Origin of the sequence: Christiangramia aestuarii (genome assembly GCF_009735585.1) — a bacterium.
In the GTDB taxonomy this organism is placed as follows: Bacteria; Bacteroidota; Bacteroidia; order Flavobacteriales; family Flavobacteriaceae; genus Christiangramia; species Christiangramia aestuarii.
The window spans coordinates 749,301-806,971 of record NZ_VJVW01000002.1; the positions used below are offsets into that span (position 1 = coordinate 749,301).

52 protein-coding genes (2 of these 52 cut by a window edge) are annotated in these 57,671 nt (G+C 43.7%); 18 read left to right on the forward strand and 34 right to left on the reverse strand.

The genetic code is table 11. The features are described from left to right. Positions 1-1,078, reverse strand: partial view of an aminotransferase class I/II-fold pyridoxal phosphate-dependent enzyme gene (locus FLP08_RS07410; protein ID WP_156275493.1) — the 5' portion only. Its footprint begins 80 nt before the window's first position; 1,078 of the gene's 1,158 nt are visible here — the first part of the coding sequence; it begins with the start codon at positions 1,076-1,078; its stop codon lies off the left edge, out of view. A gap of 32 nt (positions 1,079-1,110) precedes the next feature. On the opposite strand from FLP08_RS07410, the gene FLP08_RS07415 reads away from it, so the two are divergent. After that, the gene (locus FLP08_RS07415) at positions 1,111-1,551 is read left to right on the forward strand and encodes an MgtC/SapB family protein (RefSeq protein WP_156275495.1); all 441 of its coding nucleotides are present in this window, start codon (positions 1,111-1,113) and stop codon (positions 1,549-1,551) included. A gap of 2 nt (positions 1,552-1,553) precedes the next feature. Here FLP08_RS07415 and mnhG read toward each other — a convergent pair whose 3' ends face one another. The 7 genes from mnhG to FLP08_RS07450 are packed head-to-tail and all read right to left on the reverse strand — an operon-like array spanning position 1,554 to position 7,341. Further along, positions 1,554-1,958, reverse strand: a complete 405-nt coding sequence (gene mnhG / locus FLP08_RS07420; RefSeq protein WP_156275497.1) for a monovalent cation/H(+) antiporter subunit G — start codon at positions 1,956-1,958, stop codon at positions 1,554-1,556. Beyond that, the gene (locus tag FLP08_RS07425) at positions 1,955-2,227 is read right to left on the reverse strand and encodes a cation:proton antiporter (RefSeq protein ID WP_156275499.1); all 273 of its coding nucleotides are present in this window, start codon (positions 2,225-2,227) and stop codon (positions 1,955-1,957) included. The genes mnhG and FLP08_RS07425 overlap by 4 nt, the downstream gene beginning before the upstream one ends. Beyond that, positions 2,224-2,700 (reverse strand): Na+/H+ antiporter subunit E, encoded by a 477-nt coding sequence (locus FLP08_RS07430; protein ID WP_156275501.1) that lies wholly within the window; start codon positions 2,698-2,700, stop codon positions 2,224-2,226. The genes FLP08_RS07425 and FLP08_RS07430 overlap by 4 nt, the downstream gene beginning before the upstream one ends. Positions 2,701-2,706: 6 nt before the next feature. Next, positions 2,707-4,221 carry a proton-conducting transporter transmembrane domain-containing protein gene (locus FLP08_RS07435; RefSeq protein ID WP_156275502.1) on the reverse strand — a complete coding sequence of 505 codons (1,515 nt, stop codon included), beginning with the start codon at positions 4,219-4,221 and terminating at the stop codon, positions 2,707-2,709. Further along, a complete protein-coding gene (locus FLP08_RS07440; RefSeq protein WP_156275503.1) occupies positions 4,218-4,571 on the reverse strand; it encodes a Na+/H+ antiporter subunit C in 354 nt (117 codons plus the stop codon). The genes FLP08_RS07435 and FLP08_RS07440 overlap by 4 nt, the downstream gene beginning before the upstream one ends. A 1-nt stretch (position 4,572) precedes the next feature. Beyond that, the gene (locus tag FLP08_RS07445) at positions 4,573-4,989 is read right to left on the reverse strand and encodes a Na+/H+ antiporter subunit B (protein ID WP_156275505.1); all 417 of its coding nucleotides are present in this window, start codon (positions 4,987-4,989) and stop codon (positions 4,573-4,575) included. A 3-nt stretch (positions 4,990-4,992) separates the two neighbouring features. Next, the gene (locus FLP08_RS07450) at positions 4,993-7,341 is read right to left on the reverse strand and encodes a putative monovalent cation/H+ antiporter subunit A (RefSeq protein ID WP_156275507.1); all 2,349 of its coding nucleotides are present in this window, start codon (positions 7,339-7,341) and stop codon (positions 4,993-4,995) included. 299 nt (positions 7,342-7,640) lie between these two features. Between FLP08_RS07450 and FLP08_RS07455 the strand changes: the two genes are divergently transcribed. Beyond that, complete coding sequence (locus FLP08_RS07455) at positions 7,641-9,413, forward strand: M61 family metallopeptidase (RefSeq protein WP_156275509.1); 1,773 nt, start codon at positions 7,641-7,643, stop codon at positions 9,411-9,413. Positions 9,414-9,523: 110 nt separating this feature from the next. On the opposite strand, the gene FLP08_RS07460 is transcribed toward FLP08_RS07455, so the two are convergent. From FLP08_RS07460 to FLP08_RS07480, 5 genes are all read right to left on the reverse strand, one after another. Then, a complete protein-coding gene (locus FLP08_RS07460) occupies positions 9,524-9,820 on the reverse strand; it encodes a FoF1 ATP synthase subunit delta/epsilon (RefSeq protein ID WP_156275511.1) in 297 nt (98 codons plus the stop codon). Positions 9,821-9,900: 80 nt separating this feature from the next. Continuing rightward, entirely contained in the window at positions 9,901-11,412 is a 1,512-nt protein-coding gene (atpD, locus tag FLP08_RS07465; protein WP_156275513.1) for a F0F1 ATP synthase subunit beta, read from the reverse strand. A 255-nt stretch (positions 11,413-11,667) separates the two neighbouring features. Beyond that, on the reverse strand, positions 11,668-13,515 hold the full coding sequence (gene glmS / locus FLP08_RS07470) for a glutamine--fructose-6-phosphate transaminase (isomerizing) (RefSeq protein WP_156275515.1): 1,848 nt from the start codon (positions 13,513-13,515) through the stop codon (positions 11,668-11,670). Between the two features lie 9 nt (positions 13,516-13,524). Next, positions 13,525-15,102, reverse strand: coding sequence for a BamH family beta-barrel-assembly machinery protein (gene bamH / locus FLP08_RS07475; protein ID WP_156275517.1), 1,578 nt, complete (start codon positions 15,100-15,102; stop codon positions 13,525-13,527). A gap of 19 nt (positions 15,103-15,121) precedes the next feature. After that, on the reverse strand, positions 15,122-15,931 hold the full coding sequence (locus tag FLP08_RS07480) for a glycogen/starch synthase (protein WP_156275519.1): 810 nt from the start codon (positions 15,929-15,931) through the stop codon (positions 15,122-15,124). Between the two features lie 110 nt (positions 15,932-16,041). On the opposite strand from FLP08_RS07480, the gene panC reads away from it, so the two are divergent. From panC to radA, 5 genes are read left to right on the forward strand one after another with little or no spacing between them, the layout of a single operon-like run. Beyond that, positions 16,042-16,890: a pantoate--beta-alanine ligase gene (panC, locus tag FLP08_RS07485; protein ID WP_156275521.1), complete on the forward strand. Its 849-nt coding sequence runs from the start codon at positions 16,042-16,044 to the stop codon at positions 16,888-16,890. Positions 16,891-16,898: 8 nt separating this feature from the next. Next, positions 16,899-17,249, forward strand: a complete 351-nt coding sequence (panD, locus tag FLP08_RS07490; protein WP_156275523.1) for an aspartate 1-decarboxylase — start codon at positions 16,899-16,901, stop codon at positions 17,247-17,249. Between the two features lie 4 nt (positions 17,250-17,253). Beyond that, positions 17,254-18,219, forward strand: a complete 966-nt coding sequence (locus FLP08_RS07495) for a lysylphosphatidylglycerol synthase transmembrane domain-containing protein (protein ID WP_156275524.1) — start codon at positions 17,254-17,256, stop codon at positions 18,217-18,219. A gap of 35 nt (positions 18,220-18,254) precedes the next feature. After that, positions 18,255-19,403 (forward strand): alpha/beta hydrolase, encoded by a 1,149-nt coding sequence (locus tag FLP08_RS07500; protein WP_156275525.1) that lies wholly within the window; start codon positions 18,255-18,257, stop codon positions 19,401-19,403. 19 nt (positions 19,404-19,422) lie between these two features. Further along, positions 19,423-20,787 carry a DNA repair protein RadA gene (radA, locus tag FLP08_RS07505; protein WP_156275527.1) on the forward strand — a complete coding sequence of 455 codons (1,365 nt, stop codon included), beginning with the start codon at positions 19,423-19,425 and terminating at the stop codon, positions 20,785-20,787. A 72-nt stretch (positions 20,788-20,859) separates the two neighbouring features. Here the strand turns inward: radA and FLP08_RS07510 are convergent, their stop codons facing one another. Beyond that, on the reverse strand, positions 20,860-21,897 hold the full coding sequence (locus tag FLP08_RS07510; protein WP_156275529.1) for an NADP(H)-dependent aldo-keto reductase: 1,038 nt from the start codon (positions 21,895-21,897) through the stop codon (positions 20,860-20,862). 192 nt (positions 21,898-22,089) lie between these two features. On the opposite strand from FLP08_RS07510, the gene FLP08_RS07515 reads away from it, so the two are divergent. Beyond that, complete coding sequence (locus tag FLP08_RS07515; RefSeq protein ID WP_156275531.1) at positions 22,090-23,058, forward strand: carbohydrate kinase family protein; 969 nt, start codon at positions 22,090-22,092, stop codon at positions 23,056-23,058. 6 nt (positions 23,059-23,064) lie between these two features. Here FLP08_RS07515 and FLP08_RS07520 read toward each other — a convergent pair whose 3' ends face one another. The 5 genes from FLP08_RS07520 to FLP08_RS07540 all read right to left on the reverse strand — a co-directional run bounded on the left by FLP08_RS07520 (position 23,065) and on the right by FLP08_RS07540 (position 30,477). After that, complete coding sequence (locus FLP08_RS07520; RefSeq protein ID WP_156275533.1) at positions 23,065-24,033, reverse strand: OmpA family protein; 969 nt, start codon at positions 24,031-24,033, stop codon at positions 23,065-23,067. Positions 24,034-24,042: 9 nt separating this feature from the next. Further along, a complete protein-coding gene (locus FLP08_RS07525) occupies positions 24,043-24,804 on the reverse strand; it encodes an exodeoxyribonuclease III (RefSeq protein WP_156275535.1) in 762 nt (253 codons plus the stop codon). A gap of 78 nt (positions 24,805-24,882) precedes the next feature. Further along, positions 24,883-27,864, reverse strand: a complete 2,982-nt coding sequence (locus FLP08_RS07530) for a GEVED domain-containing protein (protein ID WP_156275537.1) — start codon at positions 27,862-27,864, stop codon at positions 24,883-24,885. 115 nt (positions 27,865-27,979) lie between these two features. Next, the gene (locus tag FLP08_RS07535) at positions 27,980-29,527 is read right to left on the reverse strand and encodes a glycine--tRNA ligase (protein ID WP_156275539.1); all 1,548 of its coding nucleotides are present in this window, start codon (positions 29,525-29,527) and stop codon (positions 27,980-27,982) included. Between the two features lie 65 nt (positions 29,528-29,592). Next, positions 29,593-30,477 carry a DUF8428 domain-containing protein gene (locus FLP08_RS07540; RefSeq protein ID WP_156275541.1) on the reverse strand — a complete coding sequence of 295 codons (885 nt, stop codon included), beginning with the start codon at positions 30,475-30,477 and terminating at the stop codon, positions 29,593-29,595. 60 nt (positions 30,478-30,537) lie between these two features. On the opposite strand from FLP08_RS07540, the gene FLP08_RS07545 reads away from it, so the two are divergent. After that, complete coding sequence (locus FLP08_RS07545) at positions 30,538-31,218, forward strand: ComF family protein (RefSeq protein ID WP_156275543.1); 681 nt, start codon at positions 30,538-30,540, stop codon at positions 31,216-31,218. 72 nt (positions 31,219-31,290) lie between these two features. On the opposite strand, the gene FLP08_RS07550 is transcribed toward FLP08_RS07545, so the two are convergent. From FLP08_RS07550 to FLP08_RS07560, 3 genes are all read right to left on the reverse strand, one after another. Then, positions 31,291-32,676 carry a vanadium-dependent haloperoxidase gene (locus FLP08_RS07550; RefSeq protein ID WP_156275545.1) on the reverse strand — a complete coding sequence of 462 codons (1,386 nt, stop codon included), beginning with the start codon at positions 32,674-32,676 and terminating at the stop codon, positions 31,291-31,293. 260 nt (positions 32,677-32,936) lie between these two features. Then, entirely contained in the window at positions 32,937-34,322 is a 1,386-nt protein-coding gene (locus FLP08_RS07555) for a vanadium-dependent haloperoxidase (RefSeq protein WP_156275547.1), read from the reverse strand. Positions 34,323-34,435: 113 nt separating this feature from the next. Beyond that, entirely contained in the window at positions 34,436-35,263 is an 828-nt protein-coding gene (locus tag FLP08_RS07560) for a helix-turn-helix domain-containing protein (protein WP_156275549.1), read from the reverse strand. A gap of 287 nt (positions 35,264-35,550) precedes the next feature. Here FLP08_RS07560 and FLP08_RS07565 point away from each other — a divergent pair, with 287 nt between their 5' ends. Further along, positions 35,551-37,155, forward strand: a complete 1,605-nt coding sequence (locus FLP08_RS07565; RefSeq protein ID WP_156275551.1) for an Ig-like domain-containing domain — start codon at positions 35,551-35,553, stop codon at positions 37,153-37,155. Here FLP08_RS07565 and FLP08_RS07570 read toward each other — a convergent pair. Further along, positions 37,139-37,921 carry an amidohydrolase gene (locus FLP08_RS07570; protein ID WP_156275553.1) on the reverse strand — a complete coding sequence of 261 codons (783 nt, stop codon included), beginning with the start codon at positions 37,919-37,921 and terminating at the stop codon, positions 37,139-37,141. The two genes, FLP08_RS07565 and FLP08_RS07570, sit on opposite strands and share 17 nt — an antisense overlap. 104 nt (positions 37,922-38,025) lie before the next feature. On the opposite strand from FLP08_RS07570, the gene FLP08_RS07575 reads away from it, so the two are divergent. Then, entirely contained in the window at positions 38,026-38,529 is a 504-nt protein-coding gene (locus FLP08_RS07575; RefSeq protein ID WP_156275555.1) for a DUF1440 domain-containing protein, read from the forward strand. On the opposite strand, the gene FLP08_RS07580 is transcribed toward FLP08_RS07575, so the two are convergent. Next, positions 38,530-40,998, reverse strand: coding sequence for a ligase-associated DNA damage response DEXH box helicase (locus FLP08_RS07580; RefSeq protein ID WP_156275557.1), 2,469 nt, complete (start codon positions 40,996-40,998; stop codon positions 38,530-38,532). Positions 40,999-41,056: 58 nt separating this feature from the next. Beyond that, positions 41,057-41,755 carry a bestrophin family ion channel gene (locus FLP08_RS07585; protein WP_162430970.1) on the reverse strand — a complete coding sequence of 233 codons (699 nt, stop codon included), beginning with the start codon at positions 41,753-41,755 and terminating at the stop codon, positions 41,057-41,059. A gap of 80 nt (positions 41,756-41,835) precedes the next feature. On the opposite strand from FLP08_RS07585, the gene FLP08_RS07590 reads away from it, so the two are divergent. Further along, on the forward strand, positions 41,836-42,891 hold the full coding sequence (locus tag FLP08_RS07590) for a hypothetical protein (protein ID WP_238388461.1): 1,056 nt from the start codon (positions 41,836-41,838) through the stop codon (positions 42,889-42,891). A gap of 3 nt (positions 42,892-42,894) precedes the next feature. Here the strand turns inward: FLP08_RS07590 and FLP08_RS07595 are convergent, their stop codons facing one another. Next, positions 42,895-44,487, reverse strand: coding sequence for an ATP-dependent DNA ligase (locus FLP08_RS07595; protein ID WP_156275559.1), 1,593 nt, complete (start codon positions 44,485-44,487; stop codon positions 42,895-42,897). After that, positions 44,484-45,500 (reverse strand): ligase-associated DNA damage response exonuclease, encoded by a 1,017-nt coding sequence (locus FLP08_RS07600; RefSeq protein ID WP_156275561.1) that lies wholly within the window; start codon positions 45,498-45,500, stop codon positions 44,484-44,486. Before FLP08_RS07600 ends, FLP08_RS07595 begins: the two co-directional genes overlap by 4 nt. Before the next feature lie 153 nt (positions 45,501-45,653). Between FLP08_RS07600 and FLP08_RS07605 the strand changes: the two genes are divergently transcribed. Then, positions 45,654-46,085 (forward strand): tellurite resistance TerB family protein, encoded by a 432-nt coding sequence (locus FLP08_RS07605; protein WP_156275563.1) that lies wholly within the window; start codon positions 45,654-45,656, stop codon positions 46,083-46,085. Here the strand turns inward: FLP08_RS07605 and fbp are convergent. Beyond that, complete coding sequence (gene fbp / locus FLP08_RS07610) at positions 46,058-47,104, reverse strand: class 1 fructose-bisphosphatase (RefSeq protein WP_156275565.1); 1,047 nt, start codon at positions 47,102-47,104, stop codon at positions 46,058-46,060. The two genes, FLP08_RS07605 and fbp, sit on opposite strands and share 28 nt — an antisense overlap. 101 nt (positions 47,105-47,205) lie before the next feature. Here fbp and FLP08_RS07615 point away from each other — a divergent pair, with 101 nt between their 5' ends. The 5 genes from FLP08_RS07615 to FLP08_RS07635 all read left to right on the forward strand — a co-directional run bounded on the left by FLP08_RS07615 (position 47,206) and on the right by FLP08_RS07635 (position 52,170). Next, the gene (locus FLP08_RS07615; protein WP_156275567.1) at positions 47,206-47,694 is read left to right on the forward strand and encodes a GNAT family N-acetyltransferase; all 489 of its coding nucleotides are present in this window, start codon (positions 47,206-47,208) and stop codon (positions 47,692-47,694) included. A gap of 149 nt (positions 47,695-47,843) precedes the next feature. Continuing rightward, the gene (locus tag FLP08_RS07620; RefSeq protein ID WP_156275569.1) at positions 47,844-48,317 is read left to right on the forward strand and encodes a GNAT family N-acetyltransferase; all 474 of its coding nucleotides are present in this window, start codon (positions 47,844-47,846) and stop codon (positions 48,315-48,317) included. 2 nt (positions 48,318-48,319) lie between these two features. Further along, the gene (locus FLP08_RS07625; RefSeq protein ID WP_162430988.1) at positions 48,320-49,570 is read left to right on the forward strand and encodes an aspartate kinase; all 1,251 of its coding nucleotides are present in this window, start codon (positions 48,320-48,322) and stop codon (positions 49,568-49,570) included. Positions 49,571-49,611: 41 nt separating this feature from the next. Beyond that, entirely contained in the window at positions 49,612-51,417 is a 1,806-nt protein-coding gene (locus FLP08_RS07630) for a GNAT family N-acyltransferase (protein ID WP_156275573.1), read from the forward strand. A 99-nt stretch (positions 51,418-51,516) separates the two neighbouring features. Beyond that, positions 51,517-52,170 carry an SDR family oxidoreductase gene (locus tag FLP08_RS07635; protein ID WP_156275575.1) on the forward strand — a complete coding sequence of 218 codons (654 nt, stop codon included), beginning with the start codon at positions 51,517-51,519 and terminating at the stop codon, positions 52,168-52,170. 187 nt (positions 52,171-52,357) lie between these two features. Here the strand turns inward: FLP08_RS07635 and FLP08_RS07640 are convergent, their stop codons facing one another. From FLP08_RS07640 to FLP08_RS07665, 6 genes are all read right to left on the reverse strand, one after another. Next, entirely contained in the window at positions 52,358-52,750 is a 393-nt protein-coding gene (locus tag FLP08_RS07640; protein ID WP_156275577.1) for a VOC family protein, read from the reverse strand. Positions 52,751-52,754: 4 nt separating this feature from the next. Next, positions 52,755-53,735, reverse strand: a complete 981-nt coding sequence (locus FLP08_RS07645; protein WP_156275578.1) for a 2-hydroxyacid dehydrogenase — start codon at positions 53,733-53,735, stop codon at positions 52,755-52,757. Positions 53,736-53,855: 120 nt separating this feature from the next. Continuing rightward, positions 53,856-55,205: a magnesium transporter gene (gene mgtE / locus FLP08_RS07650; RefSeq protein WP_156275579.1), complete on the reverse strand. Its 1,350-nt coding sequence runs from the start codon at positions 55,203-55,205 to the stop codon at positions 53,856-53,858. Then, positions 55,186-56,019, reverse strand: a complete 834-nt coding sequence (rsmA, locus tag FLP08_RS07655) for a 16S rRNA (adenine(1518)-N(6)/adenine(1519)-N(6))-dimethyltransferase RsmA (RefSeq protein WP_156275580.1) — start codon at positions 56,017-56,019, stop codon at positions 55,186-55,188. The genes mgtE and rsmA overlap by 20 nt, the downstream gene beginning before the upstream one ends. A 72-nt stretch (positions 56,020-56,091) precedes the next feature. Beyond that, positions 56,092-56,400 (reverse strand): DUF4286 family protein, encoded by a 309-nt coding sequence (locus FLP08_RS07660; protein ID WP_156275582.1) that lies wholly within the window; start codon positions 56,398-56,400, stop codon positions 56,092-56,094. Between the two features lie 20 nt (positions 56,401-56,420). Next, a protein-coding gene (locus tag FLP08_RS07665) for a tetratricopeptide repeat protein (protein ID WP_156275584.1) crosses the window boundary here: on the reverse strand, positions 56,421-57,671 show its 3' portion. 534 nt of this gene lie beyond the right edge of the window; the window shows 1,251 of its 1,785 coding nt (coding positions 535-1,785); its start codon lies off the right edge, out of view — the gene reads right to left on this strand; the stop codon is at positions 56,421-56,423.

Genomic DNA, 57,671 nt, shown 5'->3' on the forward strand with positions numbered 1-57,671 from the left:
AAAACCGAAGCCTTTCTGCGCCGGCCGGAACAGTAGGAGAAAGTATGGCCTTAACGTTGAATCCGGATTGGCTTAACTGGGAGGCTATATTCCTTACCAGCGAATTGCCCGGGATTACACATACCTGGATGGCAGAATTACTATCCGCGAAAGATCCATCAAGCTTATTTTTTTTGATCTCTGCCCTGAAAAAATCTATGTTCCTTCGCAATTCCTTTATCGGCTGTGGGTCATTTTCCAGTTTACGATAGACTGCGCTGATGGTTGCCACGCTGTGCGGAGAAAGTGCCGTGGTATAAATAAAACTCCGGCTGAAATTGACCAGGTAATCCTTAAGGTCCCTGCTTCCCACCACCACCGCTCCATGTGCACCAATGGCCTTTCCGAAAGTGTGGATCCTGGCAAAAATTTGAGTCTCGAGCTTCAGCTGCTGGACCATTCCCTGCCCGTTCTCTCCAAGCACCCCGGTAGCATGGGCTTCATCCACGATCAGCCTGGCTCCATACTTTTCAGTTAATCCTAAGAGGTTGTCAAGGTCTGGCGAATCGCCATCCATGGAAAAAACCGATTCGGTAACTACATAGGTCACCGCGTCATCATCTGCAGATGAGAAGCGTTTCAGTTTTGCTTCCAGGTCCTGAAGGTCATTATGTAAAAATTTATAGTTTCTGGCCAGGCTCATTTGCAGGCCATCCCTAATCGAGGCATGAGACAGCTCATCGTAAAGAATGATATCTCCCTTCTGGGGAATTGCTGAAAATAACCCAATATTGGCGTCGTAACCTGAATTAAAAACTAAGGCCGACTGGGCGTTATGAAAACTGGCCAGTTGATTTTCCAAAAGCTTAAAAAGGGAGTGATTTCCAGATAAGAGCCTTGAGCCGGTAGAGCCATTGAGCACTTCAGAAGTTTTCAGGATACGACTGGCTTTTTCAAAGATCTCTTCAGAATTTGAGAAACCTAAATAGTCGTTCGAAAAAAAATCTACCCCGGGACGGGATGATAATAATTCCCTAAAAGAGTCATCTTCTTTTCTCTTTTGAAGTCTTTTCTCTAATTTAGAAGGTAATTTTTTCATTTTACAAAAGTAAACATTCACTTATACAAAATATGGACTGGACTTTATTTGCATTAAGAGTTGGCCTTGCCACTATCGCCGGATTGATCATTGGCCTGGAAAGAGAGATCCAGGGCAAGGAGGCAGGTCTTAAGACGAACGCTCTGGTATCATTGGGGGCCTCGATCTTTATCTTAATGTCACTCGAGTTCGAGGGCGATAAATACGTGGATATTACCCGTGTCCTCGGCCAGGTAGTTGTTGGTATAGGATTTATTGGAGCAGGTACCATCCTGGAAAAACAGCGTAAGGTAAAGGGACTAACTACTGCCGCAACGGTTTGGTGCAGTGCCGGAACGGGATGTCTTGCCGGCTTCGGAATGTATCACGAACTGGCGATCGTGAGCGGGATCATTCTAATTATCAATCTGATCTTCGGATATATCGAGCATAAAATGAAGAAGAAGGCTAAAAAGGAAGAGGATTCAGATTAAGCCTATTTATCTTTCATTTTGGTATGGTCCACGTTATCTTCTGGAGTATCATCAACGATACTTTTTAAAACATGGGTATTTTTCTGGTATTTTCCTCTCAGGTCGTCCATAACAGACTTATCCCATAACTTCACCCCGATAAAATAAGAGGCTCTTCCAATTAAGTGAGCACTCACCGGAGCAGTAAGGAAAAGGAAAAGGATGATCACAAAGGCCTGTGAAGTAACATCTGTATTACTGAAATATACCGTGGTAGACATAAGCACAAGACCAACACCCAGCGTAGCCGCCTTTGTAGTAACAGATATCCTTAGGTAAGTATCTGGCATACGTACCACCCCAATGGCCGCAAAAAGCACGAACAGGGCTCCAAAAGTTGCTAATATTCCTATTACTATATCTATCATTTTCTCTTTCTTTTTTCAAGGTAATAAGACAAGGCTACCGTACTTAAAAAGGCAATTAGGGCAAGGATAAGTGCGGTATCCATAAGCGTAGACTGATCGTAAATGATACTGTAAACAGCGATCACTCCAATCCCTGTGGTGATAAGCAGGTCCAGCGATACGATCTTATCGGCAATACTGGGTCCCTTGATAAATCTCCAAAGAATTAGCACTGCCGAAACCACCAGCACTGGCAAAATGATATAATGTAAATATTCAAATAGCGTCATGACATTACCTCCATTATTCTACGTTCAAAACCATCTTTTATACTCCTGATGAATTTCTCCTTATCCTTAATATACATCGCATGCACAAAAAGCACCTTCTTATCATTAGAAACATCAAGACTTAATGTTCCCGGGGTAAGCGAGATCATATTGGCCAGGGTTGTGATGGCTATGTCTGATTTCACATCAAGTGGCACCATAACGATTCCCGGGGTCATATTTAGCTTCGGGGTGATCACCTCGTAGGCAACTTCCAGGTTGGCCTTAATTAGTTCATAAAGGAAAAAGAGCAACAGGATGATCACTTTTGGAACGATAAGGAAATACCTGCTCCTACCCCTTCCCACGGTTATTAGCCAAAGGATATGAAAGTTAAGGAAGAATCCAAAAAGATAGTTCTCTACAGAAAAATCTCCCGTAAGGGCAACCCAGACAAACGTCAGCAATATGTTTGAGAGAAATTTATTCTTCATCTTTCCTTAGTTCTTAGTATTTAAAACCGCGTCTATATAACCCTGGTTATTCACCAGTTCATCCGCGATCCTGGCCGAAAGTTCCTGTATATGCTCTGCTCCAAAACCAATATACAAAGATACAATACTCAAAAGAGCTACCGGCACCACAAACTGAAGCTTTTTCGCGATGGTCATATTGGTAAAATAACCGAAATTGCTGCGTAGGGGCAATTCCTTATCTGCTTTCCAGAACACTTCAGCCCATAATTTAGCGATTATTACCAGCGTAATAAAACTGGCAAATATTATTGCGCCAACGGTGATATAATTTTCTCCTGCAAAACCTGCCTTGATCAAATTGATCTTTGGCCAGAATCCGGATAATGGTGGTATCCCCACCAGGGAGAATAGAGGAATAAAAATTAGGAGACTGATCTTAGGCCAGTTCGCATAGATACCCCCAAGGTCACGCATGGAGTTGGTCCCCTTGATCCTGTAAACCACCCCGCTCACCATGAACAAATTGGTTTTAACGATAATATCGTGAATAAGGTAAAATACAGCTCCGGCAATAGCTATTTCAGTAAACATCCCAATACCCGCGATCATATAACCAATATGACAAATGATTAGGTATGAGAATACTTTTCTCAAATTATTCTGAACCAAAGCTCCCACTCCACCACTTACCAGGGTAAGGATCGCGATGATCATGATGATATTGTTCAAAAAGGCATCGTTCACGAAAATGAGCGTAAACACCCTAATAAGCGCATATACCCCTACTTTAGTAAGCAGCCCTCCAAAGATAGCCGAAACAGCAAAAGGAGGTGTGTGATAGGACGCAGGCAGCCAGAAATAAAGCGGAAACACCCCGGCTTTAATCCCGAAACCTATTAAGAAAAGCAATGCTGTGATCTGAACCAGCCCACGATTCTCTACCATAGCTATCTGCCCTGCCAGGTCTGCCATGTTCAAACTACCCGTTATTCCATAAAGAACCGCGATCGCAGTAAGAAAGATCATGGAAGCGAGTATGTTAAGGGTAAAATATTTTACAGCTCCTTCTAGCTGGGCCTTTTCCCCTCCAATGGTGATAAGCACAAAAGAGCTAATGATAATGATCTCAAACCATACGTAAAGGTTAAATATATCCCCAGTTAGAAAGGCACCATTCAGTCCTAATAAAAGGAAATGAAAGATGGGAAAATAACCGAATCTAAGCCTATCCCTTAGCACCGAACCCGCAGAAAATATGGACACGGCCAGCCCGGAGATCGCTGTAAGCAGAACCAGGGTAGCAGAAAGCATATCGGCCACAAAGGTGATCCCGAAAGGGGCCTTCCAGTTCCCTGCCTGCACCGTCTGGGTACCATTGTTCCAGATATACATGAATACCACGATAGCCAGCGCTACACTAAGAATACTGCCAAAAACACTAAAAACCTTCTGAAATCTAATTCTGGACCATCCGAACATCAAAATGATGCTGATCGCCATTTGTAGAAAAAGAGGATATAAAATCAATTGTTGTGTCATGAATCTTCGTCGGTTGCGTTCATTTCATCCAGGTCGTCTGTCCTTACCACTGTATGGGCTCTTTTCACCAGTACAATAGCAAAAGACTGCAGACCGAAACTAATAACGATTGCTGTAAGTATTAAAGCCTGCGGAACAGGATCTGCAAAGGCCTCGGTAAAGACCTTGGAGTCCCCGGGAATAATTGGCGGCGCTCCCTTGGTGATCCTTCCCAGAAGGAAGATCAGCAGGTTAGCCCCATTTCCCAGCAGGATAATTCCCAGGATAAGTTTTACCATACTTCTACGCAGCATCATATAAATGCCCGTTCCGTAAAGTATACCTACCATTAATGCTAAAAGGATCTCCATATCAGGCCGATTCTGAAATTGTAAATATTATTGTTAAAGTAACTCCGTTAACCACCAGGTAAACCCCGATATCAAAAAAGAGGGCTGAACCCACACTGCCCAGGATCGCAATTGGATCGTGAGACCAAAGTCCTGTCATGAACGGTAGGTCAAACAATGCTACGGGGGCCAGTCCGCTTAAAAATGAAATAGCCAGTCCCAGGGGCAATAAGAAGCCTGGATGCATTATCAGGAGTTCCTTGGTCTTGTTCAATCCGTTTGCGAACGAATGCAGGATAAAGGCGATAGAAGCTATCAATCCTCCCACAAATCCACCTCCAGGCAGATAATGCCCGCGAAGCAAGATAAAAATCGAAAACACCAGCAATACCGGTAAAAGGTAATTGGAGGCTGTTTTTAAGATTATGGTTGTTCGCATATTCTATTTTTTGAGGTTTTCTTCGTTAAGGCTCCTGTCTGCATACCTTCTTCTATCCTTCATCTTCAGTCTTAATTTCATCAGCCCAAAAACACCCACCGCGGCTATGGAAAGTACAGATATCTCTATTAAGGTATCAGCTCCCCTGAAGTCTACCAGGATAACATTTACCACGTTCTTTCCGTGGGCCTCGATATAGGAATTTGCGGCGTAGAACTCACCAACTTCCTTACTAACCGGTTCAGATAACACCTCAAGAGCTAGAGTGGTAACGATCAATCCAAAAATGGTTGAAAGTATCCCATCCCTCACCCTGGTCTTATAATCTGAAAGTTTCAGATATTTCGGAAGCTTATATAGTACCAGCACAAAAAGGATCACGGTAAGCGTATCTATAGAGAACTGGGTCATGGCCAGATCTGGCGCGCTGTAAAAAACAAAGATCAAACATATAGATAATCCCACTACTCCCATTGCGGCAACCGCGGCCAGCCTGGAATCGGTAAACACAGTATAAAAGATACCAGCGATCAGGATAAGCGTGGTCGTGATCTCGTAGACCGTGATCTTAGAAAGTGAATTATAGTCTATAGTGAACCTGGTCTCATTTATCATAATATATCCCACCAGTACCACCAGAAAAAGGATGATGATAGAAATATAATTCCGTAAATAGCCATTCTGGAAGAAATTGGTCCAGAAGTTAGACACAGATACGAAGATCTTATTGAATTGCTCCAGGATATTTTCAGGTGAAATAAAATCCAGCCTGGCAATTCCATTTTCCAATTTCTTGGAAGGTTTTATCATGAAATACATAGCCGTTCCTACACCGATGGTGATCAAACTAAGGATAAATACAATATTGAAACCATGCCACAGGGCTAAATGAATTTCTGAAGCGTCTGCTCCCATGGCCGTTACCACCGGTTTTATAAGGGCCGATTCTATTATGAAAGGCGCAACCCCGAAAAGAACTCCTAAAGAAGCCAGTAATAATGGAGGCCCCCACATTAGAAAGCCCGGCATTTTTACATTTTCATGCTCTTCCGGCAACTTGCCAACAAAGGGCTTAATACCTGCCACGAAACCGGCATAAAGTAAAAATATCTTGGTGAGCACGATTCCTATCATCAGGAAGATAGCCAAAGACTCATAATGCAGGGCAGATTCATATGTTAGTTCTTTCCCTACAAAACCTATTGTTGGTGGTATTCCCGCACTGGAGATGGCCGCCAGAATTCCGGCAATCCCTACGGGAAGCATAATTTTATTAAGACCAGCAAGCCTCTTTACATCACGGGTATGCGTCTGGTGATCTATAATTCCTGTTACCAGGAAAAGCGTCGCCTTATAAAGGGCGTGCACAATGATAAATACTGCCGCCGCCAGGAAGGCTTCCTTAGTCCCCAGGCCGGTTAGAAAAACCAGTATCCCCAGTGCTGAAATGGTAGAATAGGCCAGAATGCCCTTAAGGTCTGTCCGGAAAATGGTATGCACCGCAGAATACAGCATAGTGAATCCTCCCACAGCGATGAGGGTATAATTCCAGATATTTTCACCTCCCAATACAGGAGTAAAACGCATTAAAAGATAGACTCCGGCTTTTACCATGGTTGCCGAATGCAGGTAGGTAGAAACCGGTGTTGGTGCCTTCATCGCTCCCGGTAACCAGAAATGGAATGGAAACTGCGCCGATTTAGTGAAAGCGGCTCCAAAAATGAATATCACCATCAGGAAATAAAATTCATTTCCCCTGATGGCCTCACTCATGGTGAGCATTTCTGAAATGCTGTATGTTCCGGTGATATTGTTTATCAACAGGGCGCCTGCCAGGAGGAACAAACCTCCGATCCCGGTAATACCTAGGGCTGTCATAGCCGATTTTCTCGAGGCCGGATTGGTATTATTGAAACCAATAAGGAAAAATGAACTTATACTGGTAAGTTCCCAGAAAACGAAAAGTGTGATCATGTTATCTGCAAGTACCAGCCCCAGCATCGCTCCCATAAAGGAAGCCAGGTAACCATAGAACCTATCCAGGTATTCATGTCCCTTTAGGTAGGACGAAGTATAGGCAAACACCAGGAAACCTATTCCTGTGATCATAAGAGAAAATAGCAGGGAAAGTCCATCAAGCTTAAAGCCCAGGTCCACCCCGAAAGATGGTATCCATTCAAAATTTCGCATGATTACCTCGCCGTTAGTCACGGGAGCGATGAATTGCGTAAAATAAATGAAAAGCCCCAGCGGCACTAAAGACGCCAGTATAGAGAGCTTACCTTTAAAGAATCTTCCCACAAAAACGAGAAAAATAGAGAATAAAAAGCCTGTAAGAATTGCGGTAAGCATACTTATTGAAATCTGTTTCCCGCAAATATAATAGTTATTATTGAAGAAATCCTTCTAGATAAATAGTTAGTCGACTTAAGTGCCTTCGGGATTAAAATTTTGAGAAAGTTTTAATTTAAAACCGAAGTAATAGAAATTGAGAAATCTTAAATCATTAGATTTTTTCAAAATTTTTAAAACTCAGATTTGAATTCAAATTAAAATCAACCATTCAGCTAAGCCTGATTTAAATCTCAAGGATTACTTTCTCATCACTCAAATAAAAAATTTTACATTAGAGCAAATTTCAATTTTTAAACATGAACAAAATCCTTTTCGCCCTTCTTTTACTGGGCTTCAGCCTTAATGCCCAAACCAATACCTACCATATCTCCTTTGAAAATGCTGAGCACCACGAGGCGCAAATAACGGCAAGCTTCCCACAGGTAAAGTCTAATTCCCTAATCCTAAGCATGAGCCGTACCTCGCCAGGGAGATACGCCCTGCATGAATTCGTAAAGAACGTTTATGATCTTAAAGCCACCAACAGCAAAGGAGCAGCTTTAGAAGTAAAAAGAATAGATCCCTATTCCTGGGAAATCAGTGACCACGACGGCACCGTGAATATCGAATATAAACTTTTCGCCAACCGTGGGGATGGCACCTATTCACAGATCGATGAAACACATGCTCATTTGAACATGCCGGCTACGTTTATGTTTGCAGAAGAATTGAAGCACAGACCCATAAAAGTCCACTTTGGAGTTAGAAAAGACCTGAATTGGAAAGTTGCCACGCAATTGAAATTGGAGTCTGGCACTACCTATTCTGCTCCAGACCTTTATTATTTCCTGGACAGCCCAACCGAAATTAGTGATTTTGATCTGAAAGAGTTCGAAACAAATGGCCAAACAATTCAATTCGCGCTGCATCACAAAGGAACCGAAGAGGAGTTCGACCAGTATTTTGACCAGGTGAAAAGTATCGTAGAACAGGAAGAAGCGGTCTATGGAGAACTTCCAGATTTTGATTTCGACAAATATACTTTCCTGGCCTGTTATATGCCGAATGTTTCCGGTGATGGGATGGAGCATCGCAACAGCACGATACTCACAGATAAGGAAAGTCTATCAGATGGTGGGATGAAAGGAAATATTGGAACTGTTGCTCACGAGTTCTTCCATGCCTGGAATGTAGAAAGAATCAGACCGGCCGAACTGGAACCTTTTGACTTCTCTGGAGCGAATATGACCGGCTCTTTATGGTTCGCCGAAGGATTTACAAGTTACTATACCGGCCTTATGTTATGCCGGGCAAAAGTAAACACCCCTAAAGAATACGTTGAAGGGCTATCGGGCACCTTCAACTATGTATGGAATTCACCTGCGTTGGAATATTACAGCCCTGTAGATATGAGCTACCAGGCAACATTCGTAGATGCCGCCACCTCGGTAGACCCGACGAACTGGGAGAACACTTTTGTATCCTATTATTCGTATGGGAGCATCCTGGGACTGGCGCTGGACCTTTCCCTGAGGGAAAAAGAGCTGAACCTTGATGATTTCATGGAGCTAATGTGGGAGAAATATGGCAAAACCGAGGTAGCCTATAAAGTAGAGGATATAGAGAAAAGCCTGGCCGAATATGCCGGAGAGCAATTCGCTGCAGAATTTTTCAGGGATCATATTTATAACAGCAAAATGCCGAATTACCAAGAATTGTTTAAGTCTGTAGGCATCAGCCTTAGCAGAGATGCAGATAAGTTTCATTTTGGGGCAGATCTAACGAAAACAGACGAGGGATTAAGGATCTACAGGAACACCTTCAAAGGCAGCCCCGCCTACGCAGCCGGCTTAGATTCCGGGGATATAATTATTTCACTTAGCGACAAACTTGTTACCACCCCAGAGGAATTCGCAGAACAGATCCAAAATTCAGATTATGAAACTGTAAAAGTGAAATTCAAAAGATTTGGAGAAGAAAAGGAAACAAAAGTAATTCTAAAAGGCAATCCAACCTATTCCATAAAACTAGATGAGAATGCTTCAGAAAAGGCTTTACAAAGAAGAAAAAAGTGGCTTGAAGCTAAGTAGTTGAAAAATAAACCTCACAGGTTCTGGAAACCTGTGAGGTCTAAGATTGTTGCATAAAAAAAGGCCTCTCCAAAGAAAGGCCTTTTTTTATATCATTTATGCAATGAAGGTTAATCTGCCAAAACAATGGCTTTATTATCCTTCATTTCTAGAACTCCTCCTTTAATAGTGTAGTAAAGAACATTAGGCTCAGAAGATTCTGTTCTAAATCCTGCCTGGTCTTTCCTTTTGATCTCATTATTGCTTCCGGCAGTAAGATTGATCTTTACTTCACCTTCAGTCAATGTAGAAACAATAGGAGCGTGATTGTTCAACATCTGGAATTCACCATCATGTCCTGGCACCTTCACGGCATCAACCTGCGCTCTGAAAACTACAGCTTCTGGAGTTACTATTTCTAAATACATTTTTTTCTTAGAATTAAGTAGTGAGTAATGAGCAGTTAGTATTCATTCTTCAATACTAACTACCCAATTCTATATACTATTTATGATTCAGCAAGCATTTTCTCTCCGGCCTCGATCGCTTCTTCGATGGTTCCTTTAAGGTTGAAGGCAGCTTCTGGCAGGTGATCTAGTTCACCGTCCATGATCATGTTGAAACCTTTGATAGTATCCTTGATATCTACAAGCACTCCTTTAAGACCAGTAAACTGCTCTGCTACGTGGAATGGCTGAGAAAGGAAACGCTGAACACGTCTTGCACGGGATACGGCAAGCTTGTCCTCTTCAGAAAGTTCTTCCATACCAAGGATGGCGATAATATCCTGAAGCTCTTTATATCTCTGTAATAACTCTTTTACTCTCTGTGCACAATCGTAGTGCTCATTTCCTAGGATATCTGGAGTAAGAATTCTTGATGTTGAATCAAGAGGATCCACCGCAGGATAAATACCTAGCTCGGCAATCTTACGAGAAAGTACGGTTGTTGCATCCAGGTGGGCGAAAGTTGTCGCCGGCGCCGGGTCAGTAAGGTCATCCGCAGGCACGTAAACCGCCTGTACAGAAGTAATAGATCCATTCTTGGTAGAAGTAATACGCTCCTGCATCGCACCCATCTCGGTGGCTAGCGTTGGCTGGTATCCTACCGCAGATGGCATACGTCCTAGAAGTGCAGACACCTCAGAACCTGCCTGGGTAAAACGGAAAATGTTATCTACGAAGAAAAGAACGTCTTTCCCCTGACCTTCTCCAGCTCCATCACGGAAATATTCCGCGATAGTAAGACCAGAAAGAGCCACACGAGCACGTGCTCCTGGAGGTTCGTTCATCTGCCCGAATACGAAGGTAGCCTTAGACTCCTTCATTACATTTTTATCTACTTTCTTAAGATCCCATCCACCTTCTTCCATAGAGTGCATGAAATCGTCACCGTATTTGATAATTCCAGATTCCAACATCTCTCTAAGAAGGTCATTCCCCTCACGAGTACGCTCACCAACTCCAGCAAATACTGAAAGTCCACCGTGACCTTTGGCAATGTTGTTAATTAATTCCTGGATAAGTACTGTTTTACCAACACCGGCACCTCCAAAAAGACCAATCTTACCACCTTTGGCATAAGGCTCGATAAGGTCGATTACTTTAATACCAGTGAAAAGTACTTCTGTAGACACAGATAGATCCTCAAATTTTGGTGCTTCACGGTGAATTGGAAGACCGTCTTCTCCTTTCTTAGGAAGATTTCCTAATCCATCGATCGCGTCTCCTACTACGTTGAATAATCTCCCGTATACATCCTTACCAATTGGCATCTGGATTGGGTTTCCGGTAGAAAGAACTTCAACTCCACGGCTAAGACCGTCGGTAGAATCCATCGAAATCGTTCTTACCACGTCCTCACCAATGTGCGATTGCACCTCAAGAACCAAAGTAGAACCATCTTTTCTGGTAATTTCCAAAGAATCGTAGATCTTTGGCAGTTCAGCGTTTTCTGAGTCGAACACAACGTCAACTACAGGACCAATAATCTGGGCAACTTTACCTGTGACTTTAGACATTTATCTAATTCTTTAATTTTTAATAAGTAAAATTCAACAACCTATTTTACTGATTTCAAAAATCATAAATAAAAAACAGGTCATTTTCAGGCTGCAAAGATAAATTTTTCTGTCAAAAAACATATTGAAAAATTGAGAAGTTTGAAATGTTTCCCAAAACAGCTAAAAAGCTGATTTAAAAGCATCAATTCCGTAAAACAAAAAAGCCCTCCCGAATGATCGGGAGGGCTGAAATTATAGGTTTTCAGATAATTTCTATTCTACGGTCACAGATTTCGCCAGGTTTCTTGGCTGGTCTACGTTCTTACCTAACATAACCGCGATATGGTAAGAAAGCAACTGTAACGGGATAGTAGTAAGAAGTGGAGAAAGAGACTCCATAGTTTCTGGAACTTCGATCACATAATCTGCCAGTTCTCTTACTTCCTCATCACCTTCGGTAACTATACCAATGATCTTTCCTTTTCTGGATTTGATCTCCTGAATGTTACTTACCACTTTCTCATAATGCCCTTTCTTGGTAGCAATTACCACTACCGGCATTTGCTCATCGATAAGAGCAATAGGACCATGCTTCATCTCTGCAGCCGGGTAACCCTCTGCATGTATATAAGAGATCTCTTTAAGTTTTAAGGCTCCCTCTAAGGCAACAGGGAAGTTATATCCTCTACCCAGGTACAGGCAGTTCGCCGCATCCTTATATTTAAAGGCTACTTCCTGGATCAGCTTATCAGATTCAAGCGCTTTTTTAATTTTTTCCGGAATTCTCTCCAACTCCTGAAGGTGGAACTGGAAATCACTATGGGAAATGGTCCCTTTGAATTTTCCGAGTTTCAAGGCCATAAGAGTTAAAACCGTGATCTGAGTGGTGAATGCTTTTGTTGAAGCAACCCCAATTTCAGGTCCCGCGTGAGTATATGCACCTGCATGGGTTTCACGAGAAATAGATGATCCTACCACGTTACAAACACCAAAGGCAAATGCACCTTTTTCCTTAGCCAACTTAATAGCCGCCATGGTATCGGCAGTCTCTCCACTTTGAGAAATGGCTATCACCACATCATTTTCAGAGATCACCGGGTTTCTATACCTGAATTCAGAAGCATATTCAACTTCAACAGGAATCCTGGCGATATCTTCAAAAATATATTCAGCAACCAGCCCAGCATGCCAGGAGGTTCCGCAGGCTACGATAATAAAACGCTTCGCATTGGCTATACGTTCCATATTGTCATCTACCCCGGCCATCCTGATCAAGCCCTGCTCCACAAGCATTCTACCTCTATAGGTGTCGCTTATGGCATTTGGCTGCTCATGAATCTCCTTAAGCATGAAATGCTCATATCCGCCTTTTTCTATCTGCTCAAGGTTCAATTGCAGCTCCTGAATGTAAGGATCTACCAATGAATCATCCTGGATCTTTCTAATTTTAACGTCCTTATGCCTTCTGATCACCGCCATTTCACCATCTTCAAGATAGATCGCGTTGTTGGTGAACTCAATAAAAGGCGAAGCATCTGAAGCGACGAAGAATTCATCTTCCCCAACTCCAATCGCTAACGGACTTCCTAATCTTGCAACTACAAGCTCATCTGGCTTGGTCTTATTAAAAACAGTGATAGCATAAGCTCCTACTGTTTGGTTTAGGGCGATCTGTACCGCTTTCCCCAGTTTCACACCTTCTTTGAGGATAACATCCTCAATCAGATTTACAAGAACCTCGGTATCGGTATCACTTTTGAAGGTATAACCCCTCTTTTTCAATTCCTTTTTAAGAGCATCGTAATTTTCAATGATCCCGTTGTGAATGATCACAAGATCTCCAGAATTGGAATAATGAGGGTGAGAGTTCACATCATTTGGCTCCCCGTGGGTTGCCCAACGAGTATGCCCAATACCAACTGTACCATTGGTAGAGATCTCACTTTCCAAACGATCTTTAAGATCGGCGACCTTACCTTTGGTCTTACTCATTTTCAGGTCCTTCCCGTCATATAACGCGATACCTGCACTGTCATATCCTCGATATTCTAATCTTTGCAGTCCTTTTAAGACGATAGGGTATGCTTCCCTATGCCCAATGTATCCAACAATTCCACACATTTTTTTCTACTAATTATAGTTGGTATAATAAATCTTTAATTTAAGCCTTTTATCCACATCATCTGCCATGTTCCCATACAGTATGGTTCCCGTTGGCGTAAGCGAATTCACAGAAGGGATCTGCTCCACCGGGCCGGGAGTATTTCTTACTGAAGACATTACAGAGCCTACAACATTACCTTGTTGATCTCTTGCTGCCACAGCATTAATATTTGGTACTATTACAAGGCCTAATTTCACATTGTCGTCACCTTCATTAATTATGCCACTAACGTGATTTGTAATTCTTAAGGTATAGAATCGGCCATTTTCATCCTCAGCTACGGGTTGTGAGAAATTGATAAGAGAATTGTCGGGATTACCTCCCCTGTAACTGATATCCACCCCATAATCAAAAAGGAATCGATTATTGTTCAGGTCATACAGATAAAGTCTTCTTGGCTCATCTCCGCTTACCAGGTCATCATTTACATAAAAAGTAAGATTTGCTTCATTTACCAGCAGCTCTTCTGCCCTGATAGCTTCAAGCTCGTCTTCATCAGGAAATAGTTCGATCACTGCCATACTACCTTCCTGGGCTTTTAAATAAAGGTTTTCTGCACCCATTTCGGCTGTTTGCCCAGCGATTGCCTGGCTAACACCCTCAGGGAATTCTCCGGTGAAAGTATTGAACCTGTTACTTCCTGAACCAACTCCAAGGTTGAACCTGGTTCTCACTCTCTCGGTTTCACCGTCCACTTCTAGATCTCTCTTATAATATAGACTTATACGTGAGGGGCTGTTCTGATCTGCAAAATTCAAAAGAACCTGGCTTCCTCCAGATCCATTCGGCTCTGCTTTGATCAAAAGACTGCGAATATAGTTTCTGAAATTGCCGTTATTGAGCAATTCACTTGAACCGGCCTTATCTAAAATCTTCTCCTGGAAATAATCTACCGGAAGTTTTATTCTAAGAGCAGGAGCATTAGCGATCGTGTCATTTTCTCCTTCAGCATTAATCTCATAGGTAGTAAAGGGCAAAGGGGACGGTTTGAATTCATCTTCAACAAAAAGTGGCTCGCCCACAATGTTCTGCTCTACCTGTTCCTGCTGATCTGAATAATATTTTTGTCTTTGCTCGAAGCCAACCTCCGGATCATAATCATTCAGGAAATATGAAGTTTCATAAATAGATAGCTTAAAGGACTCACTACCATAAATAGAATCCAGCTCATAAACGATCTCTTGGGCCGTAGAAGCTTCAGATTGACGAGAAAAATATGGAATGGTAAGTACCACACTGTCCAGCACGGGATTATCTCCAAAATCTGGATCTTCTGTAGACAGCGTCAATTGAGAAACTATGCTCGCCGCACCTTGCCCGTATACAGGGTTATTGGTCACCCCGAGAACGTTATTAGGCAGATTATTGGTTTGTACAGAATTAATTTTTTGAGAATATGCTTTTACCTCTACTTCTCGCAACTCAACATTTGAAGGATTGGTTATGATCTCCCCACCAACTTCGGTAAATTCTTCATCACAACCTGTAAAAGCGAAAACAACGGCCAGAAGGGCCGTCATTTGAAATAGTCTGTTTAATTTCATTTAAAAATCTAACTTACAATTAAGACAATACTTTCGTGTCATAAAATTCCTGATAAGCATGCGCGAAATTTTCCTTTTCGGTATATGGAAGAACTGGCTTGTTAAGCTTATCTATGTAGGTCTTCAAATCGTCTGGCACATTATCTCCGCCAATTACCACGGCATCTGAATTATCTACCGACGTTTTTAAAAGGTTCACGAAATTCGGGGTCTTCAAATGTTTTACATTCGCATTTTCCAATCCGTCGAACAACACCTTCTCACGCATCTCTTCATCTAACGTACCATCAAAGCTTTGATTGTAAACCGAGGTCACAATTTTTGAATCCTTGAACAACGGCTCGTTCCCGTAATAGTTCCTTAAGTATAAAGGAAGCAAGGAAGATAACCACCCGTGCACATGGATGATATCTGGTGACCAGTTAAGTTTTTTAACCGTCTCTATCACCCCTTTGGCAAAGAAAATCGCCCTTTCATCATTATCCGGGAAGAGGTTTCCATCCTCATCTGTAAGAGTAGCCTTTCTTTTGAAATAATCTTCATTATCAATAAAATAGACCTGCATTCTTTCTTTTGGAATAGAAGCGACCTTAATGATCAGCGGCATATCCAGGTCATTGATGACCAGGTTCATCCCGGAAAGGCGGATCACTTCATGCAATTGATGTCTTCTCTCATTGATATTACCGAACCTTGGCATAAATATTCTTATTTGCCCACCAAGGTTATTCACCATTTTTGCAGCTTCAAATGAGGTTGATGAGATATCGGTTTCAGGTAAGTAGGGTATAACTTCAGACGAGACGTATAACACTCTCTTATCTTTCATAAATTCTTTGCTTTAGTTACGTTTCCGAATAAAAAACACGCAAAATTACAAAAATTTATGCAGATTGCCAGAGAAATATTAAGTTTGCACGCTGTTAATTTTCTAACAAAATGCAGATTTTTAGGGAGAAAGATCCACTAGTACAGGCTATTCAGAAGGTAAAATCTGAAGGCAAAAGCATTGGCCTCGTTCCAACGATGGGCGCTCTACACGAAGGGCATCTTTCTCTGGTGAAGAATGCTTTAAAGGAATCGGACCAGGTTGTGGTAAGCATTTTTGTGAATCCCACCCAATTCAACAACCCCGATGACCTGGAAAAATACCCCAGAGACCTGGAAAAGGACCTGGAGTTGCTAAGCAGTCTCGGAGACATCTGGGTTTTCACCCCTGCAGCTGGCGAACTTTATGGCGAAAAGATACTTTCAGAAAGATTCGATTTTGAAGGCCTGGAAGCTGTCATGGAAGGCAAATTCAGAAACGGTCATTTTGACGGGGTGGGTACCGTGGTAAAGCGTCTTTTTGAGATCGTAACACCCAACAAGGCCTTTTTTGGAGAAAAGGATTTTCAGCAACTACAAATCGTTAGAAAACTTACCGAGAAGACCGGTCTGCCGGTAGAGATAGTAGGCTGCCCAATCTTAAGAGAAGAGTCCGGGCTTGCAAGGTCTTCAAGAAATGAACGACTTAGTGATCAAAATCGTAAAAAAGCGGCGTTCATTTACGAAACCCTCAAGGAAGCCAAAGAGCTATTTGGCACAGAAAGTGCTAATTACATTACCGAATGGGTAGAAAAAAAATTCCAGGAGCACCCATTTTTAGAGCTGGAATATTTTGAAATCGCCGACTCTAAGACATTGAAAAAAATTACTCATAAAGAAAAAGGAAATCAATACAGAGCATTTATTGCCGCCTATGCAGATGACATCAGGCTTATAGACAATATTGCTCTGGACAATTAATTTAAAAAATGCAGGTTCACGTAGTAAAATCTAAAATTCACCGCGTAAAGGTTACAGGAGCAGATTTGAATTATATTGGAAGCATCACTATAGATGAGGATCTAATGGAAGCAGCCAATATTATTGAAGGTGAAAAGGTTCAAATAGTAAACAACAATAATGGAGAGCGTCTTGAGACTTATGTGATCCCGGGCCCTAGAAATAGTGGGGAGATCACCCTGAACGGTGCCGCCGCCAGGAAAGTAGCCAAGGGAGATGTTCTTATTCTTATCGCTTACGGAATCATGGATATAGAAGAAGCCAAGAACTTCAAGCCTTCACTGGTATTTCCAGACGAAGAAACCAATCTTTTGAAATAAGCCTTTGAAAAAGAAGATCATCAAAATATTAAAAATCAGTATCCCCTTATTTTTGGGGATTTTTTTGGTCTGGTATTCTCTGGGCAGCTCCACCCCACAGGAGCGCGAGAACCTGTGGCAAAGCATCCTGGATGCGAACAAGTTCTGGATCCTGGTATCTTTCCTCCTTGGGACGATCTCCCATTTTTCAAGAGCCTATCGCTGGAAGTTCATGTTGGAACCTATGGGCTACAAATCTTCCCAGGCAAACAGGTTCATGGCCGTGATGGCCGCTTACCTCGCGAATTTTGGCATTCCCAGGTCTGGTGAGGTGTTAAGGGCAGTGACCATGTCTACCTACGAAGATGTTCCTTTTGAAAAAGGCTTCGGAACCATCATTTCTGAACGTGTAGCCGATCTTTTGATCCTGATGCTGGTAGTAGGCGTAGCCCTGGCCTTCCAGACAGACCACCTGCTGGCTTATTTACAGGAGCAGAATATCAAGCCTCTTAATACCTTTCTGATCTTTCTGGGTCTTGTAGGAATCATAATCCTGGGGCTGAACATCATTCGCCGCTCCAACTGGCTTCCATTTAAAAAACTGAAAGACCTGGCGAAAGGACTGCTGGAAGGCATGAAAAGCATCCTGAAAATGGAGCAAAAATGGGCTTTTTTATTTCATACCGTGTTTATCTGGAGCCTTTATTTACTAATGTTTTTCGTGATCCAGTTTAGCCTCCCCGAAACCACCAATACCCCTCTTGGTATCATAATGGCCGCCTTCGTGGTTGGCTCCTTTGCCGTTTCTGCAACTAACGGTGGGATAGGCGTTTATCCGCTCGCGGTAGGTGGTGTTTTGATCTTTTTCGGCGTTCAAGAGAATGCCGCAGAAGCCTTCGGATGGATTTCCTGGGCCACCCAAACCGCTGTAGTCCTGCTTTTTGGGGGCTTATCCTTTATTTTTCTCCCCCTTTTAAACAATAGGAAATAATAATTACCTTGTAGGTCCGAATCAATACTACACCTATGAAACGATTATCCCTTTTGCTGATGGCAATCTTATTGCCATTAGTGAGCATTTCCCAGATTAAATACGAGAGTTTTTCCTCGCAGAAACTCGGGGAAACCAGGCAGATAAAGATCCAGCTGCCACGTAATTACGAAAAAAACACCGAGAAAAGATATCCTGTAGTCGTCGTCCTGGACGGGGATTATTTATTCGAACCCGTGGCAGGGCTGGTCGATTATTATTCCTATTGGGATGATGCTCCAGAAATGATCGTTGTGGGCATCAACCAGGATGGAACCCGCATGAACGACACTTACTATTCAGACCAGAATTTTTTGCCGGAAGGAAAAGGAGCCAAATTCTTCGAATTCATCGGGATGGAACTTCTGGCGAAACTGGACCAGAATTATCGCACCGCAAATTTCAAGATCATCGTAGGTCATGATTTTACGGCAAATTTCATCAATTATTATCTTCTAAAGCAAAACCCGATCTTCAAAGGCTATGTCAACTTAAGCCCAGACCTGGCTCCGGAAATGGCCAACTGGGTCACCAGCGCCCTGAACAAATCTGAATCGAGAAAATGGTTCTATATGGCTACCGGTAGCGATGATGTCCCTGATCTGAAGGATAATATTATAAGCTTTGATGGGCAACTCAAGGGTCTAAGCAACGAACTGGTAGGATACAAATTCGATAATTTTGAAGATGCTACCCACTATTCGCTGGTGGGAAAGGCCATCCCTTCAGCCATTGAGAGCATGTTCGAGATCTACCGTCCTATTTCAACAAAAGATTATAACGAGACCCTGTTACAAACTTCGGTCTCTCCTTCTGCATACCTGGCGGAAAAATATAGTACTATCGAAGAACTATACGGAATTAAAAAGAAGATAAGTCTTAACGATTTTATGGCCGTTTACCGCGCCATAGAAAAAACCAGGAACTGGGAAGAGTATAAAGAGTTATATAAAATGGCTTACGACTCATATCCGGGGACTATGCTGGGCACCTATTTTGAAGCCAGATACGAGGAAGAAACAGGCAACCCAAAAAGGGCGATGAGGATCTACCAGAATGCCTATGGACAGAAGACCATCGCGTTTTTAGATTCAGATTTTATGCTTGAAAAAGCCGATGCGATTAAAAAAGATTTCGGTTATTAGCGCAAAATTGATCATCTAAATGGCCAAGGTAAAGACCACTTATTATTGTCAGAAATGCGGAGCTCAATATGCCAAATGGCAGGGAAAATGTAATTCCTGCGGCGACTGGAACACCATAGTCGAAGAACTGGTTCAAAAGCCAGATCCCAAGGACTGGAAGACTTCTGCAAAGAAAGAAGCAAAAAAAGCGGCCAATCCTTTATTGATCGCCGAGATCGAAAACACACCTCAAAACCGGATGAATACCGGTAATAATGAGTTAGATCGCGTGCTGGGTGGCGGCATCGTGCCCGGATCATTAACCCTTCTTGGAGGTGAACCCGGGATTGGAAAAAGTACACTCTTATTACAAATTTCACTTGGCTTAAGATATAGAGTACTGTATGTTTCCGGCGAAGAAAGTCAGCAGCAGATCAAGATGCGGGCAGAACGCATCAATCCGAATCCTGCAAACTGCTTCATACTTACAGAAACCAAAACCCAGAATATCTTCCGGCAGGTAGAAGAAGTAGAGCCGGAGGTGGTCATTATAGACTCCATCCAGACACTGCATAGCGACTATATCGAGAGTTCCCCCGGCAGTATTTCCCAGATAAGGGAATGTACGGCAGAACTTATCAAATTCGCCAAGGAAAGCAATACCCCGGTCATCCTGATAGGCCATATTACCAAAGAAGGAAGTATCGCCGGGCCAAAGGTACTGGAACATATGGTGGATACCGTTCTTCAATTTGAAGGTGACCGTAACCATGTTTACCGGATCCTTCGAGCGCACAAGAACCGTTTTGGTTCTACCCATGAACTGGGCATTTACGAGATGCAGGGCAGCGGCTTACGCGAGGTGATGAACCCTTCGGAGATCCTGATCTCCAAAAATGATGAGGACCTTAGCGGTACAGCCATCGCTTCTACCCTGGAAGGAATGCGTCCACTCATGATAGAGATACAGGCTTTAGTGAGCACAGCCGTTTACGGCACCCCTCAACGTTCAACCACCGGCTATAATGCGAAAAGACTTAACATGCTACTGGCAGTTCTCGAAAAACGTGCGGGCTTCAGGCTGGGTGCTAAAGATGTTTTCCTGAACGTCACCGGGGGGATAAGCGTAGACGACCCGGCCATAGACCTGGCGGTTATCGCGGCCATACTTTCTTCTAATGAAGACATCGCTTTGGAAAAAGATACCTGCTTTGCTGCTGAAGTTGGACTGGCCGGTGAAATAAGGCCCGTAACCAGGGTAGAGCAAAGGATACTGGAAGCTGAAAAACTTGGTTTTGCCTCGATCCTGGTTTCCAAGCAAAGCAAGATCCCTAAATCTGATTATAAAATAAGGGTCATCAAGGTCTCCAAGATCGAAGATGTGGTAAGCCACCTATTTGGATAGAACAACATAAATAAAAAACGGTCGAATAATTTTCGACCGTTTTTTATTTAATTCATTTTTTCTTTCAGGAAATCAGGGTGCGGGATTAGGGATCGCGGTATGTATCTTATCGATCTCCTCCAGGATCTCTTCAGATAAAACCACATCGATACTGGCTATATTTTCTTTAAGCTGCCCCATACTGGTCGCTCCTATGATATTACTGGTTACGAATGGCTGCTGATTCACGAAGGCCAACGCCAGGTGCGTCAGGCTCATATCATACTTGTCTGCAATTTCTTTATAGGCCCTGGTCGCTCTTACCGCCTCTTCGTTAGAGTATCGCTTGTATTGCGGGAATAAGCTCAACCTGGTATTCTCCTTAATTCCGTCCAGGTGTTTTCCACTTAAAGTTCCCATTCCCAGTGGAGAGTAAGGAAATAGACCAACATTTTCCCGATGGTAAATTTCGGTAAGCCCTATTTCGTCTTTCCGGTTTAGTAGGTTGTAAGGGTTTTGCACCGTCACTGGCTTTGGCAGATCAGAACGCCTGCTTTCTTCCAGGAATCGCATTAAACCATAAGGAGTCTCGTTAGAAAGACCTATCTGTCTTATCTTTCCTTCCTTCACAAAAGCATTCAGATTTTCCAGCACCTCCCTGAAATTATCCTCCCACTCTTCATTTTCCTGGTGTTCATATCCCAGCTGACCAAAAAAATTAGCATTTCGCTCCGGCCAGTGTAACTGGTAAAGATCTATATAATCTGTCTGAAGTCTCTGCAGGCTTTTTTCCAAAGCATCCTGGATAGCCTCTTTATGGAATCCAAGTTCCGGCCTGATGTGAGAAACCATATCAGAAGGTCCCGCCACTTTTGAGGCAATAACCACCTCGTCCCTTCTCCCGGTCTTTTTAAGCCAGGTTCCAATAACACTTTCGGTACTACCCTGGGTTTCCGGGCGCGCCGGCACCGAGTACATCTCGGCAGTATCAACAAAATTCACTCCCTGGTCCAGGGCATAATCTATTTGTTTATGGCCTTCAGCCTCGGTATTCTGCTGGCCCCAGGTCATGGAGCCCAGGCAGATCTTACTAACTTTTATATCGGTATTAGGGAGCTTGGTATATTTCATAATTCTCTTTCAATAGGCCTGCAATTTATAAATAATTAAGCCGTTAAGAAAACCCGATATTGCCTTAAATAACCGGTTTATTTCCATAAAGATTCAGTTTAAAACCTTGTCGATTTTTGATATATTTGAGAAAACCTACCTTTAAGTACCTCAGCAAATTATGCTGAAACATCTTTTTAAAAATTATTCCGGATGAAGAAAATAGCCATTTTAGGACCTATCCCGAGAGATACCATCATTACTCACAAACAGGAAACTATCCAGAAATATGGCTGCGCAACGCATCCGGCAATCGCTTTAGCCAAATTGATGAAAGACTCGGGCGAGGTGATCATCATCTCGCATGTTCATAAAAAAGATCATGAGGCGATCGCAGAGCTGTTCTCTGCATACGATAATGTAAACCTTGACGGGCTCGATTCTTCCAATGACCGTGGTACGGTGATCGAGCTAAGATTCCTGGACCAGAACAACCGGCTGGAAAAACAGACCGCCTTTATGAATCCCATTTTACCCAGGGACGTAGAGCCTTATATAGATGCCGATGCTTTTGTATTTGTACCTATCACAGACTTCGAAATTTCGCTGAGCACCTTAAAATACTTGAAAAGCAACAGCCAGGGACTGGTGATTTTCGATGCTCACGGGCAAACCACGGCCATGAACATCAATGGCAGTCGTGAACGGAAATTCTGGATAGACCGTGATGAATGGCTACCATTTATTGATGTGCTCAAAATGAACCTGGAAGAATCAATGTGCTGCTGGTTCAAGAACGAATACCAGATAGATGAGATGGGGCATTATGACGAAGAAAATACGGAGCATCTGGATGATTTTGCCAGCTATGTACTTAGAAAAGGAGTGAAAGTGCTTTATGTCACGCTGGACTCCAGAGGCTGTGTGGCTTACACGATGAAGAACGGGGAAATTCAGAAAGATTTCATTCCATCGGTTCCCGTAGATGAAGTTATAGACACTACTGGCTGTGGCGATTCATTTGCCGGAGGCCTGGCTTATGGTTTCACTTACCATAACGACCATATCATTGCCGCGCAATATGCCAATACCCTGGGCGCGTTAAGAACCCAGGGCAAGACATATGAAGTATTTAAAGATCTAAAAAAGACCGAGAAGATCATCCAGGAAAATTATTCCTGAACCGGTTTACAGCTCACTGTTCTCGTTGAGAAGTTTGGTGATCTCGTCAAGTTTCGGAGTAAGGATTACCTCTATCCTCCTGTTCTTGGCCTTTCCGGCTTCGGTATTATTTGGAGCAACAGGTGCGAACTCACCCTTTCCTGCTGCGGTAAGGTTTTGAGGATCTATACCGGCATTTTCTCTTAATATGTGTACTATAGAAGTAGCTCTCTTGGTTGAAAGATCCCAGTTATCCTTCAGCTGACCACTGCCACCATATGGAACATTATCGGTATGCCCTTCAATAAGAACAGCGATATCGGGATTTTGGGCCAGTACAGAGCCCAATTGCTTCACGGCTTTTCTACCTTCAGAATTTACCGCCCAGCTACCCGAATCGAAAAGTAGTTTATTTTCCATGGAAACATATACCTTCCCATTCTTCTGCTCAACCGTAAGTCCCTTCCCCTCAAAATTTGTAAGCGCATTGGAAACTGCATTTTTTAGGGCGTTCATCTTAGCATCTTTGGCCGCGATCACCGACTCCAACTCATCTATTCTTTGTGAACGCAAAGCGAGATCCTTTTCCAGCTTTTCCAGCCTGTTCTTTTCCTGGATCAAAGCCGCTTCTTTTTCGTCCAGTTGGGCTAGAAGTTCACGGTTCTGACGGGAGTTCTCTGCGATGGCTGCTGAAGAGTTCTGCTCCAATGCATCATAGGAATCTTCCAGGCTATCATAATTCTTCTGAAGCGCTCCCAGTTTTTGCATCAGCTCATTACGCTCATCTGTTAGCGTGTTGTATTGAGAATTCAAACTTGCCAGCTCCGCTTCCGTATCTTTACTGGAACTTCTTAATTTTTCCAGGTCATCGTTCATAGACCGGTTCTCACGCTGTAGATTTGCATTCTTACTCTCCAGTTCTCCATACTTTTTCGAAGAAACGCAGGAGGTGATCGTTGCTGATAAAACTATTACTGCTAAAGCTTTAAATTTCATATAATTGGTTTATTCTATTTCTACTAGAACGGGACAATGGTCGCTATGGTATGCCTCCGGCAAAATTACCGCTCTTTTCATCCTGTTCTTTAAAGGTTCTGCCACCAGGTTATAATCGATACGCCAACCTTTATTATTGTTCCTGGCATTGGCCCTGTAACTCCACCAGGAATAGTTATGAGGTTCATCATTGAAATGACGGAACGAATCTACGAAACCGCTTTTCATGAACCCGTCTATCCAGGCTCTTTCTTCAGGAAGAAAACCTGATACATTTTTAAGCCTTACCGGGTCATGTATATCTATGGCTTCATGGCAAATATTATAATCTCCGCAAATGATAAGGTTCGGGATCTCCTCTTTAAGGCCATTTATATATTCCTGAAAATCGTCCATGAACTTGAACTTATGGTCCAGCCTGGCCAGATTGGTGCCTGAAGGCAGATAGAGGCTCATCACCGAAAAATCTTCAAAATCTACCCTGAGGTTACGGCCTTCAGCATCCATATAATCTATGCCGGTACCGTAAGCTACATTTAGAGGTTCTTTTTTGCTGAGGATAGCCACCCCCGAATAGCCTTTTTTATCTGCAGAAAACCAGTAATGATAAGGATAACCCGCCTTTTCAAATTCTTCCAGGTCTAATTGCTCGGGTCTGGCCTTGGTTTCCTGGACACAAACTATATCTGGATTTGCCTGTTGCAGCCAGTCTAAAAAACCTTTACGAATAGCTGCTCGTATTCCATTTACATTGTAGGAGATAATGGTCATGAGGTCCAATTTTTCTCAAAAATAAGGCTATCTCGACTAAATCCAAGACTGCTTTTAATTTTCGGTAAAACTGTAATGTTATTTTACAATAAAGCGCTTTACCTTACCATAATCCCAGGTTCCTACCCGTAGTAGATAAACCCCGGTGGCCGCATAAGACATATCGAATTCATACACATAAGCATCCCCGTCGTTCTCGATCTTGTTTTCGATCATTTTCTGCCCTGCAATATTATGTACTGTGATCCTGAGTGGCTCGTCGAAACTGGTTTCCATGATTGCCCGGTACTGGTTATTGCCGTAGGACACCACCACCAGTTCAGCTTCATCCAGGATGAAATCCTTCACACTTAGAGTAGAATCGATGATATTCACCGAATAGTCATGAGTTGTTCCATAGGCCATGACCGAGCAGGGATCATTAAGATCACCAGGAAAACTGGTATCACCACCACGTATCCTCAATAGGTGCTGCCCTAATTTGGCGTTTGCGGGTATACTGAAATCATAAGAGAAAGCACGATTGATCTCCGGGATAACCTCAGAGGTTATCACCCTCTCATCGTCCTCGAAAACAGCGTTATCATTAAAGTCTATCCACATGGAAAATTGCTCTACGGTACCATCGGCAAAATTTGTTTTCACTGTCACCGTGAATTCTCCATCAGATCTATCCAGGTCTGTGGTCCCTTCTGAAAAATCTGCATAGCCATCGGTACAGGGGATCCTTTCGTTTAAGATCTCTCCCAGTTCAAAATAAAAGATACCGTCACCGGCAGTACAATCAGATCCTTCAGGAATACAATCCAGATTTGAAACGGCTGTGGTTTCAGTATCATTTGAGGTATCAAAATCATCTTCGAGCAAGGTGCTTGCCTGGACGGCGTACCTGCCTGAAGCTTCAAAATTAGCCGGCCTGTCGAAAGTATAGACCGCAAAATCTCCCACTTCCAGGGTTTGTTCGAAGGTTTCTATCACTGGTGCATTATTTCCAACCTGGTAACTTACCGGGATATTCTGTTGTGGCTCTCCTCCAAAATTTTCCAGGGTAATGGTTACAGTTTCGCTAGCGCTAAGATTCTCTGAAGTCACCGGCGTGTCGATGGAGGTTACCCCAACATCACGTGGAGGAAGGTTCTTCACACGGGCATCTATCAAATCGTTATTGGAATTGGAATCACTATCCAGACTAGTGGAAATGGTAATGGTATAAGTATTTCCTACTTCAGAAAGATCGGCAGGCTCATCGAAGGTAAATACCGTTGAACTTTCGGAAGCCAGGCTCCCGGTAAAAGTTTCGGTCACTTCGGGACCTCCATCAATGCTATAACTAACTTCGAAATTAGACTGGGCGCCCAGTCCAAAATTACGTATGCTCACAGATATCTGTTCAGAACTGGTTAAAGCTGCATCTTCGGGAGTTACCAGGGCAACCGGGCCAACATCGTTCTGCTCGGTCGCGGCAAACCTGAAGACACCTACTTTATTCACCCGATCCTGGCCTTCAAAATATTCCGCATTATGCCAGAAACTTACCCCATCTACGGGATCTATACTTAAATGAGCATAATCGCCATACCTCCCAGAAGAGCTAGGCTGCGGACTATTTCCTTCTACTATAGACTGTTCTTCCAGGGTCATCAAGCCTAACTGGTCGTTAGAAAAACGTCCTGTGTATCTTATCGAAGGGTAAACCGGGTCGCGGGCATCATCGTTCACCACGGTAAATCCAAGCCCGATATTCCCCTTAGCGTCCATCCCGATACTTCCCGAAAAGCGGTCGCTGGCGTCGGGTGCATAGGTCCCTTCCTGATAAACCGTCCAGGGCTGTCCATCGGCCTGCTGCCTTAGTTCATACCATCGTATCCCGGCATGTTTGGCAGGCGAAGGCTCCACGTCTACCACGAAATTCATCACTACAGAGTTATAGTTTGCAAACCTGCGGTATTGGGTCATATACATCATGGCTCCCTGCAAGGCGTCTATATCTACTGCCCCATCAGGCTGGGGAAGATTCTGAAATCCGCCACCATCAAAAGTGGCCTCAAAAGGAGTTATTCCATTGGTGATCTCCTGGCTTTCAGAAATAGTAGAAGAGGCTGGATTGTTCCAGTTTACATTGATAAGCCATAATTTTAAATGGTCCTGGTTCACCCCGGCCCATTTATCATCCTGAAGGTATATTATAGGAGCGTTGCCAGCCGGAGGTAGGTCTTTACCAACCACGCTGAAACCGGCGGGACTGTAAAAACCGTTGTTAAATATTCCCGGTAAAGGAAATCCTATGATCCTAACATCATTTGCACCTTCCAGCATCTTATCTCTTTCCAGTACATAGACAACTTCACGGCCTTCCGGAGAAAGTGCGTCTTTATTGGTGGTGATATAATAACCATCTTCCCACATGGAGATCTTCGGGTAATCTGGTAAAGACTCAAGGTCAAAGCGATAGGTGTTCCACCCACTGTTCACTGGATCTGAACCGTCTGCCACTGCAAAAAGCAAAGCAGGAGGAGTCGAAGATCCGTCTTCGGCACTAAATTGCATTAAAATGAACCTGTCTGCAGCCTCATCGTAAAATACGATGGGATCCCCGTCTGTTTCATTGGTAAAGGTCCCGCCAATACTTGAAAGCGAAGAACCGGGAACCACATTATTTCCAGATTTATCCCAAATGGCAAATTCAGAATTCCAGGCATTCACATAATAATCTTCACCTACAGCCCCGGTAGGATCTGTAGGGGTAGACCTGGAGATAGCTCCGTCAAAGATCAATAGCGGAGATTTTGCGGGAATATCTCCCTTTTTGGTTTGCAGGTTAGGGTTCACCGTTTTTGGCAACCCTTTCCCCGGCACTACTTTATTGATACCTCTTTTACGAGGATTGAAAATTTTTGGTTTCTTTAGAGAAGGTATCAGCCTGGCTTTAGAAAGAGGACCAGATTTAACCACACTGGCAGAATCTATAAAGGCAGGACCTGCGATCTCGTTAGTTTGTGATACTGAATCCAGATGAAAAACGAAGCTTAAGACAAGTAGGAAAAGTAATTTTTTCATCATTTAAGGAGTATTCTACAATAATTCCCTAAAAATAGGAATTAAGATAATAACTGAAATAAAAAAAGGCAATTAATACATTAATTGCCCTCTTTAAATTTATGTGAAAACCAGGTCTCTAAACCTCGAAATCTTTCATCCAGGTCTTGAAGTCGGTCTCTTTTCTAATCAGTGCGTCCAGCTCCCCGATCTTAACTCTTTTTTGCTCCATAGTGTCGCGGAATCTTACGGTTACCGAATTGTCTTCCAGTGAATCATGATCTACGGTGATACAAAGCGGAGTTCCCGCGGCATCCTGGCGGCGGTATCTTCTACCAATGGCATCTTTCTCGTCATACTGAACCCTGAAATCCCATTTAAGATCGTCCACGATCTTCTGGGCCAGCTCAGGAAGCCCATCCTTTTTCACCAGTGGAAGAATGGCAGCCTTGGTTGGCGCAAGTACAGCCGGCAACTTCAGCACTGTTCTCGTATTGCCATCTCCCAGGTCTTCTTCCTTAAGGGATGATGAAAGCACGGCCAGAAACATCCTGTCCAGACCTATCGAAGTTTCGATCACGTAAGGCACGTAGTTCTCTTTCATTTCAGGATCGTAGAACCTCAGCTTTTTACCAGAATGCTCCTCGTGGGCCTTCAGGTCGAAATCTGTCCTTGAATGTATACCTTCCAGTTCCTTGAAGCCGAATGGGAAATCGAATTCTATATCTGCTGCGGCATTGGCGTAATGCGCTAATTTTTCGTGATCATGGAAACGATAGTTCTCCTCTCCAAGGCCTAGCGATTTATGCCATTTTAATCTTGTCTCTTTCCATTTCTCGTACCATTCCAGCTCTTCACCCGGTCTTACGAAGAATTGCATCTCCATCTGTTCGAATTCTCTCATTCTGAAGATGAACTGTCTCGCAACGATCTCATTCCTAAAGGCTTTACCTATCTGGGCAATCCCGAATGGGATCTTCATTCTACCCGTTTTCTGAACATTAAGGAAATTCACGAAAATACCCTGAGCGGTTTCCGGACGCAGGTAAAGGTCTGTGGCAGTATCTGCTGAAGCTCCCAGCTTGGTTCCGAACATCAGGTTGAACTGTCTTACTTCTGTCCAGTTTTTGGAACCGGTTTCAGGATCGGCAATGCCTAATTCCTCGATGAGGGCCTTTACATCGGCAAGGTCTTCATTGGTTAGTGACCTGGCCAATCGCTCCAGGATTTCCTTACGCTCCCCAAGATATCTTTGAACTCTAGGATTGGTTTCCTTATACATCTCCTCATCGAAGTCTTCGCCAAAACGTTTTTTAGCTTTCGCGATCTCCTTTTCGGCCTTCTGAAGAAGCTTTTCGGCATGATCTTCTACCAGCACATCGGCTCTATATCGCTTCTTGGAATCCTTGTTATCGATAAGCGGATCGTTAAAAGCATCTACGTGCCCGGAAGCCTTCCAGGTAGTTGGATGCATCAGGATAGCCGCATCGATGCCCACGATATTCTGGTGCAGCTGCGTCATGCTCCTCCACCAGTAATCTTTGATATTCTTCTTTAATTCTGCTCCGTTCTGTCCATAATCGTAAACGGCGCTTAGCCCGTCATAGATTTCACTGGATGCAAAAATATACCCATACTCCTTAGCATGGGAGATTACGTTCTTAAAAAGATCTTCTTGTTTTGCCATGGCGCAAAAATAAAAAAACCGCCCTGAATAATATCCAAGGCGGTGGCTTATTTATTAATATCTAATTATTTCAGGGTAAAGCTTCCAGTTCCTAGAAGCATTGCGTCGTTATACACATATACCTTGTAATTCCCTTCCAGCAACCTGTCTTCAATGGTCTTAGCCAGGATGCAAACATCCAGCTCTTCATTTTCATAAAAAACCTTGGATGCCGCGCTGTAAACCATGGTCCCTCCTTCATGCTGAACCACGATCTCGTCTCCTACAAGCTCATTCTCGGGGTTGTAAACCTGAACATACATGTTCTTTTCTCCCGGCTCGGCAAGGTCGTTGGCAGTAATGGTAAAGCAGGTTCTAATCTGGTCTACCCTACGGTTATTATCATTTTCTACCAGTTTCCCGCTATTCCTAACGATCACCCCTTCTCCTGAAAGGCTGGTAAGTTTTAGCCTCGAGGCTTTATCTACCTTGGTAGAAAGGCTTTGGTTTGTTGTTTTCAAGGAATCAGACAACCTGGTTCTTTCCTGAAGAGCTACACTGGTGCTGTCCAGGCTGGTACTTAGCATCTGGTTTTCGGCGCTTAGGCTATCTACAACCCTGAACAAACGGTCTTTTTCAGCCTTCAGGTTTCCTATCTCACGACGATACCTGGAGATCAATACCAGGTTAGCTTCATTATCTTTTACAGAATCCAATAATCTAGAAATTCGATCTCTCGCATTTACCAGGTCCTGGTCCATGATCTCGTTTTCCTCAATGGCCTCATCGTATTTTACGATAAGCTCATTAAGTTCATCCTCGATCACCGCCTTTTCCTTCTGCAGGATCTCTTTATTTTCTTTTTCCTCATTATAGAATTTTATGGTATAAATGCTAAGCGCAACCAGGGCTACAGCAAGAATACCGGTTAAAACCTTCAATGCGGTATTGTTCTTTTTTTCTGTCATCATAAGTTTAATTTAGTTCGTAAATTTAGATTTTTAACTAAGTAAGCTACAAGGCATTAACAAATGTTTCACGATTTCGTTGATCTTCTTTATCCCAGACTCTGTCACATTTGCGAGGCCGAAATGCTCAAAAATGAACACATTATTTGCACCTCCTGTCTGCACGATCTTCCGATCACCAATTATCATCTTGATAACGACAACCCTGTAAAAAAAGTATTTTTTGGTCGGGTAAAGATAGCAAAAGCAACGTCATTACTGCATTTTCGAAAAAAAGCCGGTGTTCAGCACCTTATTCACGACCTTAAATACAGGGGGCACCGTGAGATTGGAGCCTATCTGGGGAAGTGGCTGGGTGAAGAACTTGCAGCTGTACCAGATTATAGTGAAATAGACCTGGTAATACCTGTGCCCCTGCATAAAAGCAGGCTGAAAGAAAGAGGATATAACCAGGTGGAGGACTTTGGAAAAGAGATCGCAAAACAACTGAATGCGGAATATGTTGACAATCTGCTACTGAAGGTTAGCTCGACCCAAACCCAGAGCCTAAAAGACCGACTGTCGCGCTGGGGAAAACTGGAAGACACCCTGGTTATTCAAAATAGCGAACAGGCTGTTGGAAAACATATACTTGTAGTAGATGACCTGGTAACTACCGGTTCCACCCTGGAAGCCTGCGCCCATAAGTTGTTGGAGATCCCGGGTATAGAGCTGAGCATCGCTACCATGGCCATTACCGACTGATTTTTTCCCTAAAAAAAGGGCCCGTCCATTGATCCGGCCGGGCCTGCAATTATCCATTCTATTCTTCTCTAATTAGACCTTCTTCAGCTCCCTTAGATTATTTTCAAAAACATATTTCCCAAGCTCCTTTCCCTGTCTTTCTCCAACCTCTATAGCGTGTCTAAAATGATAGCCGATATAGATCCTGGAAATAGCGGTCTCATAAGACATTTGAGAAAAGCTATTGATATGCCGTTCAACTCCGGGTAAATAATACGGACTGGTCACTTCCAGATCTATATGATCAGAATTGAAATATGCTTTAAAGACCGCTGCAGCAGCACCTCCGGCATAAGCATGGGTAGAAGGATATTCTGCTGTTGGAGGAGTAAAGAAACTAGAGGTCCAGTTTACGTCTCCTACTGTTGCCTCCACCCCATCTGAGTCTCCAGTCCTAATAGCTGTAACTGGTCTCCAGAACCTGTATTGGGCCTTTCCTTCAAAAGAAGCGATATAGGCATCAATGACGGCCATTTCTACCAAGCCAAGTAACCTTGCAGCCTCCCAGCCATCAAGCTTTCTTTTTTCTATAAGGCTCCTGGCTAACCTGTTCATCGAACTGGCATTACTCTCTATCCAGAAGGCACCAATTTCGGTCTGTTCTTCTGTTCTTGCAGGGCAATCTTCACATCCAAGGGCTTTTGTCTCGTTGTAATCCTTCAGATACTCAGCCGAATCTAATGAATAAGGTTCTTCATCCAGGAACTGATCTGACGATTCTATACCAAAAGGGGTAAGGTCGCCCATATTAAAAGCGTAAGCAGCATTCGCCGGCCAGAATGGTCCCGGCCCAACAAAAGGTTCATAATCTACCCTGTATTCTCCGGGCTGGGTTCCTCCGATATAGGTTTGGAAGGTCAGCGGAAAATCCCCCGCTCTTTCTGCAAGCACCGCTGCAGCCGCGGCCTTTCCAATATCAATCCCACGGGTCTTGAGCTCTGAATCTTCCAGTCCTGAGAGAATTGCATCTAATCTACCATTCGCAGCTGCTGCAGAGGCAGGAAACAACTGAATTATCATATCCCTGGCTGCCTGCGAAACTGCAGCATCTGCTATGGTATGTATATTCTTTTTGGTAATTCCACTTGCATCTGTACTCGAATTATCAAGCGCATAGGTTTCATATTTTGGAACCACATTATTTAAAGCATCGTGCATGGCCAGGGTAACCATGGCATAGATCTTAGATTCTGCCGGCAGTGGCATTCTATCGTCAATAGACTGGCTGAATAGCTCGCTCCATTGAACGACCACCTCACTGCTGTAGGAATTGATCATTCCGTTATTGAAGTTCTGGATTGCCTTGGCATCGGCAGAGTTCGGTAAGTCTGGGTCTGTAGAATCTAACTGATCCTTTTCACAGGACCCCAGGCCAAAAAGGATGATAAGTCCTCCTAAAAATTTTAAAGTTGTTTTCATGATTAATGATTTAATTAAACAATTAGTATGACAACGCAGGGATTAATACCATAAAATTGAAGATTTTCCTTCACCGGGTGGTGGTATAAAAACGACATAAAAATGGTCTTTCGGTGTTGCAGGCAGGACGCAATATTGCAGAGTTTGGGCTAAATCAAATTCAAAAATTGAAGTGATTTTAATCCCAGCCAAGCTTAATAGAAATAAAAAAAGGTCCGACCGGGATTAGGGTCGAACCTTTGGTGCAGAGTTTAGAGTAACTAGATCTTCTTAAGTTCTCTTAGATTATTTTCAAAAACGTATTTCCCTAATTTTCTGCCGTGCTTTTCGCCAATTTCTGTTCCATACCTAAACTCGTGCCCAAGGTAGATTCCGTAAATCCCTTTTTCATGGGCCATATCTGAAAAGGTCTTAAGATGCCTGGTCACCCCGGGTGAGGTATATGGACTGGTAACATCCATATTCAACTGGTCACTATGGAAGAATGATCTTAAAATTTCGGCTACTGCTCCTCCACTATAAGCAGAAGTTTGCGGAAATTGCGGGTTAGGTGGGGTTGGCAGTACAGAAGTCCAGGAAGCATCTCCTGCAGTGGCATCATTTCCATCGGCATCTGCAGCCCTGATAGCCGTAACGGGACGCCAGTATTTAAAGTGCCACTTCTCTTTAAATGAAGCAATATAAGCGTCCATTACAGACATTTGTACAAGCCCGGCTAACCTGGCAGCCTCCCAGCCATCCAGCTTCCTCTCTGCGATCAAACTCCTGGTAAGCCTGTTCATTGCACTGGAAGAGGTTTCTACCCAGAACAAGCCTATTTCAGTTTGTTCTGCTGTTCTCGTGGGGCAGGCCAGACAACCCAGCAGTTTCACTTCGTTAAAATCTGCCGCATAGGCGCTTGAAGTAACAGGATAAGGCGCTTCCTCTATAAACTGATCTGCAGATTCTATTCCGAAGGGCTCAAGCTCCCCTATATTCTGCCCGAATACGGCATTATTAGGCCAGATTGGATTAGCTACAGCATAAGGCATATAGTTGGCCTGATATTCCCCGGGTGCAGAACCCTCGGTATAGGATGACCAACCAAGTGGAAAATCACCAGATCTTTTAGCAATTACCGCTGCCGCGGCGGCACTTCCAATAGCCACCCCTCTATCCCTGAGATCTGATTCTTCGATTCCTGAAAGTATCTCTCCAAGCCTGGCATTGGCAGCAGCTGCTGAAGGCGGGAATAATTGTACCAGCATATCTCTTGCGGCCTGGGAAACCGCGGCATCTGCTATAGACTTGATGTTCTTTTTGGAGATACCACTGGCATCTACCCCGGAGTTATCAAGGCCATAGGTTTCATATTTTGGAACCACGTTGTTGAGGGCGTCGTGAATCGCCAGGCCTATCATGGCGTAAATACGCACTTCTAAGGGTTGTGGTAAACGCTGATCTAAATTCTGGCTGGTTATTTCGTACCACTGCAAAACTACTTCGTTGCTGTAAGAATTGATCATTCCGTTATTGAAGTTCTGGATCGCCTTGGCATCTGCCGAAAAAGACAGGTTTGTATCCCCAGGTTCTATTGCATCTTTTTCACAGCTCCCCAGAACGAACAGGATCATAAATCCTCCTAAAAATCTTAATGTTGTTTCCATGATTAATGAATTAATTAAACAAATAGTGTGACAACGCAGGGATTGACCTTATAAATTTGGTAGATTTCACGGGATATATGGTGGTAAGAAACCGACATTCTGTAGGCCATTTTTTAGGTTAATCCAAGCACTCGTTCCAGAGATCTCGATTCTTCGTTAAGAAAATTCCTGGGAGTGGTGCCGGCAAAATCCTTATAATCTTTCACCAGGTGCTGGTAATCGTGATAACCACAGTAAAGGGATACATCAAGCCAGTTTGGACAAAGGTCCCGAAGAGTCATCTGATAGGATTGATTGAATCTTGAGATCCTCGAAAAAGTTTTAGGGCTCACCCCTATATATTCATTCGATTTTCTTTCGAACTGCCTGGGAGACCAGCAGGCTTCCCGGGAAAGATATTCAAGACTATATTTCCTGCTATTCTGGGCGATAAGTTCAAAAACTTTGTCGGAGGGCCTTTTATTGATCTTTGGATTGCGGATAAGCTCCAGGAGAAATGTTTCCAGGAGCCGGATCATCTCCTCGTAGCAATCTGTTCCGCTTAAACTGTTATTCAATTCACGTGCTCTTCTCGGGTAAATTGATTCCAGATCTATAAAACTGTTAGTTAATAGATAAAATGGAATACCCGTTAGCCGGTGAAGAGCTCCTGGCTTGAATCCTACCGAAAGGAGCAAGAAATCATTTTCCAGGCTGCTACGGTCTATCCTATGAGTAAACTGCCCTACCAGGACCGATCTGGGTCTCTTTATTTCTTTATTCTCTTCGGAATCATTGTCAATTTCTGCACCTCGCGGATAAAAAACCATGCATTGTTCAGGCTGTGGCGGATAGGGCTTGGGAAAAACCTCTAGATTAGGTGGAATCACAAAATGACTTATCCGGTACAGGCTGACGTAATCCTGTAAAGCAGATGAAGGATAAACACTTTTGAAAATCATTTCCAGACCTGGTCATTTCAACACCAGTATTTTCAGTATAAAATTAATTAAAAACCAGATTCACAGGCAAATACCAATTGTTAATTATCTATCATATTTTACTGAAAAACAGTTCTTTACAAATTTATCCTTATTGGTAAATTAGTTTCAAAGTAAGAGTATTCTAAGGCTGTAATGTCCTATAAAAAAGTACTGAAAGTGACCTGAAAATAGCCGATTGACTACTAAGCTTTGCTTTGTAATTCAAAATAATTGTTTCTTTGCTAAAAGTTTTCAGTTTTTAGCTTATGAACAAAAGGATTCCCGGATTCGTAATCGTATTGGTCTTGATTCTTACCATGGTGCAATGTGCCAAAAAGGGGATGCCAGAGGGAGGTCCCATAGATGAGGAACCGCCAAAATTCTTAAGGGCAAATCCCGAAAACTATTCTACCAACTTCGATGAGGACGAAATCCGTATTTATTTTGATGAGTATATCAAGCTGGATAAACCTCAGCAACAGATAATTATTTCGCCTCCCATGGACCCGAAACCGAATATCATGCCCCTGGGAACCGCCAGGAAAGATATCAAGATCGAAATTTTCGACACCCTGGAAGAAAATACCACCTATACCATCAATTTTGGCCGAAGCATAGTAGATAATAATGAATCCAATCCCTACGATTATTTCAAATATATTTTTTCGACCGGGAACTATATAGATTCATTAATGGTCACCGGAACTGTTAAGGATGCTAAATTAAAGGCTCCCTCAGAACCGGTATCGGTCATGCTTTACGAAATAGATTCCAGCTTTACAGATTCTATTGTTTACAAGAAAACCCCGAGATACGTTACCTATTCCCAGGATTCTACCTTCACCTTTTCACTGGAGAATCTAAAGGCCGGTACTTATCGCATGGTGGGGATCATGGATAAAAACGATAATTACCTGTTCAATCCTAAAAAGGAAAAAATAGGCTTTATTGCAGATAATGTGACCATCCCGACAGACAGCACTTATGAGATCGTTGTTTTTAAGGAAGAACTGGAATTTGAACCTAAGCGGCCGGCCTATTTCAAAGGCAACCAGATCTTATTTGGATATGAAGGTTCTCCTGAGCTGGACAGCCTTAGCATAAATCTTCTTACGCCGAAACCGGAAGGATTTACTTCCCGCATCGTTAAAGATCCCAAAACCGATAGTCTTTATTATTGGTATAATAAGCAACCGGAAACCGACAGCCTGAGCTTTGAAATTAAAACCCCTAGAACCAGGGATACCTTATTTGTGAGGCTGGGTACTCTGGATAGGGATTCCTTAAGCGTAAATGCGGAAACAGGCGGCATCAGCAAAGATTTTAAATTCAAGGCCAACACCCCGATCGTGGACCATAAGAAAGAATTCATCTCTATAATGGATAAGGACTCCACCGCGGTAGATTTCACCACAGAATTTTATCCGCTAAAGAATGAAGTGGTACTGAAATTCGACAAGACACCAGACAATATTTACGAGGTGACCGCCCTGCCGGGAGCCATCACAGACCTTTTCGAGGAGACCAACGATACACTGATAAATAGCCTACGGACCAAAAAACTGGCAGATTACGGAACCATTATCCTGAATATCCAGAATCTCGAAAGCTTTCCCGTGATCGTACAGTTAACCGATACCAAAGGCGAGGTGATCGAAGAGCAATACTCAGAAGGTTCCAGCAGCTTCCGCTTCAGATTTCTGAATCCAGGGAACTTCCTGGTAAGAGTGATCCAGGACAAGAATGAGAACAGGAAATGGGATACCGGCGACTACCTTAAGCAGCGACAGCCCGAAAAGATCAGGTATTTTTCAGATACCCTGGAAGTAAGAGCCAACTGGGATATCAACGAGTCTATTCGTCTAGACTAAATTTATCACGGTCCTGCAGGAATTTCATCTTGCTCCTGGTTTCCAGCATGCTTTGCCTGTCCAGGCTTAGTTCTGCCGTGAATTCATCTTCCCTGTTCAGCTCGGTTAGAGGTTTTCCCAGGGAATCATAGGCTATGGAATGCCCGTTATAGACATATCCATCCCCGTCTTTCCCGGTCCTGTTAAGCCCCACACAGTAAGCCATATTTTCTATAGCGCGAGCCTTTAATAGGGCATCCCAGGCTTCGACCCTTTTCTGCGGCCAGTTGGCAACATAGATTAGCAGGTCGTAATCTACCGTATTTCTTGCCCAGACAGGGAATCTAAGATCATAACATACCAGTGGACATATCTTCCAGCCTTTATAATCCACGATTAGACGTTCTTTACCGCCGGTGTAGGTCTCATCTTCCTTGGCCAGGGTAAAAGTGTGGCGTTTATCATAAAGTTTATAACTGCCATCTGGAAATACGAAGAAAAGGCGGTTATAATATTTTCCGTTTTCAGTAATGATCACGCTCCCGGTGATCGCACTATCTTTAATCCTGGCATTTTCACGCAGCCAGGCCAGGGTCTCGGCCTCGGTCTCTTCGGCAAGGTTTTCGGCATTCATACTAAAGCCCGTGGTGAACATTTCCGGAAGAATAATAAGCTCAACCTCATTGGAGATCTCGTTGATCTTCTCAGAAAAAAGTTTACGATTCGCTTCAGCATCTTCCCATTTAAGGTCTGGCTGAATAAAAGCTATGTTTAGTTTTTCGCTCATATTCAAAAATATCAAATTTGAAGGAGCAATGCCAAATGCATGTTAAATGATTGGACAAAACAAGCCGAATAAATAGTTTTAATGAAGCTAAAAAAGAACATATTATGAGCGTGAGTACTTTTCTAAAGAAGGATAACTATATGTCTAATACCAGCCGCAGCCTTATCTCGGGCTTCGTTGGCGGGCTTGCCGGCTCTGCCGTAAAAAGCCTTATTGAACAGTTTCTCCCGGTTAGAAAAATTGAACAACGCTCTGCCCAGATCAAGATCGTGGACGACCTTTCCACCAAGATCACCGGGACGCCCATAAGCACCCAAAACGAAGCTATTGCTGAACAACTGGTAAACCTGCCTGTAGGAGGTTCACTAGGCGCTGCCTATGGCTACGGAAAAAAGGATCGCTTAGGTCTAAGGCCGACGGACGGGGTTATTTTTGGCGCTACCACCTGGGCCTCTACCCACGAGACCTCGCTACCTATTCTCGGGCTGGAACCCAAACCTACAGATGTACCAGTTAGGATGCAGTTCAATGAACTTTTCGCCCATGTGGCCTTTGGACTAACCACCGAGCTGGTAAGGCATTACCTCGAAAAACAACTAAGGGAATAATCACTTCTCCAGCTGTTCCAGCATCCTCTTTATCCTGTCTTCAATTTTTTCTGAAGAAAGCTTTTCCCTTAACCTGTCGGTAATTATCGGGAAGGAAAAGGGAGTTGGTTTTTCACATTTTCTCCAGACGATCTTCTGAGCAGCGATCCGTTCCAGCGAAAGTCTTAAACGGCCTTCTTCCAGCTGGTGTTCAAAAGTTTCCCGGAACGCCTGCTGATATAAAAGATTATCATCTTCATAGTCCCTGAAAACGCTGAAAAGCAGTTGCGAATTAGACTGAAGATGCTTGCTTTTTACCAGTTTGTTGGGATAACCGGTAAATACGAGGCCTGAAACCACGGCAATATCACGGAATTTGCGCCGCGCCATTTCGGTTGCGTTCAGACTCTTATAGAGATCGTCCATTAAATATTCTGAAGTAAAAAGGTTATTATCCAGTACCTGCTGCATATCTATCTCTTGATCTGATAGTAATTCGAAACCATAATCATTGAAGGCTATGGAAAAACTGATGGGCGACAGTAGACTTATACGGTAAGCCAGCAGGCTTCCCAGGGCTTCATGCACGAACCGGCCTTCGAACGGGTAAAAAATAGCGTGGTAACCTTCCCGGGTTTTGAAAGTCTCTATCAGGAATTCATCGCTTTTAGGGATGATGGATTCCTTTTGCTGTCTTTCAAATATGGGCTTCAGAGAGATTAGTTCTCGTGAAGTTTCCCTGCGCTCCTCCAGAGTTGCGGCATTATACATTTCTTCCCTAAGCAGTTCACTCATCTGCGCTGAAAAGGTCATCCTGCCACCCATCCAGCTGGGAACCTTGGAAGTCTTTTTTGATGACTTTTTTACCAGTACCTGCATGTTCTTTATTCTCACCAGCTCCAGGTTCCTGCCCGCAAAGGTGAACACATCGCCGGGATTTAGCTTGGAAATGAACCACTCTTCGATGGTTCCTATATAACCGCCTTTCATATATTTAACGCTCAGCATGGCATCACTTACAATGGTCCCTATCTGAAGCCTGTGTCGCATGGCCACCCCGCGTTTGTTGATCTTGAACCTGCCATCCTCCTCAATTTCCACTTTTTTGTACTCATCGTAAGCCTGCAGGCTCTGGCTCCCCTTGGTAATAAAATTCAGGATCCAAAGCCATTCTTCCTCGGTAATTCCCTGGAAGCAGAAGGTCGAAGCGATCTCGGGAAAAATCTCTTTAGGATAGAACCCATCTGAAACCGCTAGGGTATTAAGGTATTGTACCAGCACATCATAGCTCATCAAATATGGGACCCTGTCTTCCACCGCCTTCTTGACCACCGCTTTTTGCAGGGCAGAGGCTTCAATAAGCTCAATGGCATGGGTAGGCAGGAAATAGATAAGGCTTACTTTTCCCGGTTGATGGCCGCTACGCCCTGCCCTTTGTAAAAACCTGGCCACACCTTTAGGTCCGCCTATCTGGACAATGGTTTCCACAGGAGCGAAATCCACACCAAGGTCCAGGCTGGAAGTACAAACCACCGCCTTTAAACTCTCATTCCTTATCGCCTGCTCCACCCATAAACGGGTCTCCTTGTTTATACTTCCGTGGTGCATGGCCACCTCACCGGCAAATTCGGGATATTTGGCCATTAGCTTCTGAAACCAGATCTCGCATTGCGACCTGGTATTGGTAAAAAGTAAAGTGGTTCTTGAGCTTTTAATGATAGGCACAACCTCATCGATAAGATGCAAACCCAGGTGCCCCCTCCACGGAAATTTCTCCATTTTGTCTGGAATGATAGACTTCACCTCGATCTTCTTATTGAGATTGGCCTTTACCATTACTGAATTCTTTAGGGCTTGAGAATTAGGCCCCAGCAAGACTTCCCTCGCCTGTTCCAGGTTACCGATGGTTGCCGAGATCCCCCAGATACGCAGGTCTTTGGAAACAGTCTTAAGGCGGGATAATCCCAATTCTACCTGCACGCCTCTTTTTGAGCCCAGCAATTCATGCCACTCATCTACCACCACGGCCTGTAAATTCTTGAACATTTTCTTATAGTCCTTGGAAGACAGCAGGAGGTGCAGACTTTCGGGAGTGGTAATAAGCAGGTCTGGCATGGATTTTTTCTGGGCGGCTCTTTCCTTCTGGGTGGTATCACCGGTCCTTATTCCAACCGATAAATGGGCTCCCATTCCTTCGGCAAACCTTTTCGCTGCCTGTTCTATCTCTACTGAAAGCGCCCTTAAAGGTGTGATCCAGATCGCTTTTAATCCTTTTTTATGCTTGGTTTTATAGTCGGGATTTTTTTTAATGTAGTCTAACACAATGGGCACCCAAAGTCCATACGTCTTACCGCTACCGGTGGGCGCATTCAGCAAACCGTTCTTTTTCTGCAGGTAAGCTTTCCAGGTATCTTTCTGAAATTTGAATGGTTTCCAGTCATTTTCAGCAAACCAGGTTTCGGCGAGCTTTATAAGTTCAGCCCTGTTCAAAATCCAGAGGGTATTTTATTCATGATAAAACTTGGGTACATCTATAGTCAATGAGGCATTAACGCTCTATTTTAAAGTTATTGAGATTGATATCGTCCATCCCGATATTATCAAAAGGATATTCAAGCTGATTCTGGATATTATACAAAGAGATTAGAATAAACTGGGTTAATAAAACTATAAAATAAGCCACCCAGTCTGCCCCCTGCATACCTAGATTATAAATAATGGTGGGTGCATAAATGAATGGAAATATATAGATGAAGATCTCACAATAGGCCATAAGACTAATGGGCGTCCTATGGGAATGTATCGCGTGCAGGTTCTCGATACATTCATGCATATCTTTCATGTATTTGAAGATGCGATCTTTTAGCTTGGTTGGAATAAGCTCTCCCTCATCCAGCACGTACTTATATACCTTATGGGAATTCTCGTCCAGGCGTTTAATGTCATTGTCACGCATGGCCAGATGCTGCAGGGTTTTGTTATTGATCTCAACCAGCATTTTTTCGGCTTCATCTTTTTGTTCCTGGGTCAGGTCGTCACTGCTTAGCAGAAAATACTTCACCGTTTTTACCGCGCAAATAAAATCACTCAGATGCTCCAGGGCCTTCTCCCTTCGTTTGAAGGAGCCTCGAATGGTAAATACCAGCGGAAAGATAATGGCAATACTAAGCAGGGTAAGGTCCACATTGAAGTTGAGCCCGAACCTAAGACACAGGAAAGTGATCAAAGCTGAAATAAGCAAGGTCACGAACGTCCTGTAATTAATTATGGAGAAATACTTTCTAATGATCTGATTTTTAATATTTTAGATAAATATATGCCAATATTATGGATAAGCGAACTATCCTTTTAATTCTGATTCAGGTTTCATCCTTTTTCACCTCTTACGCACAGGAAGTTAAGGAACAGTCTTTCCCTGCGGAATATGAACTATTTCAGAATGAGGGGATCATGAACATTTCGCTTAGATACTCTAATAAAGATATTAAAAAAGACACCAACGATTCCACCTATATTTATACTTACCTGAAATATGAAAACCTAGATCATGCCTGGGATTCACTCGAAGTAAGGCTGCGCCGCCGCGGAAATTTCCGTCTAGAGCATTGTTATTATGCTCCTTTAAAGGTCAAGATCAAAAAGAAGGAATCTAAAGACACCCCTTTTGAAAGTCACAAGAACCTGAAAATGGTACTGCCCTGCCTGATCCAACGGGACATGAACGATAATGTGATCAAGGAATACCTTGCTTACAAGCTTTATGAAGTGGTATCTCCGTATCATTTCAAGACCAGGCTGACTAACCTGAAATACGAGGAATTAAGAAGCAATAAGACCAAGATCCACGAAGTCATGGCCTTTTTTATTGAAGACGATAAACATGTGGCCGAGCGGATAGGCGGTAAGGTGATCGAATCTAACATACATCCCATGAACCATAACGCCAGGGAATCGGTGCGCAACTCTTTTTTTCAATTCATGATCGGCAATACAGATTTCTCGAACGCTTACCAGCATAATTCCAAACTTATTTTCCGCGAAGGTGAGATCATTCCCATACCCTATGATTTTGATATGGCCGGAATGGTGAATACCAGTTATGCCACGGTTTCCCAGATAAATAATGAAAAACTAAGCATAGAAAGGGTGACCCAAAGAATGTATCGTGGCTTCCAGCGGGAACCTAAACTTTTTCACGAGGTAAGGCTCGAATTTCTGAATAATCGACCTGCCTTGTTAAAGGCAATCCAGGACTGTGAGCAGCTGTTTGAAGATGATAAAGAGTACTTTTCGACTTTGCTGTTTATTGAAGAGTTCTTCCAGATCCTTAACGACGAAGAGAAGTTCGAAACCGAGATCCTGGCCATGGCGAGGAGAAAATAGCTGCTATGGGATCAGGGCTTTGAGGTCTTCCAGGGTATTGGCCTCCTCGATCTTCTTATCGGTTCGCCAGCGTAAGATCCTGGGGAACCTGGTCGCCACACCGCTCTTATGTCTTTTAGATTCTGCGATGCCCTCGAAAGCGATCTCGAAAACATGATGCGGGGTGACACTTCTTACGGGCCCGAACCTTTCCAGTGTATTCTTCTTTATCCAGGCATCCAGTTGCCGGAATTCCTTATCGGTTAGGCCGGAATAAGCTTTGGCAAAGGTTACCAGTTCCTCCTTTTCACTATCCCAAAGACCGAAGGTATAATCTGTAAAAAGGTTGCTTCGGCGGCCATGACCTCGCATAGCATAAGTAAGCACGGCGTCTATGGTAAGCGGGTCTACCTTCCATTTCCACCAGTCGCCTTTCTTCCTACCTACGAGGTAAGGTGAATCCAGTCTTTTCAGCATAAGACCTTCAGATTTTACTTCACGGGAATTTTCCCTTTCCCGGGCGGCTTCTTCCCAGTTTTTGAACTGTATGGTTTCAGATAAATGCAAGGGCAGTTCTTCAGATTGTACCTCGTGATATAATTTTTCAAGTATTTCCCTGCGCTTCCCAAAAGCGGTATCCCTGATGTCCTCTCCTTCCCATTCCAGGATATCGTATGCCTTGAGGATAACCGGTGTCTTTTTTAATAATTTCTTGGTGACGTTCTTTCGGCCTATCCTGGTTTGCAGGTCCTTAAAAGTTCCTATTTCGCCTTTTGGAAATGGGAGGATTTCACCATCTATCACCGTGCCGTTGGGAATGGCTTCAACAAAAGCCTCGAACTCGGGATACTTATCGGTTACCAGCTCTTCGCCTCGGCTCCACACAAAAAGCTCGTCATTCCTTATGATCACCTGAGACCTGATGCCGTCCCATTTATGCTCAGCGCTCCACTCTGAAACATCTCCCAGTTCTTCAGGCTCATCTTCTATCGCGTATGCCAGGTAAAAAGGATAGGGCTTGGAAAGGAAATCCTCTTGGTTTTCTTCGAGAATAAGTTTATTAAAGCTGATCTTCGACGGCTCCCAGTTTCCCATAAGTTTATAGGCCAGGATGTCCTCGTCGATATCAGTTGCCTTGGAAAGGGCCCTGGTCATTAGTTTCTGGCTTACCCCGATGCGGAAACTTCCCGTGATTAGCTTGGTGAAAACAAATCGCTCGTAATAATTAAGGTTAAGCCAGTTCTCAAACAGGTATTCCTTTTTCTCCTCTTCCGGCTTTTTTTTGAGCTCAATGATCTCGTGCAGGAACTGGTTAAGGCTTTTTTCTGTAGATTCTTCTGAAGGTGGAATCACCAGCGCAATGGTTTCGGCAAGGTCTCCCACGATATGGTAGGATTCCTCGAAAAGCCACAAGGGAATTTTAGCAAGCTCTGAAGCCCATTCACGCATAAGGGTTGTATTCACCGGCCTCGGGGGGCGTCTATGACTAAGAATGGCAATGGTCCAGACCTTATCTTTTGGTGGCGCGATCCTGAAATATTCAGTGAGCGCGGCCACTTTAAGTGTGGTCTTATTGGTACTGTCCAGGGTTTTTATAAGATCTGCAAATGCCTTCATTCCTTTTCTTTTTCAGCTTCCATCTGCCCGGTTTCACCTTCGTACTGGGTTTCCTCGGTTCTCGCGTCATATCCCTGCTCCCTTAGGAACCTGGAAAATATATCGGTATACCCATGGGTACAGATCACTTTTTCGCAACCGGTTTCTTTAATAGAGGTGAGCAAGCCCTGCCAATCACAATGATCGCTTAATACGAATCCCTTGTCTATGGCCCTTCTCCTGCGAGCGCCGCGAAAGGTCATCCATCCGCTGGCTGAAGCAGTGACATAAGGCACCATTTTTTTGATCCAGGTAGTGCCGTGTGCGCTTCCCGGCGCCAGGACAATATTGCCTTTTATTTCGTCTTTTTTGGTTTCGCGAGTTATGCGTATAGTCTCAGGGAAATCCATCTGATCGCGCAGAACCTCGGTCATGTTTTCAATGGCTCCATGCGTATAGATTTTGCCAATAGAAGTATCCAGGTGTTTTAATAAGCGTTGCGCCTTCCCCAGGGAATAACCGAATAATACCGAGGTCCTTCCATCCTCCTGGTTCTGCTGCCACCAGTTGTTGATATCTTCGAATACCTGCTTCTGGGGAGTCCACTTAAAGGCGGGAAGTCCAAAAGTACATTCGGTAATGAAGGTATCACAATTCACCGGCTCGTAGGGCACCGCTACGCCGTCATCTTCGGTCTTATAATCGCCGGTAAAGACCCAGACCTCGCCCTTATGCTCTACCCTAATCTGCGAAGAACCTATGATATGGCCGGCAGGATGCAGCGAAAATTTCACGCCGTTTATAGTGAAGCTTTCATTCCATTCTTTTCCTGTAACCTGAATTTCCCCTAGCCTATGCCTTATAATTGGAACGTTGCTGTGATGGGTGATATATTTCTTGTGCCCCCAGCGGGAATGATCGGCATGCCCATGAGAAATAATGGCCTTATCTACCGGCCTCCAGGGATCCAGATAGACATCTGCCGCCTCGCAATAGATTCCTTTATCGTTAAATACCAGTAAGGGTGTTTTCATATTTACATAGAAGAAAAAGGAATTTAAATAATAGATATAGGAACCGAAAAGGATTAAGAAAAGATTAGCGATTGCCGAAGCTTAATTTAGCCATGCTTTGGTACTAAAAACTTGCCTGTTTAACTATATTTGTAGTATAAAACCAGTACAAGAATGTCCTTTTCAGATTTATTTGGCTCGGGAGAGCACCTTCGAAATCTTAGCCATTTCGCCTCTATTGTCAACCTTGCAGCCGTTGATGGAGAAATTAATGAAGACGAAGAACTTCTATTGAAGCGATTCGCCAGGAAACTTGATATTAGTCAGGAAGAGTACGATAAGGTGCTTGAAAACCCTAAGGCTTTTCCGCTTTCGTCTTATAACAGTATCGAAAGAAGACTAGAACGCCTGCACGACCTTTTCAAGATCATCTTTGCAGACCATATCATAGACGACGAGGAGACAGAACTTATCAAGAAATACGCGATTGGTCTTGGTTTCTCAAGCCAGGCTTCTGAAGGTATCATTAAAAGATCCATACAGATCTTCAGCGGGCAGCTAAGTTTTGACGATTACCGTTATTTACTTGAAAAGGAGAACGACTGAGCCTGACCTTTAGCTTCAGCTTTTGCCATAAATTCCTCAGCTTTTTCAACCATTTTCCTGCTTCCGCAGAAAAAAGGCACACGCTGGTGTAATTCTGTAGGCTGGATATCCAGTATCCTTTTAAAGCCGTCACTGGCCTTACCCCCGGCCTGTTCCGTAAGGAAAGCCATGGGATTGCATTCGTAAAGGAGCCTGAGCTTACCGCTGTTGTTCTTGGAGCTTTTTGGGTACATAAAGATGCCACCCTTGATCATATTGCGATGAATATCTGAAACCATCGAACCTATATACCTGGAGGTATAAGGGCGGTCACCCTCTTCTTCCTGGCAATACTTGATATAGTCTTTCACACCCTGCGGGAAATGTATATAGTTCCCCTCGTTGATGGAATAGATTCGACCTTCCTCAGGAAATTTCATGTCTGGATGAGAAAGGTACCAGGAACCCAGAGCAGGGTTCAGCGTAAAACCATTCACGCCGCAACCAGTGGTATATACCAGCATGGTAGAGGTCCCATAAATAATATACCCGGCCGCAACCTGTTTATTTCCCGGTTGCAGAAAATCTTCCTGCTGCACAGGAGTTCCCACAGGTGTTACTCTTTTATAAATTGAAAAGATCGTACCTACCGAAACGTTTACGTCTATATTCGAGCTGCCATCCAGCGGATCCATCAAAACCACGTACTTGTTCTGGTGATCGCCTTTATGCCCCTCGATCTGGATAAAATCGTCATTTTCTTCAGAAGCTATTCCGCAAACGATCTCCCTGTTGGTAAGCGTCTGAATGAATTTATTATTGGCATAAACATCCAGTTTTTGCTGGTCTTCACCCTGAACGTTGGTTTCGCCATAAGCCCCGATAATATCCACCAGTCCGGCCTTGTTAACCTCGTGGTTCACCACTTTGGCGGCAAGTCTTAAGGAATTGATCAATCTGGAAAGCTCTCCTGAAGAACCGGGAAAATCTGCCTGATTTTCGATGATAAATTCTCCAAGGCTCTGGTTTGGCTTAGGCATGGTTAAAGTGAATTTGACGGCTAAAATATTAAAATTTAAACTTACTACAACGTTTTCGTTGACAATAGTACTATTGTTTATTTTTGTCTAAAACTTTTTAGATGGAAATTAACATACGTGAGGCGCGCAAGGAAGATATGAAAGAGGTTCTAAGCCTCATCAATGAACTGGCTGTTTTTGAAAAGGAGCCGGAGGCGGTGATCATAGACGAAAATGACCTTATTCGCGACGGTTTTGGAGAGAACCCTGCCTTTCACTGTTTCGTGGGAGAGATCGATGGTAAAATTGAAGGCATGGCGCTGGTTTACTTCAGGTATTCCACCTGGAAGGGTAAAACGGTACACCTGGAAGACCTTATCGTAAGAGAGGAATTTCGCGGGAAGGGGCTTGGATCTGCTCTCTATACTGAGGTGATCAAATATGCCAAAGACCAGAAGGTAAAACGTACCGAATGGGTAGTACTTAACTGGAACAAGGATGCAGCAGATTTTTACCGAAGAACCGGTGCCGAGGTGATGGAAGTGTGGGACACCGTACAAATGGACGAGCAGGCCATGCATGAATATCTGGAAAATAAAGGTATCCTTTAAGACCGTATTAATAAGGATGTGAATATCAATCCTTATTTTTGTTAAAGATCGTGGATAATGAAAGGAGCCATAAAAGCATTCTTAATCTAAAAGATTGGATCATTGGCGAATTACATTTGACCGATTAAAAACCAAAAAAACAGAAACAAATGAAATATACTATTAGAGAAGCCAGGAGAGAAGATATGGATGATGTTCTTGAACTCATCAAAGAACTCGCGGAACACGAAAACCATCTGGACGACGTTGAAGTAAGCGTAGCCGATCTTGAAAAAGAAGGCTTCGATAATGGCAATTTTAAATGCTTTGTAGCCGATGTAGAAGGAAAGATAGAAGGAATGGCGCTGGTATATTTCAGATTCTCAACCTGGAAAGGAAGAACGGTTCACCTGGAAGACCTTATTGTTCGTGAAAAGATGCGCGGCACAGGTCTAGGTGGGGCACTTTACCAGCAGGTAGTAAAATACGGTCACGAGCACGGCGTAAAGCGAATAGAATGGGTGGTTTCTGAAGGTAACCGGAACGCGATCGAGTTTTATGAAAATACCGGAGCCGAGATCAAGGAAAGCTGGAAAACCGTACATATGGAAGAAAGCGGAATACAAAAAAATATAGGAGAATAGTGATCAAAGTTTACAAGTTTGGTGGCGCATCTGTAAAGGATGCCGAAGGAGTTAAAAATCTGATCAAAGTACTTAATGAAACCGGCAGCGAGAATAAACTAATCGTCGTTTCGGCTATGGGGAAGACCACCAACGCGCTGGAAGTGGTGGTAAAGGATTACCTGAGCTCTTTCAGGATCCCGACCAGTCTTAAGGAGGTTAAGGATTATCATTTGGCGATCGCCGAAGAACTTTTTCCAGACAACCGGGCGTCGATCTTCGAAACCATTAATTCGCAATTCACCGAACTCGAGAACTTTTTACAACATAACAGGTCTAAGCAATACGATTTTGTGTACGACCAGATAGTTTCTTACGGGGAATTGATCTCCACCTCTATCGTAAGCGCTTATCTTAATTCTCAACATTTAGAAGCCAACTGGGTAGATGCCCGGGATCTTATAAAAACCGACAGCACATATCGTGATGCCCAGGTGAACTGGACCAAGACCCAGGACCGCATACAAAAGAGAATAGATCCAAAAAAACTTAATATCACCCAGGGTTTCATTGCTTCAGATCCCAATAATTTTACGACCACGCTGGGACGGGAGGGTTCAGATTATTCTGCCGCTATCCTGGCCTACTGTCTTAATGCTGAAAATGTGACCATCTGGAAAGATGTGCCAGGAGTTCTAAACGCCGATCCGCGTTATTTCAACAAAGCCGAACTGCTTAACCAGATCTCTTATGAAGAGGCCATCGAACTTGCATTTTACGGGGCTTCTGTAATTCACCCCAAAACCCTTCAGCCTTTACAGAGAAAAGAGATCCCTCTTTTTGTAAGATCATTTATCGATCCTAAGGGTGAAGGAACTGCGGTGAGCAAGGGGAAAACCCTTTTCCCGGAAATCCCCTGTTTTATCGTAAAAAAAGAGCAGGTTTTGATCTCCCTGTCTTCCCGGGATTTCTCTTTTATGGTAGAAGAGAATATTTCAGAGATCTTTAAACTCTTCCATCAATACCAGATGAAGGTAGACCTTATTCAGAATTCTGCGATCAGCTTCAGGGTGTGTGTAGACAATAAGTTCAACCAGCTGGAAAAGCTTATCCAGCACCTTAAGGCCAGGTACAAGGTAGATTATAAGACCGGGGTTTCCCTGTACACCATCAGACATTTCAACCAGTCCGCGATCAATGAGCTGGAAAAGGATAAAAACGTGCTTCTGAAACAGCTTACCCAGAACACTATGCAACTAGTTGCCGAAAACTAAATTTTGATTTCTTATTTTTGATTGAACTAAACCAATCAATCATGGGAATCGTTAGTGCCAAAGAAGTAGCCAATGTTATGAACCTTCGTAAGTTTGGCTTCCTGGGAACCGGAATTGGCTGGCTTGTCCTGCAGACCACGAAACTTTCCCGAATCAACAAGGAATACGACAAACGCAAGAACCTGAAGGGTACAGATTTCATTGAATCCATCCTGAAGGAATTCGAAATAGATTACGAGATCCCCGAAAAGGACCTGAAAAGGATCCCTAAGGAAGGACCTTTTATCACCATTTCTAACCACCCTCTTGGAGGAATAGATGGGATGATCCTGATGAAGCTGGTCCTGGAAAAACGACCGGATTACAAGGTGATCGCCAATTTTCTCCTGCATAGACTAGACCCGCTTCGACCATACATCCTTCCGGTAAATCCTTTTGAAGATCATAAGGAAGCGAAATCCAGCCTGGGCGGAATGAAAAATGCGCTCCAACACCTCAAGGAAGGAAACGCATTAGGCATCTTTCCTGCCGGTGAGGTTTCTACTTATCGCGATAAAAAGATGATCGTGGACCGGCCCTGGGAGCCCTCGGCCATGAAACTGATACAAAGATCTAAGGTGCCGGTGGTCCCCATTTATTTTCATGCGAAGAACAGCCTGTTCTTCTACCGCCTGGCCTCTTTCAGCGATGTGCTTAGAACGGCAAAGTTACCCAGTGAAATGCTAAGCCAGCGAAAACGTAAGATCAAGGTAAGAGTTGGTCATCCAATTTCTGTGGAAGACCAGCAGGAGCATTCTAACCTGGAAGCCTACACCGCCTTTCTGCGCCGTAAAACCTATATGCTGGCCAATGTATTTGAAAAGAAGAAACTATTAGGAAGTCTGCCCAAAAAGATCAAGATCCCGCGCTCGCCGAAACAGATCGCCGAGGAGACCAATTCAGAACTCATGAAGATCGAGGTGGATAATTGCCGGAAAATGGACAAACGTCTCCTGCAGAGCAAGAATTACGAGGTTTTCCTGGCCAAACGCGAGGTGATCCCTAACATCCTGAACGAGATTGGAAGGTTGCGCGAGATCACTTTCCGGGAAGTAGGCGAAGGAACCAATAACAGCATAGACCTGGATAAGTTCGATGAATATTATCATCACCTTTTTCTCTGGGATAACGAAGCCGAAAAGATAGCCGGGGCCTACAGAATGGGAATGGGCAACGAGATCTACGCCAATCATGGCATTGACGGTTTCTACCTGCAGGACCTTTTCAGGTTCGAGCCGGAACTGCATAAAATGATGAGCCAGTCCATAGAAATGGGCAGAGCCTTTATCATCAAGGAATATCAGCAAAAACCCATGCCCCTGTTCCTGCTTTGGAAAGGGATCGTGCACTGCACCCTGAGGTTCCCCGAGCATAATTATCTTATTGGCGGGGTTACCATTAGTGACAAGTTCAGTAATTTCTCAAAGTCTCTCATGATCGAGTTCATGAAGTCCAATTATTACGATCCTTATGTCGCCCAATATGTAAGGCCTAAAAAGGAATTCAAGGTCAAACTGGAGGATGCCGATAAAGACCTGGTTTTCGACGAAAGCGAGGCCGATCTTAACAAGTTCGACAAGATCATCGACGAGCTGGAGACCGAAAACCTGCGCCTGCCCGTACTTATCAAAAAATACATCAAGCAGAACGCCAAGGTCGTCGCTTTTAATGTGGATCCATTGTTCAACGATGCCGTAGATGGATTAATGTACATTAGGATCGCCGATCTTCCCGAAAGTACCGTGAAACCGGTGATGGAAGAATTTCAGAAAGAACTGGAAGAAAGAGCCGGTGCATTCGGCAAATAGGCTTGCCATTGTTAAGATACTGTTATTAGTGGCTTCTGACTGGGTAATGTTTGACAAGCTTCTTATCTTGTTTCAAGCAATAAAATAGAAGAAAAAACTATGGAAAATATATTGATAGCCGGCGCGACCGGTCATACAGGAAAAAGAGTGATCGAAATTCTTAATAGTTCTGAAAATTTCAATCCGTTAGCGCTTATCAGGAAAGAAGAGCAAAGACAGCAATTTGAAGACATGGAAGTGGAGGCCGTTATGGGTGACCTTGAAGGCGATGTGAGCCACACCATGAAAGGAATAGACAAAGTGATCTTCGCTGCGGGTTCGGGAAGTAAAACAGGCCCGGACAAGACCGATGCGGTAGACCGCGATGGAGCTAAAAAACTGATCGACGCGGCTAAAAAAGCCAAGGTGAAAAAGTTCGTGATGCTAAGTTCCATGGGAGCAGACGACCCTTCCAAGAACGAAGACCTGAGGCATTACCTGGAAGCCAAACAGGAAGCTGACGAATACCTTAGGGAAAGTGGTCTTAACTATACTATCGTTAGGCCAGGAGCCCTTACCGACGATCTTGGCCTTGCCAAGGTGAAGGTTGCCAAAGAAACCCTTAATGAACGTGGGGAAATCTCCAGAGACGATGTCGCCTTTATTCTGGTTATGTCACTGGCAGATCCACTGGTTAAAAATGTAACTTTTGAATGTATCGAAGGGGAAGAACCTATAAAATCTGCCTTGATAGAGCTTAGCCAGCTAGGTTAATAGGCATAATAATATATAATAAAAGGCTACTTAAAAATAAACGTCATCCTGAACTTGTTTCAGGATCTCATCAAAGAGAAGCTGAAACAAGTTCAGCTTGACGGAAATGATTTTTTAGTAGCCTTTTTATTTTTTGAGATTAAACGAGGCTTCGACTGCACTCAGTCTTACAATTCACCTAAGAGATTTACTGATCCTTGAAAACCTTATCTACCGGCTCCCAGAGCTCGATCTTGTTTCCTTCAGGATCCATGATCCATCCAAACTTCCCATACTCGTAGGTTTCCATCTCTCCAACCACCTTTACTCCTTCTTCTTTCAGGGTCTTCAGCAATTCTTCAAGGTTTTCCACCCTGAAGTTCATCATAAATGGTTTTTCGGAAGGCTTATAATAATCGGTATCCTCGTTCATCGGGCTCCATTGAGTCGAGCAGTCATTTCCTTCCTTATCCTTCCACCAGAAGGTACAGCCATATTGGTCTGTATTTAACCCTAAATGCCGGTTATACCAGCTTTTTACATTATCAGGATCTTTTGCCTTAAAGAAAAATCCGCCTAAACCTGTAACCCTATTTTTCATAATTCTAATTTTTATCGCCTTCACCAAACTCGGCAATGATCTTATCTGCGATCACCGTAGCCAGGCCTTTATGAGATTCAACCGTCCAACCTGCCACGTGTGGGCTAAGTAAGGTGTGAGGCATGAACATGAGTTCCCTTAATGCTTCCGGGATTGGATCTGCCGCACTTATGGATACATTCTTTTTGTTGCCGAAAAGGCTTTCGAAAGAAGATTTCTCATATTCCAGCACGTCCAGGCCTGCACCCAATACTTTTTCCTCTTTAAGGGCTTCTACCAGGTCTGCGGTGACCACGCATTTACCCCTGGCAGTATTGATTAGCCAGAATGGTTTTTTGAATTTTGAGATAAACTCCTTATTGATCATCTGATTAGTATCCTCGGTTAAGGGAGTGTGCAGGCTTACCACGTCGGCCTTTTCGAAAAATTCGTCATAGTCTACCTGCCGGGCGTTGTCATCACCTATCCCGTCTTTGATATCATAGAAGATAGTGTCTACCTCAAAACCCCGAAGCTTTTTGGCAAAAGCCTTCCCCATATTTCCATAACCGATGATGCCCACGGTCTTTCCATCCAGCTCTACACCTCGATTTTCCTCTCGGTGCCACAGGCCTTCACGAACCTCTTTATCGGCTTTGTTCAACCGGTTGAAAAGGGATAATAACATTCCAAGGGCATGTTCCCCAACGGCGTTCATATTCCCTTCCGGCGCCGAAAATAGTTTGATGCCTCTCTCCCGGGCGTAGTCCACATCTATACTTTCAAGGCCTGCACCAACCCTGGCAATGAATTTAAGGTTAGGGGCCGCATCTATAAATTCACGGTCTATCTTGTAACGGCTTCTAATCACGATGCCGTCGTATAAATGCTGGTTTTGCAAGGTCTCCTCCCTGCTTTGTTCGTATCCTTCAATATTATGATGTCCTGCCTCCGCCAGTTTTTTCATCAAGCTTGGATGATTGGTATCGGCATGTAGAATGATCATTGTTCTCTCTTTTTCAGATTAATATAAAAATAGCTTTTCCGCTTCAATAAATGCTTATCGAAAAACGGACCTACAAAGATAAAGAATGATATGGGTACCCGAAAAAATCGGGAACTGTTTCTAAAAACCGAGGATGGTCTTGGCCAGGTAAAAGAATATAAAGATCCCGAAAATATCATTACTGGTGGTAATAAAAGGACCGGTAGCGATGGCCGGGTCTATACCCTGTTTGTCCAGAATGATGGGAACGAAAGTACCAATAAGTGCGGCGATGATGATCACCGTGATCAGGGCCAGGGCTATGGTAAAGCTCACAATTTGTGGCTGGCCTACTATAAAGCCAAATATTACGACCAGGATACCTAAAACCACCCCGTTTATGAGCGTAAGACCTATCTCTTTCAGAAGTCGGTTAAAGAGACTGCCCCGAAGATTATCGTTGGCAAGTCCCTGCACGATGATCGCGCTGGATTGCACCCCCACATTACCCGCCATTGCGGCGATAAGCGGGGTAAAAAAGAAGAGTTCCACGTAATTAGCGAGGGCTTCCTCAAAACCTTTCATAACATAGACGGCTCCAAGACCACCAAAAAGTCCCAGGATCAGCCAGGGTAAACGGGCGCGGGTAAGCCTCCAGATACTATCATCTGCCTCGACATCTTCAGAGATACCAGCAGCCATCTGGTAATCCTTTTCAGCTTCCTCCTTGATAAAGTCTACGATATCATCAATGGTGATACGCCCCACCAGGCGTCCCATTTCATCGACAACGGGAATGGCTTCCAGGTCATACTTCTGCATGATACGGGCCACTTCTTCCCCTTCGGTGTGCACATTCACGTAATCTACACTAGGGATGTAAATATCGCTGATATTGGCATCGCTCGATGCAGTAAGCAAATCTTTCAGGGAAAGTCTTCCTTTTAGCTTGTTCTTGTCATCTACCACGTAGATAGAATGTACCCGGGTAACATTTTCGGCCTGTTTGCGCATTTCGGTCATGCAACCGGTAACACTCCAGTTCTCGCTTACCTTTACCAGCTCCTTCGCCATTAAACCACCGGCAGAATTCTCGTCATACCTCAACAGCTCCACGATATCATCGGCGTGCTGCTCATCGGTGATTTCAGAAATTACATCCTGCTGTAGTTCAAGGGAAAGTTCAGAGATGATATCGGCCGCGTCATCGGTATCCATCTCGTTAAGCTCATCGGCGATCTCCTTTGGCGAAAGACCTTCCAGGATGCGTTCCCGGCGATCTTCTTCCAGCTCCATAAGAGCCTCTGCCGTTTGCTCACTATTAAGAAGCTTTACAATGTAAGTGGCTTCTTCAACATCAAGCTCGGTAAGAATTTCAGCAATATCGGCATGGTGCACCTCTTCCAGGTGCAGCAGGATCTCCTCATCTTTCCTTTCTTCAATGAGGTATCTTATCTTGTCGATTAATTCATCACTTAGCTGAAATTGCATACGGCTCAATTTTTTGGGTCAGTTCAATAAACTGCTGGAAACTGAGTTGTTCCGGCCGAAGGCCAAAGATAGCATCTTCCCTTAAATTATCGGGAAGATTAAGAGTTTTTAAACTGTTCCGCAGGGTTTTCCTGCGCTGATTAAAGGCGGTTTTCACCACCCGGAAAAATAATTTTTCATTACAGTCCAGGCTAAAATTTTCCTTTCTTTTCAACCTAAGCACCCCGCTGTCCACTTTTGGTGGCGGATTAAATACTGAAGGCGGAACCGTAAAAAGATATTCGGCCTCATAGAAAGCCTGGGTGAGCACGCTTAAAATTCCGTAAGTCTTATTTCCTTCTTTTTCGCAGATCCTTTTGGCTACTTCTTTCTGAAACATCCCCGAAAACTCCGGGATCTGGTCCCGCATCTCCAGGACCTTGAATACGATCTGGGTTGAGATATTATAAGGAAAGTTACCTATGATGGCGAATTGCTCATCCCTGAAGATCTGCCCAAGGTCGTGCTTAAGGAAATCCTTTTCGTGTATCCGCCCCCTTAAATGCAGGTAATGACTTTCCAGGTATTCCACGCTTTCGGTATCTATCTCTATCACGTGCACCTCGGTATCTTTTTCCAGAAGATACTTGGTAAGCACTCCCATCCCCGGGCCTATTTCCAAGACCTTATCATAACCTTCAAAACTCAGGGTGTCTGCGATCTTTGAGGCAATATTCTCATCGGTAAGAAAATGTTGTCCCAGGTGCTTTTTGGCCCTTACGTCCTGGTTATCCTTCTTGGAAGGTTTATTGAATGAAGGCTTGTATTTTTTCATAGGGGATTTTTAAGGATTAAAGATAACAGGCAGCCTGCAACCTTTATTTTTTTAGAGAGATTAGTCAGTGGCCTACTGCTCAGAGATCACTTCCAGCTCGGTCCTAAAGGCCACGAACTTACCTTCAAAGGGCTTCGACCTGGCCCTCAGATCATCAGCATCTTCAGAATAATAGCGCTCCAGCATTTCCTTGCTTTCTGCGGTATACTGTACCGAATAGGTGATCCCGCCCATAGGCTCCTTTACCATCACTTTGGTCATTAGGGCCCTGGTGAATTTTTTGGTATCCAGCATATCTGGAATATGCTCCTCTTTCATCCACTTTACCCATTTATCATGAATATCCTCCTGAACGTTTATAGTGACGTTATATATGATCATTGCGAAAGTTAATTTTTGGGTTATTCTATAGTATCCCCGCGAAGCATCCGGTATTTCTTCCTGGCTTCCACAAAGTAGATACTGTCTGCAAAGTTAAAGATAATTTGCTCGTAAAAGCCCTTTGCCTTCTCCAGATCGTGCAGCTCGTTCGCATAGAGCTCTGCCAGGAAATAATGGGCGTTATCGGCAAGAATATCTTTCCCGAAAGAGTTGATGATGGCCAGGTAGTTATGTTCAGCCTTCTCGTAATTCTTTTCCTGCTCGAACAGTTTCGCCTGGCTCAATAAGGCTTCATCCTCTATCTTTTCGCCTTTATGGTTTACCAGGATCGAATCCAGAGCCTGTATGGCCTCGGGATTTTTTTTCTGAAAAGATAGAAGGTCGGCACGGGCATATTTCTTCAAGGCCGTCTGGGTAGAATCTTCCTGTGTATTATCGCTAATGAGCAGGCTCAGTTCCATGGCATCATTGGCGATGAGCTGAGAAGTTGAAGATTTCAGAATATCGAGCTGGGTCTTGGCCCATTCAAAATCTCCTTTATAATAGCTGGTCTTGGCCACCTTGAAACGGGCATTCTGGGCCATTTCATCATTTTTTACCAGGTTCTGTACCTGGGAATAATAAATAAGGGCCTCATTGAACTTTTCCTCGACCACGAGAATATCGGCCAGAGCCATTTTTATACGTGCTGTCTGGAAATCTGAATTACCCACCCCCATGGCCTCTTTTAGAAGGGCTATGGCATCCTGTTTTTTATCCAGCTGAAAGGCAAGGAAATTGGCGTAATCTATCTTCAGGTCAAGGGTGCCTTCATTCAGGGGATACTCCTGTATGAGCTGGCGGAAGGAATTTTCAATTTCCGGATAATCTTCCGGATTTGCGGTTTCCAGCTGAAGCTTCACCAGGAAATGCCTTGCCTGAAGGTTGAAAATTGGCGAGGGTGATTCTTCCACGGCATAGTTCACAATCTCCTTGGCCGCGGCATAATCTTCAGCCTCACGCGCGATAAAGGCTAGGTTCAGAATGCCCTGAAGATTGTTCTCTCCCCTTTTATAGATGGCGCGTTCCTGGGCAAATGCCTTGTCGAATTCCTTCTGCTGGATAAACAGCCAGCTGAGCATTTCGTTATATAATAGCTGCGGATCTTCCTGAAGTTTCTTCAGCAATAATTTCCGGAGAATGATATTGGGTTCTGCCGAAGCATCTTCGGTGATATAACGGTTGAACTCCCTATTGGCCAGCCCGTAGAATTTCATGTCGTTTTCGATGAG

Bases quoted from the DNA above. Each gene is read 5' to 3' on its own strand.
- FLP08_RS07415 (WP_156275495.1), top strand. From the start codon at position 1,111: ATGGACTGGACTTTATTTGCATTAAGAGTTGGCCTTGCCACTATCGCC.
- mnhG (WP_156275497.1), bottom strand. From the start codon at position 1,958: ATGATAGATATAGTAATAGGAATATTAGCAACTTTTGGAGCCCTGTTC.
- FLP08_RS07425 (WP_156275499.1), bottom strand. From the start codon at position 2,227: ATGACGCTATTTGAATATTTACATTATATCATTTTGCCAGTGCTGGTG.
- FLP08_RS07430 (WP_156275501.1), bottom strand. From the start codon at position 2,700: ATGAAGAATAAATTTCTCTCAAACATATTGCTGACGTTTGTCTGGGTT.
- FLP08_RS07435 (WP_156275502.1), bottom strand. From the start codon at position 4,221: ATGACACAACAATTGATTTTATATCCTCTTTTTCTACAAATGGCGATC.
- FLP08_RS07440 (WP_156275503.1), bottom strand. From the start codon at position 4,571: ATGGAGATCCTTTTAGCATTAATGGTAGGTATACTTTACGGAACGGGC.
- FLP08_RS07445 (WP_156275505.1), bottom strand. From the start codon at position 4,989: ATGCGAACAACCATAATCTTAAAAACAGCCTCCAATTACCTTTTACCG.
- FLP08_RS07450 (WP_156275507.1), bottom strand. From the start codon at position 7,341: ATGCTTACCGCAATTCTTACAGGCTTTTTATTCTCTATTTTTCTCGTT.
- FLP08_RS07455 (WP_156275509.1), top strand. From the start codon at position 7,641: ATGAACAAAATCCTTTTCGCCCTTCTTTTACTGGGCTTCAGCCTTAAT.
- FLP08_RS07460 (WP_156275511.1), bottom strand. From the start codon at position 9,820: ATGTATTTAGAAATAGTAACTCCAGAAGCTGTAGTTTTCAGAGCGCAG.
- atpD (WP_156275513.1), bottom strand. From the start codon at position 11,412: ATGTCTAAAGTCACAGGTAAAGTTGCCCAGATTATTGGTCCTGTAGTT.
- glmS (WP_156275515.1), bottom strand. From the start codon at position 13,515: ATGTGTGGAATTGTTGGATACATTGGGCATAGGGAAGCATACCCTATC.
- bamH (WP_156275517.1), bottom strand. From the start codon at position 15,102: ATGAAATTAAACAGACTATTTCAAATGACGGCCCTTCTGGCCGTTGTT.
- FLP08_RS07480 (WP_156275519.1), bottom strand. From the start codon at position 15,931: ATGAAAGATAAGAGAGTGTTATACGTCTCGTCTGAAGTTATACCCTAC.
- panC (WP_156275521.1), top strand. From the start codon at position 16,042: ATGCAGATTTTTAGGGAGAAAGATCCACTAGTACAGGCTATTCAGAAG.
- panD (WP_156275523.1), top strand. From the start codon at position 16,899: ATGCAGGTTCACGTAGTAAAATCTAAAATTCACCGCGTAAAGGTTACA.
- FLP08_RS07500 (WP_156275525.1), top strand. From the start codon at position 18,255: ATGAAACGATTATCCCTTTTGCTGATGGCAATCTTATTGCCATTAGTG.
- radA (WP_156275527.1), top strand. From the start codon at position 19,423: ATGGCCAAGGTAAAGACCACTTATTATTGTCAGAAATGCGGAGCTCAA.
- FLP08_RS07510 (WP_156275529.1), bottom strand. From the start codon at position 21,897: ATGAAATATACCAAGCTCCCTAATACCGATATAAAAGTTAGTAAGATC.
- FLP08_RS07515 (WP_156275531.1), top strand. From the start codon at position 22,090: ATGAAGAAAATAGCCATTTTAGGACCTATCCCGAGAGATACCATCATT.
- FLP08_RS07520 (WP_156275533.1), bottom strand. From the start codon at position 24,033: ATGAAATTTAAAGCTTTAGCAGTAATAGTTTTATCAGCAACGATCACC.
- FLP08_RS07525 (WP_156275535.1), bottom strand. From the start codon at position 24,804: ATGACCATTATCTCCTACAATGTAAATGGAATACGAGCAGCTATTCGT.
- FLP08_RS07530 (WP_156275537.1), bottom strand. From the start codon at position 27,864: ATGATGAAAAAATTACTTTTCCTACTTGTCTTAAGCTTCGTTTTTCAT.
- FLP08_RS07535 (WP_156275539.1), bottom strand. From the start codon at position 29,527: ATGGCAAAACAAGAAGATCTTTTTAAGAACGTAATCTCCCATGCTAAG.
- FLP08_RS07540 (WP_156275541.1), bottom strand. From the start codon at position 30,477: ATGATGACAGAAAAAAAGAACAATACCGCATTGAAGGTTTTAACCGGT.
- FLP08_RS07545 (WP_156275543.1), top strand. From the start codon at position 30,538: ATGTTTCACGATTTCGTTGATCTTCTTTATCCCAGACTCTGTCACATT.
- FLP08_RS07550 (WP_156275545.1), bottom strand. From the start codon at position 32,676: ATGAAAACAACTTTAAAATTTTTAGGAGGACTTATCATCCTTTTTGGC.
- FLP08_RS07555 (WP_156275547.1), bottom strand. From the start codon at position 34,322: ATGGAAACAACATTAAGATTTTTAGGAGGATTTATGATCCTGTTCGTT.
- FLP08_RS07560 (WP_156275549.1), bottom strand. From the start codon at position 35,263: ATGATTTTCAAAAGTGTTTATCCTTCATCTGCTTTACAGGATTACGTC.
- FLP08_RS07565 (WP_156275551.1), top strand. From the start codon at position 35,551: ATGAACAAAAGGATTCCCGGATTCGTAATCGTATTGGTCTTGATTCTT.
- FLP08_RS07570 (WP_156275553.1), bottom strand. From the start codon at position 37,921: ATGAGCGAAAAACTAAACATAGCTTTTATTCAGCCAGACCTTAAATGG.
- FLP08_RS07575 (WP_156275555.1), top strand. From the start codon at position 38,026: ATGAGCGTGAGTACTTTTCTAAAGAAGGATAACTATATGTCTAATACC.
- FLP08_RS07590 (WP_238388461.1), top strand. From the start codon at position 41,836: ATGGATAAGCGAACTATCCTTTTAATTCTGATTCAGGTTTCATCCTTT.
- FLP08_RS07595 (WP_156275559.1), bottom strand. From the start codon at position 44,487: ATGAAGGCATTTGCAGATCTTATAAAAACCCTGGACAGTACCAATAAG.
- FLP08_RS07600 (WP_156275561.1), bottom strand. From the start codon at position 45,500: ATGAAAACACCCTTACTGGTATTTAACGATAAAGGAATCTATTGCGAG.
- FLP08_RS07605 (WP_156275563.1), top strand. From the start codon at position 45,654: ATGTCCTTTTCAGATTTATTTGGCTCGGGAGAGCACCTTCGAAATCTT.
- fbp (WP_156275565.1), bottom strand. From the start codon at position 47,104: ATGCCTAAGCCAAACCAGAGCCTTGGAGAATTTATCATCGAAAATCAG.
- FLP08_RS07615 (WP_156275567.1), top strand. From the start codon at position 47,206: ATGGAAATTAACATACGTGAGGCGCGCAAGGAAGATATGAAAGAGGTT.
- FLP08_RS07620 (WP_156275569.1), top strand. From the start codon at position 47,844: ATGAAATATACTATTAGAGAAGCCAGGAGAGAAGATATGGATGATGTT.
- FLP08_RS07630 (WP_156275573.1), top strand. From the start codon at position 49,612: ATGGGAATCGTTAGTGCCAAAGAAGTAGCCAATGTTATGAACCTTCGT.
- FLP08_RS07635 (WP_156275575.1), top strand. From the start codon at position 51,517: ATGGAAAATATATTGATAGCCGGCGCGACCGGTCATACAGGAAAAAGA.
- FLP08_RS07640 (WP_156275577.1), bottom strand. From the start codon at position 52,750: ATGAAAAATAGGGTTACAGGTTTAGGCGGATTTTTCTTTAAGGCAAAA.
- FLP08_RS07645 (WP_156275578.1), bottom strand. From the start codon at position 53,735: ATGATCATTCTACATGCCGATACCAATCATCCAAGCTTGATGAAAAAA.
- mgtE (WP_156275579.1), bottom strand. From the start codon at position 55,205: ATGCAATTTCAGCTAAGTGATGAATTAATCGACAAGATAAGATACCTC.
- rsmA (WP_156275580.1), bottom strand. From the start codon at position 56,019: ATGAAAAAATACAAGCCTTCATTCAATAAACCTTCCAAGAAGGATAAC.
- FLP08_RS07660 (WP_156275582.1), bottom strand. From the start codon at position 56,400: ATGATCATATATAACGTCACTATAAACGTTCAGGAGGATATTCATGAT.